Below are 57,671 nucleotides of genomic sequence, written 5' to 3'. Positions count from 1 at the left end.
AAATAAGCTTGAAGAGAAAAGTAGTTTTACAACTTTTTGTAGCTGTTCCCTGTTTCTTATGAAGAGTGTAATTGTAATTAGTAACGTAGTTATCATACTTACTTTGGGAAATGTATAGATTAGTATCAAGTTTACAATAGATAGGGTAAGTAGTAGTTTATAGGTCAATGACAATGTCCGATTTTTTGGGCTTTAAAGAATGACTAACCCATAAAACAATATTGCCTGCTGCTAGGTAATTTTCTACAACATGGGTTATTGTTTTTAGCGAGATTTTATCCAGACCAGAATCAATTTCATCAAGAAGTAGTATGGGAGGTTCAAAGCTAAGGAGCATGGCTAATTGTAGCCTTTTTTTTTCTCCAAAGCTAAGGGAGAAAGGGGATTGATCAGATAAATATCTTAAATTCAGATCATCAAGTAAATTATCTATCAGATTAGGATTATAGCGTTCAAGCTTTCTGGGAGTAAATTCTATTTCTTTAAAAACAGTGGAGCAGATGAATGAGGTATCTGGTGTTTGAGAAGCATAACCGCAGATTCCAATATTAATAGGTTGATTACCATAAGTACATTTACCTTTTGATTTGATAAGACCAGCTATTGCTTTTAGTAAGGTCGACTTTCCAGAACCAATATCACCTTTTATCAGGCACATTGTCCCAGGTTCTAATTTAATATTAAAAATTGGTTGAATAAAACCTGTAAGTTGAGGCTGGAAGTTAATTAGGCATAGTTCTTTGTCTTTAGGGATAAGATTTTTTCTTATCTTATCTTGAGGCATTAAAATTTCACGTCCTATAGATGGTAACATTATAGTTCTTGCTTCTTTTACAGAATAAGTATGATCAATTATTACGATCGTTTTACCATCTGAATGTAATTGCCTTGTCAAATCCAACACTTTTTGCCTATAGGGAGTAGATAATTGAGTAAGCAGCTCATCCAATAGATAAACCGATCGATCCAATGATAAAAAGGCAATTAGTAAAATAAGCTGTTGCTGACCTCCTGATAATTGGTGAGGATGTCTTTCTTTTAGATGGTTGATCTGAAAAAAGTCCAAATATTGTTCAACTAGTTCTTCTCTAGATCCTTGTGCAAAAGTTAATTCTTCCCATACTGTTTTGCAAAATAAACGGCTACTAGCCCAAGGGCCTGTCAATCCTACAGTTGTCTGTTCTTTTTTTATGTTGCCCTGGATCACTCCTGGATAGAGGGAAGGAATTAGATCTGCTAATATCCTTAAAAAGCTTGTCTTCCCAGAACCATTACTTCCTTTTAAGTGTATGAGTTCACCTTTTTTTATTACTTCTGTTATCTCAGATAGAATGAGACGATTATTTATGTAGAGGCATAGATCGTTCAGGTAATACATTGGCTTTCTTTAATGATATAATAGTGATATAGGCAAGAATACTTCCACTCAGGCTACTTAATAAGAAGGAGGGAATTAAAGCTACAATTCCAATATGTTTCCCCATAATAAAAGGAGCTATAAGGATACTACTGATAAGGGGAGCTAATATACCTGATCCTATTACTTCTCCCATTGAAGCACTAATGAATTTTCCGGTTATTTTGTATAGAACTCCAGCAATAAAAGCACCTATCATTCCACCAGGAAAGGCTAATATTGTTCCTAGTCCTAGGGAATTCCTGATGATGGCTAAACCAGTCGCTGACAAAACGCTAGCCCAAGGCCCTGCCAATATGGCAAGTAATACATTTATAAAATGTTGTGTTGGATTAATCTTTGCTATTCCTATGGGGATACTGGTAAAGGGCGCCAATGCAAGCCCCAATGCCATGAATATTATAACTAGAGCAATTTTTTTATAGGGATTCATTATTCTTCCTTATTTGGTTAAGATATTCGCGTATTTGTAATTTTCTATTAGTTGATTGATTAATATCAGATATAACACAGATGTACTGAGCTCCTGCTTCTAATACTTTATTCAGAAGAGAAAGTTTTATTCCACCAATAGCACTTACTGGCACTTGAACGGATTTACATATGTCTTTTAATGTTGCCAATCCGATATGAGGAGCTTCAGGTTTTGTTAATGATCCAAAAACAGCTCCAGCACCAATGTAATGGGCACCCCATGATTCTGCTTCTCTTGCCTCTTCCACATTATCCACCGAAACACCAATGACTAATTCCTTACCGTATGATTTGCATAGATAAGGAATATCACCATCGTCTTGACCTAAATGAACACCATAAGCTTTAGATTTTAGGGCTATATCAATGTTATCATTAATGATGATCTGAGAGCTTTTGTATTTATGGGATAATTCGACCACTTGTTTAGCTACAACTAGTAACTCTTGTTCTGATAACTCTTTGTTTCGAAGTTGCACAAGATTAACCCCACTTTCAAAAAACAATTGTGCCTCTTCTATATTCGAGGCAACAGTATAGAGTTGTCTATTCATTATGTGACCTGATTATCGATAAACTAAGAGTAAACGCTATTGATAATATGAGAGCTAAGCTAAAGGATATGAGCATATCCGCTGGTAACCCGGACCATGAAGTATAATCATATTTCGGAAAAAACAATGCTCCTATGATTGTGGCTAAGGTTCCTGCTATTAAAGCTTTAGCTCCATTAATTTTTTTATTAAATAATCCAAAGGTTAAGGGAAAGGCAAAAGCCGAACAAACCAAGTCCGCCACAAGGAAGAAATATAGAACACTACCGCCTCTACTACCTAATAGTATGGCGATAATCCCAATTAGTATGGTCAGTGATTGAGCTTTTCTCAGTGATTTGTTCTCCTCTTCTTTTACTCCTTTCCAGGATATTATGGTGCTTACTAATCCATTGAGTAATGTATCAATACTACTCATTACTAAAACGGAGGTAAGTAAAATTATAATAATTGTAAAATAGGGAGATAAACGTTCTATAAGGGGAAATAGTGCCAAAGAAGGCTCATTTGGATTAACAACTCCTGTATTGGTGGCAATAATACCTAATAAACCTATTAATATTATAATGGGAATAACAAGAATTCCTCCCAGGATAAAAGCTTTAGGTTGAGTTGTCTCCTGCTTAAGAGAATACACTCTTTGCCAAAAACCTTGATGAAATAAATTGCTTGCTGTAACGCCTATGAGAAGAACAAAGCCAAACTTTATACCGGGGATATAGGATAAATTTATAAGATCAGAATTTAAAGTAAGGCTTTGAAATCCTTCTTTGAGACCAACTCCAACAAATAACGCTATAATCATAGGAACTAATAAATAGAGTTGAATTTTATCTGTATAAATTGAGGCTCCTAATCCTCCTCTAAAAACATAGGCAAATATGATTATCATGGTTAAAGAACAAGTTAAAATAAGGGGAATATGAAAAATATAAGACAGAACTTGGCCAATGGCGGAAAGCTCCGCTGTAAGAAACGTGCCCATATAGAAAATCATTAGTAAACTGGTGAATTGAGCGCTTCTTTTTCCATATCTATGGTAGACAAAATCACTCAGACCATAGCCCTGCGGTAGTCTTTGAGTGAGATGAGGACCAAGAAATGCCAATACAAACAATGGCATTGCTTGTCCAAGAGAGTAACCAATAAGACCGGTTATTCCTGCCCAGGTTCCGGTCTCAATTGGGTTGAAAAGTATCCAACCTCCTAATACAGAAGCTGACAAACTAATGGCTGTCATCAGATAAGAGCTCTTATGACGATATGTTATATAATCATCAAGGGAAAGGGCTTTTTTCTTAATACTCACAAGGACAAACAGGACTCCCAAAATGGCAGACCCCCCAATACTTAAGATGGCAATCATCGTAATACTCCTTCTATACTCCAAAGATGATTCACAGGACCTCTTCCGTGACCGATAGTAAATTCCTTTCCTGATTGAAGTGCGTTTTGAATATAAGATTTGGCAATGGCAATAGATTCTTCCAAGCCCAAATCTTTGGCCATATTAGTTGCTATTGCTGAACTTAGAGTACATCCTGTTCCGTGAGTATTTTGTGTAACAACTTTGGGGTATTGATATATTCTTCCTTCTCTTGAATCTGGATAGGCCAAATAATCTAGTGCTTCATTTGTGAAGGCAAGATCTCCTCCTTTAGCAAGAACGGGAATATTCCATCGTCTAGATAGGTCCTCACTCGACTCAATTAAATCTTCTGAATTATTGATTTTCCTTTGAGTTAGTATTTGTAATTCATGTCGGTTAGGTGTGATTAGCGTGGACAAGGGAAAAAGTTTTTCTTGAATGGAATCGATAGCTTTTTGTTCAAGTAAAATATCACCACTTGTAGCTACCATGACAGGATCAAGAATAATGGGAATCCTTGGATAGTCCTTTAGAATATTGCAAATGATCATAATGATAGCACTATCATGAAGCATACCGATTTTTATTGAATCTGGTATGATATCAGCTAATATGGTCTCTAATTGTTTACCAACAAAATGAGAAGGAATTCCTAGTACATCCTCCACTCCATTCGTATTTTGTGCTGTTAATGCAGTGATAACAGTCATACCATAAGCTCCTAAGGCTGTTATGGTTTTTAAATCTGCTTGTATTCCTGCACCGCCAGAGGGATCACTTCCTGCTATGCTCAAAACAGTTTTGTATTTCATAGATGCTCCTTATATGTAATCTGAAATAAATGATCTATAAATTTATTTTGAAAATCTCTGGGACCATTGGGGGCTTTTATTTGCTTAGCTGCACAAAACATGAGTTGTGCAGCTAATATACAAGCCTCTGTTGCTTGTATGGGGAGTGTCAAAAAGGCAGCCATAAGAGCTGTTTGTACACAGCCAAAACCGGAACAATAAGACATATAGGGACTCCCTCCGGGGATAAGAGTTGTTGAGTCTCCCTTAATTAATGTTTGAGGTCCAGTTATCACGATGGAATGGAAGATATCTTTCAAATTATTCGTATGAAGTGAGGCCTCTTGGACTGTGTGAATTGAATCAATCTGTGATACGACCTCATTTCCAGATAGTGAAATGATTTCTGAAGGATTGCCGTGTATAACTCGTGGCCATTCCTGATTGTTTGTCAAGTTAGGTATTTGCTTTATGATTTGTGTACTTATGTCTTTTCTATAATGACTGGCACTGGCTCCGGGGATATCAATACTTGTTGGAATATTATTTTTCATTCCAGATTTGAGAGCTTTTATATAACTTTTAAATTTTTCCTTAGTCGGAGTCCCTAGGTTTAAACATAGAGCATCCGAATACGAAGTAAGTTCAAACGCTTCTTCTGGAGCTATTCCCATTATAGGTTTTGCCCCTATTGCTAATAGAGCATCAGCAATAAACTTTCTGGTTACATCATTAGTTAGTACATAAACACGAGGATTTTTTTTATGTAATTCCTGGTAGGGGTGTTTTTCCAAAGATGCCTCCCTATTTTCTCATCAGGGAGCGCCTCTTTGAATATAAGAGGAATAGAATATGTTTCCATATCTATTTGTAATCGCTTCTCATGCTTCCTAGCGCCAGTATTACCTGGATCAGGTTCTAAGGGACAATTCTCAGCCTGTTCTAATGAACAAACGCCCCTGATGAGTTGGCTAACTGTAACCTTTGCTCTTCTCTTTTGTCAAATGATTCTAAGTCTCAGTTTTGTAATAGTTATTAAATATCATGTGAATGCTAGTGATATCTTTCCTTTTGGATAAAAGCTTTTTCTTTTCTGTTGTTTGTTCTACAACTAAAGGCATCCATTGATTTTTAATATCCCATCCATAGGTAGCACTTGTTGAACTTTTATTTTTAGAATTTCCTTCACCTGTCCAGTTAGAGATTAATTTAATCAAATGTTTTTCTTTCATATTAATCCAAATCTCACCAGATACTTCTGTAGAAGAATACATTAACTTTTGTATATCATTTTCACTTTCAACTGTTCTAATTTTACTTAGAATCAAATCAAAATTTTCTAAGGTCGCTGTAAAGATATTATCTTCCTTAGCTGTTTTGGGTCTCTTCTTAAAATATTGATTAGCTATGATTTCTAATAGTTTGCTATTGCTGTTAATATCATGTTTACGTTCACCAACGTTGTCTACGTAACTATGAATCGAGATATAATAAGAATCTTTAATATTTTTATTTTTATCTAATTTATTCATATTTAAAGAAATATCTTCAGGCATCCAGTTACTATATTCTTCGTAACATTGTTTGGCTTGGTTCCAGACTTCGAGTGCTTCCTGATCAAGAGAATATATTGGTAACAGGGAGCTTAATGTTAAAAAAAAGGAAATTATACAAATCTTATACATAATCATATCGCTGATATATATTGTGCTTTATTTTCCTTGGTTTTGTCAGCCCATATGAGTTAAATTAAGTTAAATTATTGTTAAACGGGAGTAAAGAATGAAAAAATCGATAAGCACTAATCAGGCACCTCAGGCCATAGGTCCTTATTCTCAAGCGACAGCTGTAGGAAATTTAGTATTTGTTTCTGGTCAAATACCTTTAGATCCCAATACTGGACAGATTATTGGCTCAGATATAAAGACACAAACAAAACAGTCCTTTGAAAACATAAAAGGAATATTAACTTCCCAAGGTTTAACTATGAATCATGTAGCTAAAGCAACAGTATTACTAGCTGATATTCAAGATTTTGCCGGAATGAACGAAGTTTATGCAGAATATTTTGATGAACCCTATCCTGCTAGAGCTGCTTTTGCTGTAAAAGACCTACCTAAAGGTGCTTTAGTTGAAATTGAAGTAATAGCTAGTATTGATTAGGGAAGTTTGTTTGGTGTTATACGCCAATATTCATACATACAGTTTGTAACAAAACCACAACTTGTATAGAGGTTAAGGGCATTATTGTTCTTTACCTCTACTTCCAAAGTTATAGTTTTATCAGGATATTTATTTTGGGCATAAGCTACTAGGTTTTTTAGTGCTGTCTTACCATGACCTTTTGATCTGTAATTATTTATAATCCCAAATCCATAAATATAACAGGATGTAGATTCTACATAGAGTCCGATTTGACCTATCATTGTTGAATTTTTATATATAGTGAAATGTTCTCTTAGGTTTGATTGAAATATCTCATCGTATCGTTGATGAGCTTCTTCTTCTGTTATATTGAAAGCCTCTTTAGTTAGGGTAATGAGGAATGCTTTTTCTTCTTTTTCACTTTTTATCAGTTTTAGAGTGTCATTTTCTTTTAATATATCACCTTTGTAGGTCATAGCATATTCACTAAAGTCATATTGAGCACCCCAATTTTGTATTACTCCTAATGACGTGTCTAATTGAGAGTCAATGGGAAATAAAATAGTTGATATCTTTATTTTATGGACATATTTCTTCACAGAATGAATTAAAGATTTAAAATAGCCTTGATTTCTATACTCTGGATGGGTAAAACCATAGACCTCTGCTTCTTCACTAAAAGGGGCGAATAGATAGATAGCACTGATAAGTTTGTCTTCTTTATAGTATAAGAAAAAGTGCTTAGCTTCAGGCTCAAAACTATAATCTATTTGATCATGGTTATTGCAAATATGTATTAGTTGAGCAAAATTATTAATGTGCTCAGGTGTTAAGTTATCAACATTAATTATGATATCCATAGAACTATAATAGATGATATTAAGGTGGTAAGAGAATGACATTTAAAGAAAAAGTCGAAGAAATATTAGCAGCTGTTAAGGGCTTTAGTGGTAGAGATGTTATCTATCTGCGGGACATGACTAAAGGCTGTAGCGTTTATAAGTTTTATATAAATGGTAATGAAAAACGCATTTTGATTTCAGAAAGCCGTCTGGAAACGGATAATATAGATGACATCATTAATTGGATTAGGGCAAATTTTTCTGAATTATCACAGATTAGTCAAATTAAATATTAGTCATAAGTTCTATTTCTTCTGTGTATAATTGGCGAAGTTTGTCAGGGATAGGAGTTGGTCTTTCCTTTGATAGATCCCAAAAAGCACCCACTTGTGTACCAATACAATGAATATGGGATTCTGTATAAATCTGAAACTTAAACTCCCATTTCATTCTTTCCATTTTTGTGACAATTCCTTTACCTACAGGCTTGTCGTGTATAGTAAGGGGTCTTTTGTATTCAATTTCTGTTTTCATCAGAATAGGAGCAATGTTTTCATTTATCATCCTAGAAAAAGGATAATTTTCATCTAAAAATACCTGACGAATATCTTCGAACCATCTCACATAATGTACATTACTGACTATACCCATTACGTCTATATCATAACCTTTGATACTAATAGGCTTAATTACTACTAACTTACTCATACTGTGCATTTTCTCACATTTTGTAATATTGAATCAATTGATCTTGTTAAAAAATATAATTTGTAACAGTAATTCCTCGAATGTAATATAATATAAGATTGTGTCAGTTCTGTATTGAAGGGAGTATGAATGGATCATACAGTACGAGGCTTTATAGTTGGAACATCATTCTTTTGTAGCCGAGTGCTATAAGAAATAGGAACAGGATAAATATGTTAAATAAAAAAAGAATGTTGATCTACCTGACCTTTACTTTGTTTATGCTAACAATAAGTTTCTTTCTTGCCTATTATTTCCTTGGCATGCTTTGGGGATATCTTATAGTCTCTATTCTTGGAGTCTGGTTATTTCTTATCAGTATTCATATAAAGCGATATTCTTATTATCAATCTATTCTCTCAGAAATATATTCATCATCAAATGAAGGCATAAGTAATGAATCAATACAGTTTTTTGTCAAACCTATTACTGGATTTATTCGTCCTTTCCATTTATTTAAGGGACAGCTTTTTATTCTGTATTCTAATGAGGATGTTGAAGGTTTACGTCATGCTTTACTCAAGAGATATGTCCGTAAAAAGAAGGATAATGTTTTAGATTTCTATAGAGCTTATATTCAATATATGGATAGTCAATTTGAGCAAGCCTATCGTAGCTTTCAAAATATTATTTCTTGTGAGCCATTAAGGGAAGCCTATTTTTATAGTGCCCTTTGTCAGCTCTATCTTGATAATAAAGACAGGGCTGAGTCTTTATTTACAGAGTTATTAGGTAGGGATAGTAATTATTATTTAGCTTATTTTTACTTAGGAATGTTGATTTACAATAAGAATAAAAAACAGGCATTACCTTTTTTCTATAAATTTCTTGAATTTGAGGCAATAAATAGTCATGAAGGTTTATTTGAATCTGCTAGAATTTTTATTAATGAAATAGGGGAGAATTAATATTCCCCCATAAAATATTTATTTACTCAGTTAGTTCAAAACTTAAAACAACTTTGATAAGTTGATCTTTGTATTTTTCCCATTGGCTTCTGAGAGTAGTACCTGTCGTGAGATAGATATAATTATCTTTTTTAATAGCTATTGCATATCCATGTATATCTTGGCCCTGTAAAACTCCCATATATTCCATATTTAGTTTTCCCTCATCAATAACACTAATGATTACTTCAATTCCCAATTGCTGGAATTGTGATTCACTAATTTTTTTGTAATCTTCAAGGGAGCCTGAATAATCTTGGGTCATGATATTTACACTTGGTGCAAAACCTTTGTCAGTAGGTAGGAACATCATTAAAATTTGATGACCTTGGGCAGTAGTCTCTGATTCTAGTGTATCTATCGAAAAGCCTTCATTTAGATAGGTGATCTTACTTTCTGTTTGTGTTGTCGCACAGGACATCATTACCCCTATAATAAGAAGTAATCCCAATATTCTCTTCATATAATTCTCCTTTTCATCAATAATAACTATATAACAGTTTTTAAACAGAAACTAAATGGTAATTAAGATATTAAGTGAAGTACTATGAATATAATGAATATACAGACATTAAAATATGGACCAGATTCTCATCAAGTTGGTGATTTATACCTTACAGAAGGAAAGCCCAAAGCCACTCTTTGCCTCTTTCATGGAGGATTTTGGATGTTACAATATGATAGACATCAAATGGACGCTATTTCGATATTTCTTCTTAACCAGGGATATACCGTTTGGAATATAGAGTATAGAAGAGCTGGTTATGAGGGAGGAGGTTATCCAGGGACATTGGAAGACGTTATTGATGCTGTTAATTATTTGGGTGAATTAAGTAGAGAGTATCATAATATTACAATGAACCAGTTGTACTTCATTGGCCATTCGGCCGGTGGGCATCTAGCTTTTTGGTTAAGTAAAAAGGGAAAGGGTGTTACAGATAAACGTTTACTCTATTCTCCCATACGTATTATTGGTTTGGCTCCTGCATTAGATCTAGTATCAATCTTTGATTTATATAAAGGAAAATATGTTCTACCTTTTATAGGTGGTGCACCTCAAGATTTTCCTGATCGCTATAAACATGTCTCACCCATAGAAATGCTTCCTTTAAATCATAAGCAATTAATAATAATAGGAGAAAAGGATAGCATAATACCTGTTAAGCAAATGAAAGATTATATTTCAAAAGCTAGCTCAATGAATGAAGAGGTTCAGCTCATAGAAGTTGAAGGAGGTGAACATATGGATTTTGTTGATTCTCATAGTTCTTCCTTTATAGAACTATTGAATTATTTAGATAGTGGGCAAGAAGGACAATTGTCTATGTCTGAATTTGTCAATTGACGAATTTGGAATTTATCAATTGTTATCATAGGAATTCTTAAGGCTAGAATTCTGTCAAATCCAGGCTGGTTTGGTGTCTTGCTCAGGCTAAAATTCTGTCTACCTCAGGCTCTCTGGGTGTCTGGCTCAAGCTAGAATTCTGATAAGGTCAGGCTGGAATTGTATCAGTCTCAATTGAGAAAATAAAATCACTTAGAAGTCCTTGCTTTAAATAAGAAATATTTCAGAAATAAATACCTAAGATAATCTTGTAAAATGCTTAGTCTCTGTTATGATCGTAATATGGAAGATCGAATAGTTAAAATTTGCGATATAGATAATCAGGTAATTGCAGAAGAAATATCAGAGTGCTTAACTCAGGAAGAAATACCTTTTCATATAACAAAAAAACAAATAAGTGGATATCCTGGCGTATTAGAAACTGATTTTACCTATGCCATATTAGAAGCTCCAGAAAGTTATAGAAATCAAATTGGTGAATTACTTGGTAATATAATTAAAATACCAAATACCCATGATACTATTTTGTCTCAAGATAAGAGCGGTATAAAAATATTAGTTACTATTAGTTTTATTATTTTACTTGGATTAGCGTTATATACCTTATACAGTTTCATTAGTGACTATATGATGATTAAAAAATATTATAACAAAGACAGGGCTAATTTTATAAATCAAATGAGTAATAACCAGTATACACAAACTTTGAAAACAAACCCTAATATCAAATGGGTGTATATTGATGAAAACTCCAATGGTAATATTGAGAAGGTTCAAGTTTATGGAATTGCAGGCCAACTATTATATGAATACTACGATGATAATGAGAATGGAATTTATGAACGGAATATCATATACAATACAACAGGATCTCCTCTCATTATTAATCAAGACAAGAATGAAGATCTAATCGTTGACGAACAAATGGTCATGGGTGATAAAGAAGGATCCTACACCATCTATAAAGATCTAGATGGTGATAGTCTATTTGATCAAAAAGAAATTTATATAAATAACAAAATAATCAAAAATAGGGATCCTTCTATTAAATAGAGCTATTCTACTGTATTAGCTTGTGTATGGTATGTTCTAGAGATAAGCATGGCTATACCCATTTTGTTGCCCCTGATTCATCAACCACAGGATAGGAGACTCTAACATTGTGAATCAATACTTTGGGAGTTTTTAATTGAGGTAGTAGTATCATCCTTAGGGCTGTATCCGATTTTTGTCTATTTTTATATTTATAAAGTACATTTTTGATGGTTTGTAAATTTTCTTTTTAGAAGTTGAGAATGATATTCTTACTCCTGTAATCTGAAATGAGAAGCAAAAAGATAGCACAAATAATGTAACCATTATAGACTTTACTTATCTGTTTTAAAGAATTCTAAGGGGTAGGTATTGTCACAGTTAAAAGTTGTATTAATTGGAGCTGGAAAAAGGGCTGAAAATATTTTTATACCCATCCTAGAGCAACTATCAAGTTATTGTTCCTTAGTGGGAGTTATGAGTAGAACAGAAGAAAAAGTGGCTTATTTTGGGAGAAAATATAATATTCCTTGGTTCACGGACTTGGAAAAACTGGTTAATCAAACAAAACCTGATATTGCTATTATTACTACTTCTAGAGATCAGCATTTGGAACCTTTCTTAAAACTAGCGGATATGGGTGTCTCTCTGTTGGTGGAGACTCCCCTTGCTGAAACCAGGGAAGATATGGAGCTTATGCTTAATGTTAAGAAGGAAAAAGATATTTATGTTGAGGTTGTTGAACAATACTTTCGTTACCCTAGAATGCAACTCATTAAGAAAATCCTATCAGAAGGAATAATAGGCATCCCCCAATTAGTTTTTAGTGTTTCGGTTGCTCATGGATATCATGGCTTGAGTCTTCTGAGAAATATAGTTGGATTTGACAGAAAACCTATCAGTGTTTCAGCTCATGAACAAAATTTTGAAGTCATGAATCATATTTGGCGTAAGGGATATCCCCTACGAAATACAGAGAACTGGCAACACGGTATGATTACTTATGACTCGGGTCAAAGTGGTGTTTATCATTATTCGAGTTTGACCTATGGATCCCCTATGCGTCAAAACAGAAGGGATAATCCCTTCCTGATCTACGGAATGCAAGGGATGATTATGAATGATAGTATTAATTATATTGATCAGTTAAGTACAAACCATAATGTCAAAATGAAAAGAAATAATGTAGTGAAAAATAACTTAGATATTACCAATGCGATGAGTATTGGTGGTTCTATAAATCTAGAGTGGGAGAATCCTCTAAGACATTTAGAATTGGATGATGACTTATTAAGTATTGCCTTGTGTCTTAAAAACTTAATCGAGGCTGTTCAAGGCCAGGGTTGCTTAGATTATGGTATGTTCAATGCCTATATAGATAGAAGGACAGAGCTAGCATTAGAGGAGTCATGGCACAATAATAATAGTTCTCTTTCCTTAGATTGGGGTCATTGGTTTGATAAATAAGAGAATATGTTTAGCCCTCATTCTATTTAGTTTTTTAACTCTGACACTATTTAGTGAGGATGAGAAAACTCCTTTTATATTGCAATATAATTTAGCTACCATAATTCAACAACTTAATATTGCTAGTGTTGATGATCCTGATAACAGTCAAGCTTTTGTTCCAAATGCCCCTTTAATTCCTGGAATTTCTCTCCTTTATGGTCGATTTAGTGGTTCTATTTCTTATGCCCTGGTCAGTGTTCAAGATAATGATGTTTATGGGGCGTCTGAATACTCTAGCTTTGGATTGTCCTATTACCGTGATAACTGGGGATTGGCAGGACGATTTGTTCGAAATAAAGGTTTTTACTTAGATTCCTCAGAGGATTCTGATTATGAGAAATATCCTAGTATGATGTTATATGATTTGAATGCTGAATTTATATTTAAACTTAGTAAGAAAGATCTTTCCTTAAAAGGTGTCATGAATGAGTTTGATAATTTATCTGAATCAGGTGGTGCCTGGTTGGGTATGATGACTTATAATTATCATAACTTGGATGATATCGCAGATGTTGTTGGTGATAATGTATCGGAAGCTTCTTTTCAATCTTTTGGTCTTTTACCCGGTTATACATATTCCTATGTCAAAAGCTATTTCTTTGTCCGCGGATTATTGTTTGTCGGTCCTGCAGTCCAGTATCAAAACTATATCTATACTGACCGTTATTCTGATCGAATAACCTATGTGTTTATGTTAAAAGCCAATCTCAATATAGGTGTGGACAGGCCCAAGAATTATTGGGGTTTTAATTGGGATTTAGATTATACAAACCTGGCTAGACTCAACGATCATATTGAACTATCTACTTCTACCAGTGGAGTTAAATTATATTATGGTCACCGATATTAAAATAAAGTAAGAGTTTAAATACAGTTTACATTTGTTTTTTATCTTGTATTCATCAAGGATGATAAGGAGGAATTTATGCCACATCCTACATTAATTGAATACAAGCCTAGCAATGATGGAAGCCAATTTACTATAAAACGTTTCTGGGCTCTTATAGCTAAAAGCAAGCCATCGATTGGACTATTCTCAATTGCAATTTTCTTAAGTCTAGTTACCTCTTTAACGAGCTTAGTCGTTCCCATATTAACCAAAGGACTTATTGATGGATTCAGTTTATCAAATATCAAAACCTATCAAATTATTTTATTAGTGTTAGCCTTTATTGCTCAAATAGGATTATCCGTGTTGGCAGCCTACTTATTAACAATTGTTGGACAAAGGATTGTATCAGGGTTGCGGAAACTATTATGGAAAAAACAACTCCATTTACCAGTATCCTTTTTTGACAATCACATATCTGGTGATATGGTATCACGTATGACGAATGATACTGCTATTATCAAAGACCTTATAACGAATTATTTGTCTAGTTTTATATCAGGAGTTATTTCTATAATTGGTGCCTATGTCTTACTTCTCTATTTAGATTGGCAGATGACTCTTGTAATGACTTTAGCTGTTCCCCTCGCTTTTGGAATATTGATGCCCATGGGGAAGCATATGCACCGAATTGGTCGTGATTCCATGTCGGCCACTGCTTCCTTTACAGGTTTCTTGAGCCAAACATTATCTGAAATACGATTAGTTAAATCATCAAATACAGAAAAAGTTGAATATTCAAAGGGGGCTCATTTTGTTGATTCCTTGTATCATCTTGGAGTCAAAGAAGGAAAGGTTCAGGCTCTTGTTAGACCTATGATGACCTTCGTTACGATGGGCTTACTCGTGGTAATTGTTGGACTTGGTGGTTACAAAGTATCTAATGGGGGAATGAGCGCTGGTGACCTGGTGGCCTTCATCTTATACTTTGTACAGATTATTATGCCAATGACTCAATTATCAATGTTTATTACACAACTTAGTAAGACAAGAGGGGCTACGGAAAGTATTATTAGTATAATGGAAGAAGTAGATGAGGTATTAGAGTCAGGTCATTCTCTATCAATTATTGATAAGGTCATTAGTTTTCAGAATGTAAGTTTCTCATATGCCTCAAATGATGAAGAACAACTTCATAATTTGTGTTTTACCATAGTGCCGGGGGCGGTCACAGCATTTGTAGGACCATCAGGAGGTGGTAAATCTACCATATTCGCTTTACTAGAAAGATATTATCATCCTGCTAGTGGTTATATCAGCTATGATGGCGAACCAATTAACTTTTACTCACTTGAATCTTGGCGAAAGAACATTGGTTATGTAAGTCAGGATACTCCCATTATTGCTGGAACTATATATGATAATATTTGCTACGGCTTAACCCATGAAGTAGATGATTCTTTATTAGAAATAGCTACTCGTTCTGCTTATATTTATGACTTTATTTCATCACTACCTGAGGGGTATAGTACCCAAGTTGGTGAAAGAGGCGTGAAATTATCAGGTGGGCAACGTCAACGAATAGCTATTGCGAGAGCTTTTCTGAGAAATCCGCAAATTCTTATGTTAGATGAAGCAACAGCTAATTTAGATAGTGATTCAGAAATATGGGTTCAGGAAGCTCTTAAAAATTTGATGAAAGATCGTACTGTCGTTATCATTGCTCATCGTTTATCAACGGTTATTGATGCGGATAAAATAATATTTATAGATAAGGGAATTGTTACTGGGGAAGGAAGCCATTCGGATTTATATGAAAAACATCCTCTTTATCGAAAATTCTCTGAACATCAATTGAATAAAGGAAGTTATGGCTCACATATTGTTAGTTGATGATGACTACCACATTCAGCAGTTAGTTTCTCACATCTTACAAGGTGCTGGGTATTTAGTTACGATTGCTTCTGATGGTAAAGAGGGCTTATCCCTCTTTAATAGATCAGACTTTGATTTAATTGTATTGGATGTGATGATGCCCCATATGGATGGTTGGGAATTTTGTACCACCATCCGTAAAAGCTCAGATTTACCTATTTTATTTCTATCTGCAAAGAGTCAGGTTGTAGACAAAGTTAAAGGTTTGAAAATGGGTAGTGATGACTATCTTACCAAGCCTTTTGAGGCAATAGAATTGTTAGCAAGAATAAAGGCATTACTAAGACGATATGGAATACAAAATACGGGTGTTATTAGTATTGGTAAGATTATCCTTGATCAATGTCGCTATCATGTGAACTTTAATGGGAAAGAGATAGATTTGCCTTTAAAAGAATTTCGCTTGTTGTTTAAGTTGGCAGAATCACCAGGGCGAACATTTACCCGAGAGCAACTCTTAGCAGATATTTGGGGAATGGATTTTGAAGGTGTTGATAGAACTGTAGATGTTCATATTAATAGATTAAGAGATAAATTCCCTTCTGCCTTAGCTGGTTTTGAAATACAAACCATTCGTGGGTTAGGTTATAAGGTAAAGATAATAGATGAAAAAAAGAAATAATCATGGCCTTCATACTTTTGTGTATTTATTTTGTACCGTATGCCTTATGTGGATTAATAGTGTTCTATTATATGCTATTTATAACCAAGTTGAGTTCCACATTGATCATGAATTACCTATCTTACTTAAATTATTCTTATTATTTTTTTTCACAATGTTATTAATGATATTGGAAATGCCAATAATTTCACTCTTTAGACCCAATTGGCAAGATCCCTTTACTTACTTCCTAGATACTTTTAAGAAAGTAGGTGAGGGCGAATTTGAAATTCCTAAAATCAAGCATAGTTATAGAGGTCGCTTTGATAGATTAGCGGAAGGGATGAATGAAATGGTTGATTCTTTAAAGGCTGTCGAAGCGATGCGCCAAGAGTTTATATCTACAGTGTCCCATGAAATACAATCTCCATTAACATCGATTAAAGGTTTTGCTTCTATATTAAAAGAGGAATCTTTGCCTTTAGCAAAGCAAAAACACTATTTAAGTATTATTGAAGATGAATGTAGGCGTTTATCATCGATAAGTGATAATTTACTGCAACTAACGAGACTGGAACGACTGGATAATACAGTAGATAAACATAATTTTTATCTAGATCAACAAATTAGGAGTTGTGTATTAAATTGCGAGTCTCAATGGACAGCTAAAAACATAGATATTGTTCTAGATTTGGAGCCTGTTGAATTCTTAGGTGCTGAGGAACTTTTATTTCACGTCTGGTCAAATATAATACATAATGGCATTAAATTTTCTCCTACAGATTCAACAATACAAATCACAATGTCAATATCAGATACCTTTGTAATAGTAGTTTTTTTAGATGAAGGAATAGGGATAGAAGGAGACAATATTCCCCTTCTATTTGATCGATTCTTTAAAGCAGATAAATCAAGAAATCGAAATGATATTAACAATGGCAGCGGGTTAGGCTTATCCATTGTTAAAAAAATTGTAGAATTGCATGAAGGGCAAATAACTGCAGCGTCTCAAGGACTTGGTAAAGGGACATCCTTTACGATAACACTCCCTATACAAGACTAATGCTTCTTAGGTAGATATTCTGTTGAATAATAAACTATAGTGATAATAAGTACAGTAATAGCAATAGTCGAACTAAGATTCCATTGTCCTTTCGTATATGCCCAAGTTCCAATGGCCGATCCTATGGCACCTCCAATAAAGAACAAAGCCATAAATAATCCATTGAGGCGTCCTCTTAATTCATCTCCTAATGAATAGATTTGTTGTTGGCCTAATACTAGATTAAAGGATACAAAGGTATCGAGTAATACAGCGGAAATACAAAACATTATCAATGAAATATTACCAGTACTCCCCATATGGGTTATTAAAAAACTAAGTGAAACTAATACTATCGCCACTCCAGTAAGAGCCCTTGTATATCCTTTGTCCGCTAGGCGACCTGCAATAGGAGATCCAATGGCTCCGCCTACTCCTAGTAAAGTAAATAATGTTATCTGCCCTTGAGTGAGATTATAATGATCTTTTAACCACAATGGGGTAACTGTCCAGAATATACTGAAGGATCCAAATAGAGCTGCTTGATAAATAGCTCTTCTTCTGAGGATGGGGGTATGAATTAGTATTTGTCCCAATGAACGAATAACTTTTGAGTAACTAAGCTGAGTGTTTACCTGTCGTTTCGGTAATAAGGTAAATATCAATATTATTACAGTAAGTATGATAAGCGCAGATAGTGCATATACAAGTCTCCAACTATTAAAAGTTGCGATTAGGCTGGATAGTGGTCTGGAAAATAGAATTCCAAGAAAGAGTCCACTCATGATAGTTCCTACTGTTTTACCTCTTTCGTTAGCCTCTGACATACTGGCACCATAAGGAACAATAATTTGGGCCGTCACTGATCCAATTCCTAATATTGCTGAACCGAACAATAATAATAAGCTTTGATGACTAATCGTTATTATTAGTAAACCTATGAGTGCAAGAGCTAGTGTTGTGATCATTATTTTTTTGTTTTCCATCAAGTCACTTAGGGGGACAATAAAGATAAGTCCAATTACATAGCCAATTTGAGTCATTGTTACAATTAAGCCAGCAGTACTGGTCTTTAGATTAATATCTTTGCTTATTAAATCAATCAATGGTTGCGCATAATAAAGGTTGGCGACTATTAGTCCACATGAGATAGAAAGTAAAGGGATGGTCATTTTATTTAGTTTGTTCATTTAATTCTCCTATACATACACCAGATATCACAAGGGCAATACCCAATAATGTCCAATGTGGTGTGTCTATATTTCCCTTTAGTAAATCGATTATGGCAGCTAAAAATATCTGACCACCAATCATTAAAATGGTTGCCTTAGCTGTCCCTGTCCTTGGTATAAGATAATTGGCAAGACTCACATAAATCGCTCCTATGGCTCCACCTATAAAAATGTAAAATGGTGGATTTTTGATATTGATGGTCCATTTTCCTAAAAGAAATTGTAATAAAAGCATAAAAAGAAACCCTGTCACGTGATTCCAGATGGATGCTCCAATGGGAGAGGTCTTTGCCCCAAGTTGTGCATTCAAAGATCTACTTGTTATGACAAGAAATCCATTAATGAAGGCTAAAATTATGAACAGGATAATCATACAGTTTGCCCTGAATAGATAACTAAGATAGCTCCAGTCATAATTAATAGACTTCTGATGCCATCTAGAGGTCTTAGTTTTCTGGTAGAATTGCCGAAAAGTCCAAATCTATCAAATAGCAATGAAGTAATGGTCTGACCGAAAATAAAACAACTTAAACTTCCTGCTAATCCTAATGTTGAATTGACTGCAACATTCGCTGTAACTACCGCAAGAGCACCAGCTAGACCTCCCCAATAATAGTGAATAGATAGTTTTGGAGAGATAAGATTTTTTCTCTTTATAAACATCCATAGAAATACACTCATCAATAAACCGACAAAATGAACAATGAGTGAGGATGTGATGGGAGAAGTATAGTGGCTTAATAATCCATTTAAAAAGGTCATGATAGTTAATAATGTTCCTGCTCCAAGGGAAAGGGCTGGATAGATTAGATTTCTATTACGGGGCATATATCTTCCTTTTAAGTATCTTAATATCAAGATAAATACAATATTAGCTTGATGTCAAGATACTTGACATCAATTTTTTATTCTGTACAATAAATAGTATGAATAAGGATCTTGTAGATATTATTGTTGAACAATGGAACAGGGAGTTCCCAGGGTTAGATACAACTCCAATGGCTGTAACGGGACGACTTTCAAGAGTTACAGAATATTTAGGAAGAGGGATTTTAACTAATCATAATAAGCATGGCCTTAATAACTGTGAATTTGACGTATTAGCTACATTACGACGATCTGGCGAACCTTATCAATTAACTCCGACTCAGTTATATAGCTCGTTAATGCTATCCTCTGGAACTATGACTAATCGTTTAGATCAACTTGAAAAAAGAGGCCTGATTGAGAGAAAACCTAATCCTGAGGATAGAAGAGGTCTGTTAGTTAACTTGACTCCCAAAGGTAAAACTCTCATTGATACTGCATATCCAGACCACCTTGATAATGAGAAAAAGCTAATTCAGGTTTTGGATCACAATGAAATAGAGGATTTGAATAGAATCCTTAAAAAGCTGTTGAGTTCTTATGAAAAATAATAATTAATAAATGTGCTTTACCATTTTAATCTATATTACTTATGATATTTATCATGGACAGTTTAAAAACATCGTTATATGAGCAGCATATAGAATGTGGTGGTAAAATGGTAGATTTTGCTGGGTGGAAGCTTCCCATTCAGTATGAAGGAATCATTAAAGAACATCATCAAACAAGAATGAACGCTTCACTCTTTGATACTTCACATATGGGGGAAGTACAAGTCTCAGGATCTGATGCTTATCAATTTCTTCAAATGATACTTACCAATGATCTTCGTAAACTGATAGATAATTACTCCTTTTACTCACTGATTTGTAATGAAAAAGGTTATGCTCTGGATGATTGTTTTGTTTCTCGGATTTCCTCAGATATCTTCTTTATTGTTTTAAATGCATCTAATGTATCTCGAGTCGTCAAATGGCTACAAGATAAGTCTTTATCGTATGATGTAGAAATTAATGATATATCTTCTAAGCTGGGAAAAATTGATTTACAAGGTCCTTTAGCAGAAGCTTTGTTACAGGATTACGTGCAATTTGATTGTAGTGAAGAAAGTTGGCCTAGGTTTTCATTCAAAAATGTTCTAGTTGGTGGTATTAATCATATGATCTCTCGGACAGGATATACAGGAGAAGATGGTTTTGAATTCTATGTGCCTTGGAAATTTACTCCTGTATTATGGGAAGCTCTAATGACCTTGGGCAAAGAGGATAGTAGGTTAAAACCAGCTGGATTGGGGGCAAGGGATAGTCTACGTCTTGAGTCAGGATATACCTTATATGGTCACGAACTTACGGATACAATATCCCCCATAGAAGCTGGTTTAGGTTGGGTAGTTAAAGAAAAAGAAGTTGAATATATTGGACAACATCCATTATTAACACAGAAAAGAAATGGTCCCAATAGGATTATTGTTGCCTTTGAAATGATAGAAAAAGCAATCCCAAGACATGGATATAATATTTGTAAAGATGATGAAGTGGTAGGTTTTGTCACTAGTGGAGGGTATTCACCCACATTGGATAAGCAAATTGGGTTAGGCTTCATTAACTCAATTTTGAGTCCGCTGGATACAGAAATTACCATTGATATAAGAGGTAATAAAAAAAGAGCCAAAGTTGTAAAACGGCCTTTTTACAAATACCGAGGAGGTCATTAATGGCACATTTTCCATCGCATTTGAAATATTCTAAAGAGGATGAGTGGTATCAACAGGAAGGTAATATTATTACCTGTGGTATTACGGATTATGCCCAAGATCAATTATCAGATGTTGTTTTTGTTGAATTACCTGAGGTCGGTAGAGTGATAAAAGCAAAAGATTCGGTAGCCGTACTTGAATCTGTAAAATCTGTTTCAGACTTGTATTTTCCTGCTGAAGGCGAAATTATGGCTGTAAATGAAGAATTGACAGATCAACCCGAATTAGTTAATCAAGACCCTTATGAAAAAGGATGGGTTGTAAAGATAAAAGTAGAAGATACTAGTTTTTTAGATGACCTAATGGATTCTAAAGCTTACGAATCACAACTTGAAGAAGAGTAACAATATGGAGAAAAATCAATCAGATTATTTCTCAGATATCCCGAAGTCGATAAAACTTAAGGGTGAAATTCCTATACCCAAAGGATTATCCCAATGGGAAGTTGAGAAGCATCTTCATGGATTATCTAGAGAAAATTGGATACCAAGTATTTCCTATTTAGGTGCAGGATGTTATCAACATTATATACCAGCTACCGTATCCGCAATTACAGGTCGGTCTGAATTTTATACATCCTATACTCCCTATCAGCCTGAAATATCCCAAGGTCTATTACAAGGAATATTTGAATTTCAAACAATGATATCCAGATTAACAGGAATGGATGCTGCTAATGCATCCCTATACGATGGGGCCTCGGCATTGGCAGAAGCTGCCGTTATGAGTACTTTAATAACGAATAACAAGAAGATAATAATTTCTGAAGGTGTTCACCCAGAATATCGTCAAACACTTGAAACCTATTGTCGTGCTCGATCAATAGATGTTGTCTCTATTCCTCTTCACTTTGATATGGGAAAAACAAATCTTAAATTACTTCGTGATCATCTAGATTCTGAATCTGCCTCAGTCATTATTCAAAGTCCAAATTTTCTCGGACAAATTGAGGATTTAGATGCAGTTAAGAACTTATTAGTATCAACTAAAGCCTTATTTATTACTGCTTTTACAGAAGCTCTTCATCTTGGATTATTTCATCCACCAGGTAAATATGATGCTGATATTGTCGTAGGAGAAGGGCAATCTCTTGGTATAAATATGAATTATGGTGGACCTCATTTAGGCATAATAGCTTGTCAGTCAAAACATATTCGTAAACTACCTGGCAGGATTGTTGGATTAGCAAAAGACAATAATGGCAAAGAAGGTTTTGTTCTTACCTTACAGGCTAGAGAACAGCATATTAGACGGGATAAAGCCACTTCTAATGTTTGTTCCAACCAAGCATTGTGTGCCATGGCGGCAACAGTTTATTTGGCAACAATGGGGCAAAAAGGATTAAAAGAAGTTGCTCTGCAGAATTATCGTTTAGCCCATTATGCAGCACAACAATTTAGTAATATTCCAGGTATAGAGATTTTATATCCCAATGGATTTTTTAATGAGTTTGTTATTAAAGCAAGATCTCTGGATACTTTTAAAAGTCGTTTAGAAGCAGCAGGAATCCAAACGGGATATCCTTTAGGTGAGGTCTATCCCCAACTAAGAGATTGTATGCTTTTTTGTGTGACTGAATTACTAGACAAATCGGACATCTTGAAAACTATGGAGGTTCTCAAATGAGTAAGGTTGAATTAATATTTGATAAAGCCCAAAGTATTCCTCCTCAATATATAACATTAGAGGAATCTCTAAATGATTTTAATCCTTCTCAAGATCAACTTAGAGAGGAATTAGATATTCCCAACCTATCTGAATTAGAAGTTATTCGTCATTATACAAATTTATCACGTAATAATTTTGGTGTGGATAACGGATTCTATCCTTTAGGAAGTTGTACGATGAAGTACAATCCTAAGTTGAATGAACGTATAGCTAATATTCCTAGATTTGCCAATACCCATCCTTATGTCGACGTTGAAAAGTCACAAGGGAATTTGACAGTACTGTATGAATTACAGACTCTACTTCAGGGTATAACAGGGTTTGATCAATTTAGTCTTCAACCAGCAGCGGGAGCCCATGGTGAGCTTGCGGGCCTAATGATAATGAAGTCTTATTATAAGGAAAGAGGTGAGAATCGAAGGAAGATAATTTGCCCTGATTCTAGTCACGGTACAAACCCTGCATCAGTCACAATGTGTGGGTTTATTCCAGTGCCTCTCAAGTCAGGTCCTGATGGATTGGTAGATATTAAAGCTTTAAAAGATCTACTTGATGACGAAGTTGCTGGTATGATGTTAACGAATCCTAATACTCTAGGACTATTTGAAAAAGATATAGAAAAAATTTGTCAGCTAGTACATAACAATGGCAGCTTAATGTATTGTGACGGTGCCAATAGTAATGCCTTGTTAGGGCAATCACGTTTTGCCGATATGGGATATGATATATGTCACTTAAATCTACATAAAACATTTTCAACTCCCCATGGCGGTGGTGGTCCCGGCGCAGGACCTATCGGTGTAAAGGCGCAATTAGTTGATTACCTACCAGGTCCTATTGTTAAACGTAGTACTAGTGGGTATTCGTTATACAATCCTCTTAAGTCTATTGGTAGAATGAAGGGATTTCTTGGGAATTTTGGAATATTACTTAGAGCCTATGTTTACATACTCTCTCAAGGATCTGATGGATTAAAAGACGTTACAATAAAAGCCGTGAACAACGCTAATTATCTAAGAAAAAAATTAGAGCCAGTATTCTCTTTACCTTTTAAAGGTTTGTGTAAGCATGAGTTCGTCATCGATGATTCTTCCTTACCGAATGGTGTTACCACAATGGATGTGGCAAAAAGGTTGCTAGATTATGGATTCCATCCTCCGACTGTTTATTTTCCTCTTATTGTGCATGGAGCCATGATGATAGAGCCTACAGAGACCGAATCCAAAGAGACGTTAGATCTGTTTGCTGAGGCCTTATTAAATATTTATGAAGAAGCGAAAAATACTCCTGATTTGGTGAAAACAGCACCACATACAACAAGTGTTACAAGATTTGATGAAGTAAAAGCTGCTCGCAAGCCCATTTTATGTCATTGTGACGATTGGTTAGAGCAATTAAAAGAGAGTTAGAATAATGAATTGGAATAACACAGATTTCATACATAGAATTCCTAAAACAGATTTACATGTCCATTTGGATGGTTCTTTAAGATTAAAAACCTTATTGGAATTATCCAGTGATTTAAATATTTCTTTACCTGGTCAAAATGAAGAAGAATTAAAGGAAAAAGTATTTAAAGAGAAATACGCAAGTTTGGAAGAGTATCTTAAAGGTTTTTATTATACGGGACTTGTTATGAGAAGTCCGGAAAATTTGGAGCGCATAGCTTTTGAATTGGCAGAAGATAATTGGCTAGAAGGTGTGAGATATCTAGAAGTTCGATTTGCACCTCAATTACATATGTCAAAAGAATTATCTTTTCGAGATGTTGTTGAAGCTGTAGATAAGGGGTTAAAACGAGCAAAAGCTCAATTTAATCATCATTTACCTAATGAAGAGCCTGGATTTGAATACGGAATAATTTTATGTGCTATGAGATATTTTAATGGGTCTTTTTCTCCTTATTATAAAAGTCTGTTTGAAGTATTACCCTTTTCTTCTGAAAAACAGATTATCCATAGGGCCAGTCTTGAGTTAGCTAGGGGGGCTACGAAACTTAAGGAAGAAACGAATATTCAAATCGTTGGATTTGATCTAGCAGGTGCTGAGTATGGATATCCTGCTTCTGGGCATCAACGTAGTTATGATCATATTCACAAGAACTTCTTGAATAAAACAGTACATGCTGGTGAGGCCTATGGACCTTCTAGTATTTTTCAAGCTGTAACAGACCTTCATGCTGACAGAATAGGGCATGCTTTACATTTATTTGATGAAGAAATGCTTGATCCCTCCATTGAAAATCCAGAAGCTTATTTGCAAGGATTACAACAATATATTGCAAACCATCGAACAACTATCGAAGTGTGTCTTACTAGTAATATGCAAACATCCCCCCACTTAAAATCACTTCAGGATCACAGTCTTAAACGTATGTTGGACGAAAAATTGAGTATTACCTTGTGTACTGATAATCGCTTAGTAAGTCATACATCAGTAACGAAAGAAATCTTATTAGCCTTGAATCACTTTGATATAACTCCAAGTCATCTTAAAAATATTATCATTTATGGGTTCAAAAGATCTTTCTTTTATGGTGGCTATAAAGAGAAAAGAGAGTATGTAAGAAAAGCGATCAATTATTATGAAAGCCTGGAAAAGGAATATAACATCCTCAATACTTAAGATATGAAATCGAAGCAGTATTCATATCACATAGATGTATTCATTGGCTTATGTTTAGCTCTTATACAATCACTATTCTTATTTTTTAATCCCCTTTCTGAAAAAAGGGGACTGATATATTACCTATCTATTTTTTTCATAAGCTGCATAATGATAATACTGTCCCTAGTAATCTATAAAAAATGGATGCATATGAAACTTAAACCCTATTATCAAAGGGCAGAACGTTTCAAAGAAGGAAAGGGTGATTTCAAACGTATAAAAGAAGCTCAAAAAGCAAGTGGTTTATTGGCTCGTCTTATTAGGCCTTACATTGAATTACTTGAAAAATTAAATGAGGATTTATTTCTGATCAAAGAATCAGCAGTTAAGTTTACTTTTTTTTCCACAGATATGAATTTTTCCTCAAAACAATTAACAGAGCAATCTTCTGAACAAGCTTTATTTATGAAAGAAGTACTGCAAAAAATAGATACCTTTGAATCAGAATTAAATGGAATGACCAGTTTGATGGATGATTTAGTACAGCATGCTCAATTAAGTCATCATACTTTTCAAAGTTTTGTTGAACAAAATGATACCCTCATAGATGAGATGAAAGCCCTTGATGATAAAACCCTAGCCTCATCTCAATCTTTATCAATTGGTAAAGAAAGTATTGAGAAGAATGCAAAGTATTCAGAAGAGATAACTAAAAGCATGGTAGATATATCTAATAGTGTTCAATCAGTATTAAGTGAAACCACTCATGTTGCTAAAACCTTATCTAGTATTGATGAAATTGCAGAGAATATTCATACATTAGCCATTAATGCCGCTGTAGAGGCTGCGCGTGCGGGGTCGTCTGGTAAAGGTTTTGGTGTTATAGCAAAAGAAATGCATGGCCTTGCTGGTACTGCACAAAATGCTATTAGTGATGTCTCTCAGACAATAGAACAGTTAAGTGAATCTAATAAAAGAGTACAAAATACTATCGTCAACTGGGAATCTACGGCAAAGGAGCTCAAAGAATGGTCTGCTAGATCAAATGATAGTTATGTTGAGTTGATTTCCTATGTTGATGAAATCCATGAAGTGGCAGCCCAGGTTAATAAGGAGCTTTATACTCAAATTGGAAAGATGCAGGATTTGATTAGATATGGAGAAAAGACTCATCATTCTTCTATTGAGGCAGGGACTAAACTTAAAAACCAGATATCTGGTTATGCAGAGATACAGGCAGGTATCACTGAAGCTTCTAAAAATGCACAACACCAGGCTGATGTTTCTGTTATGCTTGCTGAGTTATCACAGTTTTTAAAAGTAGGCGGTGAAGAATTAGCAATTTTTATTAGAACTTTTGAACTAGATGAGGAAAGTCTGAAATTCCGTAATGGTCGAAGAGCCGTTAGGCATCGTCTTATGTATAATCTTGAAATAGTGGATGAAGATATGTCTCATGTCGGCTTTATAGGAGATTTGTCTCCAGGAGGGATGATGATTTTATCGGATAAAATGGAAGAAGAAGGTTCAGTAAAAAAATTCAAATTAGTTTTACCCCGCTTATTTCGTAAGGAAGAATCTCATATTGTTGTAAAAGGAAAAGTCAGGTGGGTAAAAAAAGAGGGGTCGGGGTTTTTACCTGTCAGTTACGGAGTGCAATTTGAACCAATGAGTGAACAGGTTAAGAGAAGTATTGATGAATTGATGGAAAGCTTGGCAATTTCTAAACATGCATTATTTGAAGAGGATGGAATGTTAGAAGAATTATAGAAAGAGGAGCTTCAAAGGCTATCCTTGAAGCTTTCTACACTATTCCTCTTCTTCCCATAATTCTGGGTCTTCTACTGTTTCGCTCAAAACTTTACCTAATGATGATATGCTTCCATAAAGGTTAATCTCTGAGATACCTTTTTCAGCTGTTAAATCATTATATATTTTTAAGTCACTGCAATTAATCCACCGATAAGCGTAGAATGCTAACGCTTGGCGAGTTTGTATCATATCTTTGTCAACAAAGGCATCTGTGGCTAGGTCATTATGAAGAACCCAAATGATTCCTTCTTTGTTTTTTCCTTTCCATAGAGAAAAATAAGGAGCTGCTATCCAGTCCAATAAAAGATCTTCAAAGAATTCTATTCCTTTATCTTTTAAATGCCTTTGTATTTTATGGTAACTTTGATCTGCCCAAACTTCATAATCTTTAGGTACTTCGATTTTAGTGAACATTAGATTCCCTCCGGAGTGATTTAACAGCTTCAAAACATTGGGCGAAATCAAGATTGATATAATTAGGTTTTGTGGAACAACATGCACTCGTTCTACTCATTGTAAGTAAGACCTCTTCTTGATAGGCATCAATGAACCCTTTTTCTCGTATTCCCATTATTTTACCTGTTAAATGATGGGGGACATCCATGGGATCAGTATAGTAACTAGTGGACAAACTTTCTAAGGCCATAAAAAGTAAATCCCATAGAAAATCATTTGAGAACTTTTGAGACTCAAGACTCTTTTCTATGGTTTTAAGATAGTTTGTTCCTGTGTTATCGCTCATATGTTACCTCCTAATTAATAAAAGCATTAATCATGCCAATGCTTGGAAAATAATAAGTATTGATCCGGTAAGGAAATATAAGATGAGGTAAAACGGTTGTTTTTACATTAATGTTAATTGTGAATATCTATTTTTCTATTATGTAGAACTATTCCTACCATTTTATAAAGATAGATAGATCAGGAATGTAGATAATACATAAAAACCATACAAAATTGTTGTTAATTGTAGTTTGTGTAGTTTTTTTGTTTTAGATGTAATTTCTATATTTGTGTGATTATTTATTTGTTACAAAAAGAATTATTTATTAATATATTTTTAATTGTGCTTTGGCATATATATTGCATATTTGTTTGTGGAGGCAGAACTATGAACAAATACGAGCAATTATGGATAATTGATAGTACCCTCAGAGATGGGCTTCAAGCCCCAGGTGTTTCTTTAAACCATTCAGAGAAAAAAGCTATTGCTAGAATGTTAGCAGAAGCAGGTGTTAATGAGTTGGAAGCTGGTATTCCCATTATGGATAAACAGGAAATCCGTTTTTTGAGAAGTTTAAAACATGATATCCCCAATGTACGTGTTACTGCATGGTGCCGTGCAAGAAAAGAGGATATCTTGGAAGCTGCACGTTCAAATGTATCTAGTATTCACATCGCTTTTCCTGTCTCCGATATACAATTAAAACTATATGAAAAGGATTGGAAATGGGTTCTGGATACAATACCGGAACTAGTCGCTTTAGCCAGGGTTCACTTTGACTATGTTAGTCTTGGTGCTATGGATGCTACCAGAGCTTCCTTACATGATCTCAAACAATTTGTTCATCGAGCGGATGCCGCAGGCGTTAATCGTGTAAGAATTGCTGATACTGTAGGAATTTCCACTCCTGATCAAATAAAAGAGCTCTTTGAAAAGCTTCACGTAAATACCAAAGCAATTCTAGAGTTTCATGGTCACAACGATTTAGGATTGGCTACTGCTAATAGCTTAGCTGCTGTAGAGGGCGGTGCCAAAGAGATTAGTGTTACAATCAGTGGTGTAGGCGAACGTGCGGGTAATGCTAGTCTTGAAGAAGTTGTTACAGCACTACCTTATCAAGGTAATTATTTTACATCTGTAAGTAGAAAAGCATTACCAACTCTAGCAAGTACATTCAAAGAGTTATCAGGTTTTGATCGAAATATGTGTAATCCTATTACAGGGGTTAATGTATTTACCCACGAATCTGGTGTCCATGGCCATGGATTATTACAGGATGACAGAACTTTTTGTGAACTAGACCCTAAAGAGTTTGGTTATGATGGGCATAGTTTTGTTGTTGGAAGCCATTCAGGTTCTTTTATGGTCCAAAGAATATTAAGTGATCAAGGAGTTTTTATAACTAGGGAAGAGGCTTTGGCTATGCTACCTCAAATAAGGGAAACTTCTGAAGTTAAACACTCTTATCTAGAAAATAAGGAGATTCTTGACATATACAAGCACTTCAAGGACACCCTAAGTCATGCCGTCACTGCTTAATGTTGAAAATGATGCATCAAAGGTAGTCGATTTACTTCATAAAGTATCTGAAGCTTTGAGTCGGGAGGAGGAAATATCAGAAGTTTTCACTCCCGTTCTTATGGTTATGAAAGATTATCTTGGTCTTACTAGAGGTATGTTGACTATTTTAAATAGGGAAAATGGTGCCATATTCACTGAGGAATCATTTGGCATGACCGAAGAGGAGCAAGCCAGAGGAGTTTATCGACTTGGTGAAGGCATCACAGGGGAAGTTGTTGAGACGGGTAAACCCGTTATTGTTCCTGATGTAGCTAAGGATTCTAGATTCCTCAACAAAACAGGTATAGGATCGGATGATCAATCCTTTTTATGCGTTCCTATTTGTTATGGCAAAGAAGTTCTGGGAACGTTAAGTGCGTATCGGAATAAAGCTGGTCAGGAAACCCTAGAAACAGATCAAAAAATATTAAGCATTATCACACCTATGATAGCTCGTGCCGTAAGACTTCATAGATCAATACATGAAGAAAATCTAAAGTTGCGTGATGAAAACCAGCGATTACATTCTCAACTCCTTGAGCAATTTCATCCTGATAATATTATTGGTAATGCTAAGGGTATGCGGGATGTCTTCTACCTTATTCAAAAAATAGCACCTACAGATACTACTACTCTTATATTAGGTGAAAGTGGTGTAGGAAAAGAGTTAGTAGCTCATTCTATTTATGCAGCAAGTTATCGTACATCAGGACCTTTTATTCGCTTTAACTGTGCTGCCTTGCCTGAAAGTATGGTTGAATCCGAATTGTTTGGTCATGAAAAGGGTGCCTTTACTGGAGCAATCAATAAAAGGCTTGGGCGCTTTATGTTAGCAGAAGGTGGCACCTTATTCCTGGATGAAGTTGGTGAGCTCAGTTTGAATGTCCAAACTAAATTATTGCGTATCTTGCAGGAACATGAATTTCAGCCAGTTGGATCTGATCAAAGTTTAACTTGTGATGTACGTATTGTGGCTGCAACGAATAAAAACCTAGAATCCTTAGTACAAAAAGGGGAATTTAGGGAAGATCTCTATTATCGACTCAATGTTTTTCCTATAACTGTCCCTTCATTGCGAGATCGAAAAACAGATATTCCGTTATTAGCTGATTTTTTTATAAAGAAATATTCTGATAAACTAGGAAAAAACATCCGGAGAATATCTACAGCTGCCATTGATATGCTCATGAGCTATCATTGGCCGGGAAATGTACGTGAGTTGGAAAATTGTTTAGAGCGTGCTGTGATATTAGCAGATTCTGACACTATTCATGGTTATGATTTACCACCAACGCTTCAGACCAGCCATCCCGCATCAACACATTTTAAGGGAAATCTAGAAACAACTTTAGATGCTATTGAGTATGAACTTATTATTGAAGAATTGAAAAAGGCAAATGGAAATGTAAGTAAAGCGTCCGATGTTTTAGGTCTATCTTATCGTAAGTTAGGATTGCGATTAAAAAAATACGATATAGATTATAGGATTTATAGAAACCCTAACAAGGATTAATGGTATGAGTAATTTCAGGAAAATTGATTTTAATAATAGCAAAGATCAAATCGATTTCTTGAGTTTACTTGAAGGTTATATGTTAGATCCTATGGGAGGACTCCCTGTTCTTACAAAAGAGAAGAAAAGTAGGATCTTGGCAGATCTATCTTCCATGCTCCACATAAAAGGTTTCTTTTCCTGTCACTGTAGTGAACCAATTGGTTTTATCCTTGCCTTTGAGGTGTATTCTACATTTCTTGGAGGCAAGGCATATAATATACATGATTTCTATATCCATCCTGATTATAGACGTCTGGGAAATGGAAGTTACTTATTTGAACATTTCCTTATTTGGGCCAAAGATCAGGATGCTGTCAAGATTTCCCTTGAGGTACGTAAAGATAATCTTTATGCCCAAAAACTTTATCACAAATTCGGTTTTGACAAGACCAACCCCGAAATGCTTTTCTATGTAAAAACTGCATAAATTCCGGTTATAGTTCCGTTTTTTACAATTCTGTTAGTTATCCTTATTCTAGTTGAAGATACTTTTAGCCTTTATGGAGATAATTGAGGCATAAAGTTATGCTTATCTATGGAAAACCTCTTAATTCACATAAATTTACATTTACGTCATAAGGTCTTAGTGAATTTACTCAGTAGTAATGGTTATAAAAAACATAATATATCCTTTTCTAATAAAAACAGATGAATTTGTCACGATTTTGTTAAAAAGGGGAAAAACTGTATCCCTTTGACTCAAATCATAAGTTTGGCACAGCTCCTGCAATAGTTTTGGTATGGAACGTTAGCCGTTCGTAAGGAGGATAGTGCCGTGAGAAAAATAGCAATTTACGGAAAAGGTGGGATTGGTAAATCTACCACTACCCAGAATACTGTGGCTGGGCTTGCTGAAATGGGTAAGAAGGTCATGGTAGTAGGATGTGACCCAAAGGCGGATTCTACAAGACTTCTACTTGGTGGTTTAGCACAAAAAACTGTTCTAGACACCCTACGAGAAGAAGGTGAAGACGTAGAATTAGATGATGTTATTAAACCAGGATATGGTGATTCCAGATGCGTTGAGTCTGGTGGACCAGAACCAGGTGTTGGATGTGCAGGTCGAGGTATTATCACAAGCATCAACTTACTTGAACAGTTAGGTGCTTATGAACAAGAACTAGATTACACATTTTATGATGTTCTTGGGGACGTTGTATGTGGTGGTTTTGCAATGCCTATTCGTGAAGGTAAAGCAGAAGAAATCTACATCGTTGTATCTGGTGAGATGATGGCTATGTACGCTGCTAACAACATCTGTAAAGGTATTGTTAAATATGCAGATGCAGGTGGAGTTCGATTAGGTGGTCTGATTTGTAACTCTCGTAAAGTAGATAATGAGTATGAAATGATAAAGGCTCTTGCTGATAAATTAGGTACTCAAATGATTCACTTTGTACCAAGAGATAACATGGTACAACAAGCGGAAATCAATAGAAAAACTGTAATTGATTTTAACCCAACACACCCTCAAGCTGATGAGTATCGAACTCTAGCTAATGCCATTGATCAAAATAAGATGTTTGTCGTTCCAACTCCTTTGGAAATAGAAGAACTAGAACAGTTATTAATCAAGCACGGAATTGCAAACTAATACCAGGAGAAGCCCAATGTTAATGATTAGATCCATAGTACGGCCGGAAAAATCAGATAGTGTTTTGGCGGCTCTGTTAGATGCAGGTTATCCTGCCGTAACCAAAGTAAGTGTTGTTGGTCGAGGAAAGCAAAGAGGATTAAAGGTCGGAGAAGTAGTGTATGACGAACTCCCTAAAGAACTTCTTCTCACCGTAGTTAAGGACAAAGATAAGGATTTCGTCCTTAAAACCATAATGGAAGAAGCTAAGACAAGTGCTTCTGGTGCCTTCGGTGATGGGAAGATCTTCGTGAGCCCTGTGGACGAAGTTTATACCATTTCTTCTGGTCTTTCCGAAGAAGAGTGATGCTATGAAAGAAGTAATGGCAGTCATTCGCATGAACAAGATCAATGATACCAAACGGGCTTTAGCTGCTGTAGGGATATCAAGCTTTACTGCTACTGGTCGTGTGATGGGTAGAGGTAAAGGTCAAGTCGATTACCGGATATTAGCCGGTGCAAAAGAGGGGTATCAGGAAGCCATAGACCAATTAGGGCAAGGACCCCGATTGGTTCCTAAAAGGCTTTTGACTGTGACTGTTCCTGATGGGAAGGTCAAAACTGTTGTTGATACCATCATTAAGACTAACAAAACCGGCCATGCCGGTGATGGGAAGATCTTCGTGTTACCAATACACGAAGCCGCTAGAGTCAGAACCGGTGAAACCGGTGATGATATCTTGGACTAAGGAGAATCAAATGGGTGAACATACCATTCCGGCTCCAGAGCTGATCAAAGAAGAGATTCTAGCAAAGTATCCAACTAAGGTAGCAAGAAAAAGAAAGAAATCAATGGTTACCAATGATGGAAACAAAGATAAAGCTTTGGAAATCCAGGCGAACGTACGTACCGTTCCTGGAATCATAACTCAGCGAGGTTGTACCTATGCTGGGTGTAAAGGGGTAGTTTTAGGACCAACTCGTGACATTATTAACTTAACACATGGTCCAATCGGCTGTGGTTTTTATAGCTGGTTAACAAGACGTAATCAAACGAAACCTGCTGAAGGTAGTGAAGAGAATTTCATGAACTACTGTTTTAGTACTGATATGCAGGATCAAAACATTGTATTTGGTGGGGAAAAGAAGCTAAGGAAAGCTGTTCAAGAAGCTTATGACTTATTTCATCCTAAAGCCATTGGGATATTCTCAACTTGTCCTGTTGGGTTGATTGGTGATGATGTTCATGCTGTAGCACGTGAAATGACAGCAGAATTAGGCGATTGTAATGTCTTTGGATTTTCTTGTGAAGGTTACAAAGGTGTTAGCCAGTCAGCTGGTCACCACATTGCTAATAACCAGTTATTCAAACATGTTATTGGTACACAGGATAAAGAACCAGAAGGCAAATTCAAAGTTAATATTCTTGGTGAATACAACATTGGTGGTGATGCATTTGAGTTAGAAAGAATCTTCGAAAAAGCAGGATTAACTCTTGTATCAACTTTTAGTGGTAACTCACATTATAACTCATTTGCCAACAGTCATTTTGCTGATCTAAATGTTGTAATGTGTCATCGATCTATCAACTATGTAGCTGAAATGATGGAAACAAAGTATGGGATCCCTTGGATGAAAGTTAATTTCATTGGTGCTGAATCTACTGCCAAATCACTCCGAAAGATAGCTGAGTATTTTGATGATAAAGAGTTAATACAACGTGTAGAAGAAGTTATCAAAGAAGAAACAATCCAAATAGAAGAAACTGTTGCCAAACTTCGACCAAATACTGAAGGTAAAACAGCCATGCTCTTTGTTGGTGGATCAAGAGCTCATCATTACCAGGAACTATTCAATGAATTAGGTATGAAAACTTTGGCTGCTGGATATGAGTTCGGACATCGTGATGACTATGAAGGTCGTGAAATCATTCCAGATATCAAAGTAGATGCTGATTCTCGAAATATTGAAGAAATCAAGGTTGAGAAATCTGATGAAGAGTTCAGAGACTACACTAAGAGCGATAAGCTTGAATGGTCTGAATATGGTGGAATGATGAGGGACATGGAGTCTGGCTCTCTTGTTATTGATGATATCAGTCACTATGAAACTGAAAAACTTATTGAAGCATATAAGCCTGATATCTTCTGCGCAGGTATAAAAGAAAAGTATGTTGTGCAAAAGAGCGGAGTTCCCCTAAAGCAATTACACTCTTATGACTATGGTGGACCTTATGCTGGATTTGTAGGAGCTATTAATTTCTACAAAGATATCGAACGAATGGTTACAACGCGTGTTTGGGATTTAGTTGAAGCACCTTGGGAAAAGTCCACGCAAGTTGAAGCTCAATACGCAGCAGGATAAGGAGACAAGTTATGTTATTACGTCATACAACCGCAGATGTGGTAGAAAGAGAAGGGTTAACCATCAACCCTGTTAAAACTTGTCAGCCCGTTGGTGCTATGTATGCAGCATTAGGAATCCATGGTTGTTTACCTCATAGTCATGGATCACAAGGTTGCTGCGCTTATCATAGATCAGCATTGACAAGACACTATAAAGAGCCAGTTATGGCTGGAACTTCTTCCTTTACAGAAGGTGCTTCTGTATTTGGTGGTCAAGCTAACTTATTACAGGCTGTAAACAACATTTTTACTATTTATGATCCTGAAATCATTGCCGTACACAGTACTTGTTTATCTGAAACTATAGGTGATGACTTGAATCAGATTCTAATCAAGGCTCAAGAAGATGGTAAAGTTCCGGAAGGTAAGTCTGTTATATCAGCACCTACACCTTCTTATGTTGGAAGCCACATTACAGGGTTCTCTGCAATGGTTGAAGCAATGGTAAAGTATTTATCTATTAATTCTGGCAAATCCAATGGAAAGGTTAATCTTATTCCTGGTTGGGTTGAACCATGTGATATGCGACAAATCAAATCCATTGCTAAAAGAATGGGCGTAGAGAATATACTATTCCCTGATACAAGTGATGTCCTTGATGCTCCTTTAATAGGTAAACACCAAATGTATCCAGACGGTGGAGTAACAAAAGAAGAGTTAGTCTCTGCTGGTGATTCTATCTTCACAATAGCAATGGGGTCCTTTGCTTCCGAACAAGCTGCTAAGCTTTTAAACAAAAAATGCAACGTTGATTATGAAGTATTAGATATTCCTGTAGGAATCAAAGCTACAGATCGATTTATCATGAAGCTTTCCCAGACTGCTGGTGTTGAAGTTCCTTCTGATTTCAAGAGTGAAAGAGGACGATTAGTCGACGTAATCACAGACCAGGAACAATATCTTCATGGTAAGAGAGTGGCGATTTTTGGTGATCCTGATCAATTAATACCTCTTACAGAGTTTTTATTAGACCTAAATATGGAACCTGTATATGTCGTATCCGGAACCCCTGGAAAATACTTTGAGAAGAGAATCAAAGAGCTATTTGAACAGTATGGTATTGATGGAAAAGTTAAAAACGGGCCACAAGCAGACATGTTCTTATTACACCAGTGGATCAAAGAACAAGGTGTTGATCTATTGATAGGAAATACTTATGGAAAATATATAGCAAGAGATGAGGACTTACCTTTCCTTCGCTATGGATTTCCCATATATGATCGAGTTGGCCACAGTTATTTCACAACCTTAGGTTATGAAGGCGGACTTCGAATTGTAGAAAAAATATTGGGACTGTTCCATGACCGACAGGATCGAGACGCTCCCGAAGAGCGATTCGAGCTAGTAATGTAATGCTCAGTTCCGGTGCTGAAGGCTGGGATCAGCACCGGGTATGAGCTTTTGTTGATTCAACAAGGGGAAGTAATATGGATTATATAGCTGCAAGACAAGGTCAAATATTAGTAAAAGGTAAGGATAATTTTAACATCTCATGTGAAAAGAAAAGTGAAGCTGGTTCTGTCAGTCAAAGAGCCTGTGTATTTTGCGGAAGCCGAGTTGTGCTCTATCCTGTTGCTGATGCCCTTCATTTGGTACACGGCCCTATTGGTTGTGCTGTTTACACTTGGGATATAAGAGGTGCCCTAAGTTCCGGCCCAGAACTTCATAGAAACAGCTTTTCAACTGACCTTCGTGAAAAACAAGTTATATATGGAGGGGAAAAAAAGCTTTATGAAAGTCTAATCGAGTTAATAGATAGACATGAACCTAAAGCTGCTTTTGTTTACTCTACCTGTATCATAGGTATTATTGGTGATGACGTAAATGCAGTATGTAAGAAAGTAAGTCAAGAAAAAGGCATTCCAGTTCTACCTGTTCATTCAGAAGGATTCAAAGGAACTAAGAAAGATGGTTACAAAGCGGCTTGTGAGGCGCTATTCAGCCTAATTGGTCATGGCAATATAGATAATGTATCTCCTGTTAGTATCAACATACTAGGTGAGTTCAATCTCGCTGGTGAAGCCTGGATGATTCAGGAATACTACAAAAGAATGGGTGTAGAGGTTGTCGCCGTAATGACTGGTGATGGCCGTGTTGAACGAATTGCCCGAAGTCACGGAGCAGTTTTGAATGTTGTACAGTGTTCAGGTTCTATGACCTATTTGGCTGAATTAATGAAAGAAAAATACGGTATACCTTATATCCGTGTCAGTTATTTCGGAATCGAAGATATGGCTGAGGCTCTTTATGATGTTGCAGAACATTTTAGTGATTATCCTGAGATTCGTCAAAAAACAGAAGAGTTGGTAGCTGATGAATTATCAGAGTTGTTACCACAATTAACAGCGTTTCGAAATGATCTGGAAGGGAAGAAAGCGGCAATCTATGTAGGTGGGGCCTTTAAGGCTTTTAGTCTAATAAAAGCACTTAAACATTTGGGAATGACCGTTGTGATAGCTGGATCTCAAACAGGAAATAAAAAAGATTATGAAATGCTTCAGGACCTATGTGAACCAGGAACCATAATTGTTGATGATAGTAATCCTCTCGAATTATCAAAATTTGTTAAAGAAACAGGTGCAGATCTCTTTATTGGAGGTGTTAAAGAACGTCCCATCGCAATGAAAATGGGATTAGGTTTTGTTGATCACAATCACGAACGTAAGATAGCTCTGGCAGGATTCAAAGGAATGTACAACTTTGCCGTTGAAGTACATGCTTCCGTTATGAGTCCTATATGGAATCTAAGAAAGGAGGTTCTGTAAGATGAAAACCGCTACACAAAACGCTTGTAAGTTATGTACGCCATTGGGTGCATGCTTAGCTTTTAAAGGAGTAGAGGGTTGTATTCCTCTCCTCCATGGATCCCAAGGTTGTGCCACTTATATGAGGCGCTACACGATTTCCCATTATAGAGAACCCATTGATATTGCTTCTACTTCGTTTACAGAAGATACGGCTATTTTTGGTGGAGGACGTAACTTAACAACAGCTATTAACAACTTAATAAGTCAATATAATCCACAGGCTATTGGTATTGCTTCTACCTGTCTAACAGAAACAATAGGTGAAGATATGAATTTATTGTTATCCGAGTTTCGTAAACAACATGGTGAAAACCCGTTACCAACATTGTTCAATGTATCAACTCCAAGTTATAGAGGTACCCATGCAGATGGTTATTGGGCCGCTATAGGTGCGATTCTTTCTTCGTTAGCCAAACAGGAGTTCCCTCGTAATTTGGGTGTTATCACACCAGGATTAGTCAGTCCTGAAGATCTAAGACAGCTCAAGAAAGTCTTCAAAGTCTATGATTATCCCCTATTATTGATGGGCGATTATTCGGAGACATTAGACGGTGGAGTCTGGGAGTCCTATAAAAAGATCTCACCAGGTGGAGTTCCTGTTGAACAAATTTCTCAAGCAGGTGATGCCTCTTTCTGTATCGACTTTACAACTCTTACTCAAAATGGGGGTACTAAGTACCTAGGGGATAATCTTAATAAACAAAGGTTTACAATTCCTATGCCTATTGGTGTACAGCTGTCTGATAGATTTCACAGATTAATGCGTAAGCTAACAGGCAAGGAAATCCCAGAAGAGTTTGTTGTCATGCGTAACCGTCTACTTGATGCCTATACAGATGCTCATAAATATACTTTTGGTAAGAAAGCTGTTGTCTATGGAGAAGCAGAATTAGTTTTGTCCATGGCTGTATTTCTAGAAGAAATAGGTATTGTTCCTGTCCTTTGTGCAACAGGATCTGATACGAAATTATTAAAGGCAGAAATAGAACAAAATCTAAAACATCCGGAAAAGGTACAAGTAGAAGTTGATTTAGATTTCGATGATTTGACCAGTCTAGTACATAAGGGAGACGCAGATTTCCTCATTGGTAATAGTAAAGGATATAAGTTGTCCAAAGCATTGGACATACCCTTAATCAGAATTGGTTTTCCCATACATGACCGCTTTGGTGCTGCTAGAGTTAAACATATAGATTACGAAGGAAGTCTGACCCTTTTTGATAGGGTAGTGAATACCTTAATCGAGATAAAGCAAAATACTTCGGAAATAGGATACACCTACATTTAGGTAAACAAAGGAGATTAGAATGAGTAAGAAACATCCCTGTTTCAACAAAAAAGACCACGCTACCAGTGCCAGAGTTCATATCCCAGTCGCTCCTAAATGTAATGTACAATGTAATTTTTGTAATAGAAAATATGACTGTGTTAATGAAAGCAGACCTGGCGTTACAAGTGCCGTGTTAACACCACTCCAGGCATTGGAGTACTTCAAGGAAGTTAAGGAGAAGCTTAGTAATCTAGCCGTTGTTGGTATCGCTGGACCTGGTGATCCTATGGCCAATCCTGAAGCTACCATTGAAACCTTTAGACTCATTAGGGAAGAAGATCCAGACATGACCTTCTGTTTGAGCACTAACGGTTTGGCCCTTGCAGAACACATTGATGAGCTGAAGACTGTAGGAGTCAGCCACCTGACTATAACGATGAATGGTCTGGATGAACAGATTCTTGCTGATACTTATAGTTGGATCAGACCTAAGGTCAAAATATTTAGAGGTTTGGCTGCTGGACAGGAAATAAAACGAAGGCAGCTTGAGGCATTGGATGCTGCTTTAGCTGCAGGTTTTGAGATCAAGATCAACACTATTTTACTTCCTGGGGTTAATGATAAAGAGATCCCCAAGCTTGCTGAATTTTTAAAAGATAAAGGGGTAAAGGTTCATAATATTCTACCTCTAAAACCTGTAGAAGGAACTCCTTTTGGCGTACTAGAAGAGCCCAGTCGTGAACTGATTCATCAGGTTAGGTCAGAGGCTCAAAAATTTTTACCACAGATGACTCACTGTATGCGATGTAGAGCAGATGCTGTTGGCTTACTTGGTCAGAAAAGTCCTGAAGAATTAGTACAGGCGTTAATTAAAGCAAGTATGGGAGTTCCCAGAAAAACAAGACCCTATGTTGGTGTAACTAGCCGGGAAGGATTTCTTGTTAATGAACACCTTGGAGAAGCTACTCACATACGAATATATAAGTATGAAGATGGTAGAACTGTTCCAGTAGAGCGAAGAGCTTCACCAGGAAAGGGCACGGGTAATGATCGTTGGGAAGCCCTGGCTGAATTATTAAAAGATTGTGCTGCTTTACTTGTCAGTGGTATTGGGCCTAAGCCTCAAAAAGTCCTTACCCAATCAGGGATCGCTATTCATATGATGGAAGGGTTAATATCTGAGGGTGTAGAAAGGATTTACACATCAAAAAGTATGGACTCCCTTAAACCAAGACAAGCATTTAGTTGTGGTTCTTCTTGTCAGGGAACGGCACAAGGTTGTGGTTGATAATCCCATTAAATTAATTGGATATGGAGGACATAGATGGAAAAACCAGACAGGCATATTTTGGTCTGTGCAAGCTTTAGAGCCGCTGGAACTCCTCAGGGAGTATGCCATAAAAAAGGCGCCTTTAATTTTGTACAGTATCTGGAAACAGAACTCATGGATCGGGATGAATTAGGGACTGTAATGGTTTCGACAACTGGTTGCTTAAAGGTATGTGACCGTGGGCCAGCCATGGTGATTTATCCTGAAGGCAAATGGTATGGAGGATTCGAATCAGAAGATGATATTGATGAAATCCTCGATGCACTTGAAGAAGGGGAAGGGGCTGATCAGTTTCTTCTTGCGGAATAAGCGCAACACTTAATCTTTTTTCTAACCCCTTATGTACTAAATAAGGGGTTTTTTGTTGTTTTCTAACACATACAAAGAAGTATTACCCGAGTTATATGTTTTTACGGATATTGTGAAATCCAAACAATGTTGTATGTCTCTATTAGATAAAAAAAGCCGCTTGTAAAAAGCGGCCTTTTGGAAGTTATTCTTCAACAACCTCTCTCTTATCGACACCTGTATGGGTTTTTATTTTTTCCTTTTCCTTTGTAGTTGCCAATTCAACCTTATCAATTAAAATCTCAATGGCTTTGTATAACTCCTTTTCATCATCATGAAAATGAGCGTCTTTGTTCCAACGATAATGAATCGTTGCCTCTGCACGATAGTGCTGCTTTTCTTTTGTAATAGTTAGGGCGAAATCGACTATGATTTCTTTGACATGATTTAGTTTTTCCAATTTTTTGTCAATGAAGTCCCTCGTCGTGTCAGACAAGTTGTAGTGTACAGCTTTAACAGTTAAGTTCATTTAAGGCCCCCTTATTGTCTTGAGTAGGATGATGATATATCGAGTTCTCCTCGATACTTAGCCACCGTCCTCCTCGCTACTTTTATTCCACGGGTCTGTAAAATATCAGATATTTTTTGATCTGATAATTTCTTCCCCGAGGTATTTTCTTCCAAAATTTCTCTTATGATTTCTTTGACTCCTTCTTTGGAATAGCGGCTGGGATTACCAGAGCTAGTTCCTACGGAGTTGGAAAAGAAATACTTTAGTTCATATATACCCTTCTCTGTTTGTAAATATTTGCCGTTAGTTAGTCTGGACACGGTCGCTTCGTGAACACCCACCTCCTCGGCTATATCCTTAAGAGTAAGAGGAACCAGGTACTTTGGTCCTTTATAAAAAAAGTCTCTCTGGAACTCTATTATTGTCCTGGCTACTTTTAGTAATGTATCATTACGTTGTTGAATACTTCTAATAAAAAATTGGGCGTCTTTCACTCTGGATGTTACAAATTGTTTGGCCTTCCTGTCTTCTTTATTCTTCATGAGTTGTTGGAATAAGGAATCTACCCCTAAGACGGGTATTTCTTCGTCATTTAATACAAGGATAAACTCACCTTCTCTCGTTCTTAACATTAAGTCAGGAACAACTAGTGTGGCTGATTCTTGAGAAAACTTTCTCCCGGGAAAAGGACTTAATTTATCCTTTAAGTAATCCAAAGCATGAGTAATATCCCAACTATTAAAGCCAGTTGCTTTAATAAGCTCATCAATCTTACCCTTTTCTAGTAAATTCCAATGCTCTGTTAGTATAACAGACAGCTCTTTAGGGGCTCCTTCCAGTACCTGACTCTGTACAATTAATGACTCATGGACATCGGCTGTACAAGTTCCTTCTGGTTCGAATTCCTGTATTATTTCCATTACACTATAAAGGATATCCAATTCATTGCTTTTAACAAGAGTTTCTGGATCTTCTATATGAAAACCATCTTCGTTCAAATTATTGATAAGAAGTTCCCCCACCTTCATCTGTTGGGGGGTGAGGATTTCAAGTTGAAGCTGCCATAATAGATGTTCATGAAGGCTTTCGGGTCGGCTAATAGCACCTTCCAGAAATTGTCGCTTATTGTCAGACTTCTCACTAGCTAATTGAGGAGAATATCCAGGGTCTGATGTGTTTTCAAAGTAATCTGCTTCCCCTGAGGGTTCCTCTCCACTTAAGGAGGATAAGGGCTTTTCCGAGAGTATTTCTAATGCAGGGTTCTTTTCAACCTCGTCATGTATGCGTTGTGACAATTCTTGAACAGGCAGTGTCATCAGTTGAATTGACTGAAATAACTGCGGGCTCATCTTGAGGCGCTGTTCTTGTCGCATTACAGGTTTTTGAAACTGCAATTTTACCTCCCTGGTTTCCTATAGTATACCAATGGGAAGGCATCCTGGGCAACTCAATCAATATACATCTTGAAATCCTGTCCCAAGTAAAACTTTTTAGCCAAATCGTTATTTATTATTTCATTCCTGGAACCGGATACGAGGATTTCTCCTTGATTGATTATATACGATCGGTGGGTGATCTCAAGGGTATAATGAACATTATGATCTGTTATAAGGACTCCAATATCCTTATCTGCCAGTTTTTTGATAATACCTTTGATTTCTCCTACGGCAATAGGATCAATACCGGCAAAAGGTTCATCAAGAAGAAGGAAATGCGGTTCTATAGCTAAAGCTCTGGCTATTTCTGTTCTTCGTCGCTCTCCTCCTGATAAAGTATAAGCATGTTGTTTTCGGATATGATCTAGACCAAGTTCATCAATTAATTCATTAAGAGTTTCTTTTTTTTGTATTTTACTCAAGTCCTGTCGTGTTTCAAGGATAGAGTAGATATTATTTTCTACACTGAGCTTACGAAATACAGAGGCTTCCTGAGGTAAATAGGAAATACCCTGTCTGGCTCTTTTATACATAGCTACTTTAGTTATATTCTGATTATTAAGCTTAATAATACCTTTAGTGGGTGTTATGAATCCAGCAATCATATAGAAGATTGTAGTTTTCCCTGCACCATTAGGGCCTAAAAGTCCAACGACTTCCCCTTTATTCATACTAAAGCTAACATTCTTAACAGCAACTTTCTTTCCGAATTCTTTGCGGAGCTCCAATACTTGAAGGGTTTCACTGTTCATTTGGTTTATCCTGTTGATTCTGATCGAGAGTCTCTTCGGGTTTTTCTTCCTGGTTGACCGTACCTGATACATCTCCATAGAGATTTATCTCTTCTGTATCAAGATTGATATGAATACGACTCGCTTCGTATATGTCTCCTTTTGATTCCACATAAGGGAAGCCTGATAATTCAAGTTGATCTGTTTGTCTTCGATATAAGGCAAACTCAGAACGGCATATAAGATCTGCTTTTAATACCCTAACACCAACTTGAATAATAGTGATTTCTTCCTGGCCACGGTTTTCGAGGTAAGAGCCTTTTACAATCAGTTCATTTCTTAGGTCTTCCATTTGCGCCTGGCCTTGAACTTTACTAATATCAAGTTCTCTATCATAAAGCATACTGTTAGAACTAAGTTTGATACCTTTGTCCGTGTCATTTACATAGACATTACCCTCACAATTAGCAAAACGGTAATTACTTCCGTATATTTCAATCTTATCCGCTGTAATTGTTAAGGTCTCTGTGACTATTTTGGCATGGCCAAGGAGTTGGGTTTTTTCATCGCCTTTGGCAATAGAGGATATGACCGAATCTGCATAGAAGGAAAAGTCATCTCCATAGCAGGGGATAAGGCTAATGATTAAAAATATATATAGGCTAATTTTCCGATGCATATTGGCCCTTAATGAAATGATTAAACCTAATAAAATTGTATTTAAGATTAACTTCAAAGCCTGTTCCATACATCAAACTACCTTCTTGTTGTTCAACCCTAACTAAGCCTTCTGATGTTCCTGCCAGAGTTTGTTTTTCCTCGTTCCAATTAAGTTCATCCGCTTTTATAGCAGTTGCTTCCTTCAGAGAATCAATTATTATATTCCCCTTGAGATTAGCATCTCTTTTCTGATCATCATACATGATGTAATCAGATTGGCCATGAGTTATCTGTTGCCCATCTTCAAACTCATTAAATTGAGCCTCATACAATAGAGATTTTGTTTTTTCTGTGAATATCTTAGCTTTTTGAGCCTCAATGCTAAAACGTATTTGACCTTGCTCTATAACTGTTTGTTTGAAATTATCAAGTTCACTATTGGGGATATCATCCTCCAAAGATTCTGCTAAGTTGGCTCCTTCATAATCTAAGGAGCAACTACTAAGGAGGATAACTATTATCCCAATAAAGACCTTATTTGACATTCTTAAGGGCGGCTTCAACAAAACTCTTAAACAGTGGATGTGGTTTAAATGGTTTGGATAAGAATTCCGGATGATACTGAACACCAATACCCCAGGGATGATCAGGCCATTCAACAGTTTCTACAAGAGAGCCATCTGGAGTATAACCATTAATAAGAAGTCCATTTTCAGTTAACTGGTCTTTATAACTATTGGTTACTTCATATCTGTGACGATGTCTTTCGAATATAACATCTGAACCATAGATATGCCAAATCTTAGTGTTTTCCTTAAGATGGGTTTCGCTTCGACCTAAACGCATGGTTCCCCCATAGGATTGAACATTAATTTGCTCTTCCAATAGACTTACAACAGATTGAGGACCATCTGGTTTGAACTCGGAAGAATCTGCTTCGTCCAGTTGAGCTTTATTTCGAGAATACTCAATAACCATCACCTGCATACCAAGACAGATTCCTAATAGGGGAATTTTATTCTCTCTAGCGTATTTAGCTGTGTCGATCATTCCTTGAATTCCTCGTTGACCAAATCCTCCAGGAATGAGAATCCCATCAATATCCTTGAATACTTCATCAAGGGGCCGTTCTTCTTTTTCTAGTTGTTCTGAATCAATTTTGATTATCTTAACTTTAGAACCATTACCAATACCACCATGAACCAAGGCTTCATCAATGGATTTGTAGGCATCTCCCAAGTCGACGTACTTACCAACCAGGGCTATCTTTGCAGTTTGTTTCGCTGTGTTGAATATGTCCACTACATGTTGCCAAGGACTTAGATCAATAGAAGGAATCGTCATTCCCATCTTTTTAAGAACTAATTCATCCAGACCCTGATTATGGTAAATTAAAGGAATTTCATAAATTGTTGTATTAACATCCCGTGCGGTTAGGACTGAGTCCAACTGAACATTGGTAAAACTTGCAATTTTTCTTCGCATGGATGGATCAAGTTCAACTGCAGCACGGCATAATAGAATATCAGGTTGAATACCTATAGATTGTAGTTCTTTTACTGAATGCTGTGTTGGTTTTGTTTTTAATTCACCACCAGTGACAGTAGGAACTAATGTGAGATGAACGGATAGAACATTTTCCCGACCAATATCATGAATCATTTGACGAGCGGCTTCTAGGAAAGGAATGGATTCTATATCTCCAACTGTTCCCCCCACCTCAATAACAGTAAAATCTACATTAGGATCTTCTCCAATTTTATAGATACGCTGTTTAATTTCATCTGTAATATGAGGGATGACTTGTACAGTCTTACCAAGATATCGACCTTCACGTTCTTTCTTAATAACAGATTGATACACCTGTCCGGTTGTAATGGAATTGGCTTGATTAAGAGTAGATCCGGTGAATCTGGAATAGTTACCAAGGTCTAGATCCGTTTCGGCGCCATCGTCGGTAACATAAACTTCTCCATGTTGATAAGGACTCATAGTCCCTGCATCAACATTAATATAGGGATCTACTTTGATCATTCGAACCGTAAATCCCCTACACTCTAGTAGACTCCCTAAGGACGCAGCTGCTATCCCCTTTCCAAGGCTGGAACACACCCCGCCTGTAACAAAAATATACTTCTTCATGTAAGATGATTATGGTTGTATTAGAAGGTCAATGTCAATTACATGAAGGGTTGGTCATGCCTAAAAGAGTCAATTGTTTCCAGGTTCCCCCGCTCCCAATCCAAGTTAGTATTATAGATAGGATAGTCTGTTAATAAGAGGGTATTGGAAATATCTGTAAGGATAGGGACCTTTTGATGGATTGCAAAAGATATTCCTGATGATATTGGAATGGAAATTCTGTGTTTTCTTAAACCTTTCTTATAATGTAATGTACCTTCATATGGATAATTCCTTCCTTTTATGATAAGCAATTGCTTAAGAAGAAAATGATGCTTATTCCAGAGTTCACTTAGAAAGTATCCTGAATGATTAGCTTCAGCGTTTTCTATTTGTAGTATCAATTGACTAGCTGAGGAAGCCGATATTGATAAGGGTAGGATGCGGTTGCCCTCAAATGACTGCATAATGAGGTAGGGTTGCAGAGAATCGTCCTGTAACAGTATGCCTTTTATAGTTAAGGATATTAATTCCATGGTATTAAAGTATCACAGAGATAGGGAAATTTCATAAAACATTTTGATTGACACTAGATATGTGAAAACTTAGACTTTAATTACCATAACAATAGGAAATACTAAATGTCAGAGTTCTTAAGCGACGGAGTTTTTGGGAAATTTCGTGATTTGATATATAACTCTAGTGGTATCCACTTTTCAGAATCGAATAGAACGATTTTGGAATCTAGGTTAAAGGAACGTCTTAAAAAATCTGGTTTGGATTCGGTGGAAGCCTATTTTGATCAGATTAATTCAGATACAGAAGAATTAAAAGGTTTGCTTGACTCTGTGACAACAAACCTAACGCGTTTCTTTAGAAATACAAGCCATTTTGAAACATTTGAAAATTACGTCATACCCGATTTAGTTAAGCGCAAACAGGCCAAAGGGGATTACAAATTCCGTTTATGGAGTGCTGGGTGCTCTACAGGGGAAGAACCTTATTCTTTAGCCATGGTTTTAAAGGATAAGCTACCTTCAAATTTTACTATTGATATAACAGCTTCTGATTTGAGTTTAAAGTCATTAATGACTGCTAAAGAAGGATTCTACAAAGAGGCGCGTATTAATGGTATTCCTGATGATTACTTAAAAAGATTCACAACACAAAAAGCAGATGGTTATGTTATCAATGATGAGATCAAAAAAATGATCAAATTCGACTATCATAACCTAAAATATGACAGTGGATTGACCAATCTGGATATTATCTTTTGCCGGAATGTGCTTATATACTTCGATGAACCAGCCCAAGAGGCCGTGGTCAATCGCTTTTATCAAGCATTGGATAGCCACTCCTATTTGTTTATAGGTCACTCTGAGCCGTTATTTGGTATGAATACGAAATTTCAATTCCTTAAAACGGACTGGGCTTGTATTTACTCAAAAATATTGGATTAAACAGGAGTCCTGAGTGTCGAAGAAGATACGCGTACTAGTAACTGATGATTCAGCATTAATGAGGAATCTCATTAGTAAAATTGTTGAAGGCAATGACAAGCTAGAAGTAGCAGGTACGGCTATGAATGGTCGTTTTGCTCTCAAAAAAATAGATTCATTAAAACCAGATATCATTGTTCTAGACTTGGAAATGCCTGAGATGAATGGCATTGAATTCCTACAAGAACGAAAACGTCTAGGGATAAAAATTCCTGTCGTTATATTATCCTCCATTGCTACAAAAGGTGCTCGAATAACCATGGAGGCATTAGACTTAGGGGCTAGTGATTTTATTACCAAGCCATCTGGATCTATCTCTGAAGATATTCATGTTGTGGGAGAGCGTCTTTGTAATTTATTAATAGCTTATGGTGGTAATTACATTGGTGTGAAAATGGAAGCCACATCTGAAGAGATTGCTTCTGTATCCAGTAGTTATATTCCCGACAAAAAGAAAGCTCTTATGAAGGATCTGGGCATTACTATGGCCGACAGGCCCCAGGCAGATAAGATCGCCAGACGAAAGGAACCAGGAGTTCTTGAGATCCTTGGGTTGGGAATATCTACAGGAGGTCCTAATGCTTTAAGACATATGTTGCCTCACCTAAGGGAAGACTTCCCTGTTCCCATTCTCATTGTTCAGCATATGCCTGCAGGATTTACAGAAGAATTTGCTAATAGCTTGAACAGAATATGTCCCCTTGAAGTAAAAGAAGCTCAAGATGGTGATGTGATAAAAGCAGGGCGTATTCTGATAGCCCCTGGTGATAAACACTTAGAAGTGGAAAGGATGAGTTTTGCCAGTATAGCCAAGGTTCGCTCTGGTGATGCTGTTAATGGTCACCGTCCTAGTGTTGATGTATTATTTGAATCCATTGGTAAGAATTATGGAAATCGAGCAATGGGTGTCATTATGACAGGTATGGGCAAAGATGGTGCCAGAGAAATAGGTCGTATCTACCGGGAAGGGGGGATCACCATAGGACAGGATGAGCAAAGTTCAATTGTCTATGGAATGCCTAAGGTCGCTAAAGAATTAGGTCATCTGGATAAGGTAGTCAGCTTGGATGAAATGGCAGAAACCCTAAACTCTTTGACAAGCAAATATACAAAGCAGTAGACTGACAGCCAAATGGCTGAAAACTTAATATCAATTGACAATATAACAAAAATCCTTGGTGACAAGGTTCTCTTTGAGGGGGTGTCCTTCGGTATCCAGAAGGGGCAGAAGGTTGCTCTTATCGGTATCAATGGGACAGGTAAATCGACTCTACTAAAAATCCTGGCTCAAAAGATTGAGCCTGATGAGGGGCATATTTCCTGGAATAAAGGATATCATGTGTCTTATTTACCTCAGAAACCCGATTATGACTCACAAGATACAGTACTGGATCATATATTCAAAGATGACTCTCCTGTAATGACAGCTATTAGAGAATATGAGGTCTGTCTGGAAGATGTCGCTCAAAATAGACCGGGAGGAGAACGTCTTCAGGAATTAATGGAGCAAATGGATAACCTTAATGCCTGGACTATTGAAAGCAATATAAAAGGCGTTCTTAATCGACTAGGGATTGAAAATGTTACCCAGAAGATGGGGGAGTTATCAGGAGGAATGATCCGAAAGGTCTCTTTAGCCCAGGTCCTGGTTAATGATTCCCAGCTAATCCTTCTGGATGAGCCTACCAACCATCTGGATGCTCCTACTATTATCTGGTTAGAAGAATTCCTCAAGCAAACAGAGAAGTCCCTCGTGGTAGTAACACATGATAGGTACTTCCTTAATAACGTATGTTCAGTCATCTATGAAATCGATGACCAGAGGCTTTATCGCTATGATGGTAATTATACATATTATCTTGAAAAAAGAGATCTAAGACTCCAGATCAAATACCGGGAACAAGAAAGGATTAAAACCATTCTCAGGCGTGAAGTGGAATGGTTAAGTCGCGGACCAAAAGCACGGGGAACTAAGGATAAAAAAAGAATTGCCAGGGCCTATGATCTGATGGACGCTCAAGAAGGGGATTCTCCTATTATGAGTGATTTCTCTACTGAAGGGAAACGTTTGGGGAAAAAAGTTCTGGAACTCAAGCATGTGGAAAAATCCTTCGGTGATAAGACCATCCTCAATTCCTTTGACTATTCTTTCAAAAAAGGAGAACGTTTAGGTCTCATTGGGGGCAATGGAGTAGGAAAGACCACCTTCCTTAAGATCCTTGTTGGTGATATTGAACCGGATTCAGGATTTGTGGATCCAGGCAAGAACACTGTATTTGGCTACTTTGATCAATTAAGTATATCCCTCGATTCTGATGAAAACGTATTAGATTATCTTCAAAGCTATGGAGATACCATAACAAAAGCTGGAGGCCAGGTTGTCTCTGCAGGACAACTTCTGGAAGAATTCCTCTTCCCAAAAGAAAAATTCCGAACACCACTCAAGCTTTTGTCCGGTGGAGAACGACGACGTTTGCAACTAATAACAGTACTTCTAGGGAGTCCTAATTTTCTCATCTTTGACGAACCAACAAATGATTTGGATATAGATACTCTGGGAGCTTTGGAAAGCTTTCTTGAGGACTATGATGGTTGTGTTCTGGTGGTATCCCATGATAGATACTTTCTGGACAAAGTCGTAGATGGACTCTTTGTCCTGGATGGTTCAGGTGATGTTCAAGGATTTACAGGATCCTATACTGAGTACTGGGATTATAGCCGTAAGGAAAAAGCCCGGGCCAAGAAGGAACAAAGTAAGTCTGCAGATTGGCCTAAGAAAAGAGAAAAGAGAGGTTTAAGCTTCAATGAAAAAAAAGAGTTTGAAGAACTTCTTCCTCTAATAGAAGAACTGGAACTGGAGAAAGCCCAATTAGAAGAGGATTTTGTTGATTCTTCCATTGATCCCCAGGCTATGCAGCAAAAGAATGAACGATATGATCAGGTGAATCAATTAATAGAATCAAACACATTGCGTTGGGAAGAACTAGCAGAAAAAATGGAGTAAATATTTATGATACGTTGTGGATGGGTTCCGGAAGATAAGGAACTTTATATTCAATATCATGATCAGGAGTGGGGTGTCCCTGTCCATGATGATCGTACCTTCTTTGAATTCTTGATACTTGAAGGAGCTCAAGCCGGTCTATCCTGGTACACCGTTTTACGTAAAAGAGAGGCTTATCGTCAGGCCTTTGATGATTTCGATCCCCAGATTGTTGCTCAATATGACGAAGCCAAAGTGGCTGAGTTATTGGCTAATCAAGGAATCATACGTAACAAACTTAAAATAGGATCCGCTATTAAGAATGCAAAGGCTTTTCTTCAAATACAGACAGAATGGAAAAGCTTTGATAGGTTCATATGGAATTATGTAGATAATAAACCTATCGTGAATAATTTTCCTAAACTATCTGATGTTCCTGCCAGTACAGAATTGTCTGAAAGAATATCCAAGGACCTTAAGAAAAGAGGAATGTCCTTTGTTGGTACGACTATTATTTATTCTTTTCTACAGGCAACGGGTATTGTGAATGATCACACTACAGATTGCTATCGATACAAAGAAGTACAAAAGCTTTAATTGTAGGTATAACTGATACCTAAACGAAGGCCCTCGAGAGTATATGAGGTATTATCCAAATTTTCGTATCGAGTATCACTATTCCAGCGATAATACCTAAGAAATATTTTTGTATCTTCAGATACAATCTTCTCTAAGCCTAGTTGCCAATTGTTTTTAAGCGCAAACCCGGAAGAACCACCTTTGGGTACAGCTTCTGGGTAAATGTACATAAAGTAAAAGTAATTATTCATATAAAGATTAGTATTAATGGGCTTTACTTGTAGCGTATAGTCCAGCTTCACATTAGAACCAAAACCGATATCATAACTACGGCGTTCTACCTCTGGTTCTCCATAGATCTGATCAATCTTTTTAAGGTGGAGGTTTTCTGAACTTCCTAGGGCTAAGAATGATAGGTAAGATTCCCAGTTACTTTGGATGTATACATTATCAATCTGGTTTTGCCAACCTACACCTAAGCTGTTAGCACTTAGATTAAACACATCACTATAGACAAAGTCATAATGCATATAGATACCCAACAGGTTATCCATATGCTTATTAATATACATCGGGGTTCCCCACAACAAGCCCTTACTGAAGAAAGAACCATAGAAATCATTGTAACGGAATCCTGCAAATCCTTCGACACTGAATATATCATAGGGGACTTTGGTTTTTGTTCTGATATCTCCATAATGGATATTATAATTCAATAGCAAGTTATTATAGTCTTTATCTTTGGAAAACATGTCTGCTGATTGACCACTTTGCTGTGTGACATCATATCCAACCCCTATTTCATATTGAAAAGGCGCAAGACTAGTAGGATCTGGTTGGTTATAGATGATGTCACTAATATTTCCACCGGGAGATAAGGTCCAGGATAAAGCTGAACCTGTTATACCGGGAATCCCTCGTCGGAATCGCCCCTGAATCGCCTGTGATAACCGGTAGGCAATTTCTCCAGAAGCAGTTCCTCCTAAAGTAGTGATAATAAAGTCATTTTTAGAAGGGGTTTCATTCTCCATAAAGAGTTCCCATGTCACACTACTGACCATAGTAGCATACACGCTATGATTAAAATCCCATCCGGCTCCTCTGGCAGATCCATAAGCCAAGGATCCTTGATAGGGGTGCCCTAGCTGATTTACAGAGAACTCATCATTGTCCCATACCCAGGGATTAGATAAATGCCGCGTCCACATTTGGGGATAGATAGCAGCGTAGTCGATACCGGCTACTAACTGAGGTCCCCATATAACAGGATTCCAAAAGAAAGTCCCCCAATAAAGGGCTGATGTTGATGGTATTTGTTCCTCATTGCTGGATCCAAAAACACTAATGGTAATGGTTAATAGCAGAATGAGTAGTATTCGTCTTTGTGTCATTGATAGTGCAGTGTATCTCAAGGTCACTAATTAATACAGAATGGAAGGTTGTTAGTGTGAAAAAAATATAAATGTTTATATTTTGTAAAAAAAAGGGCTATCCTAGAGGATAGCCTAAATAACATCCATAATAATGGGTTGTTTCTTTTCCTTCGGAAGAAGCCGACCTAATAACCAGCCTCCTACAAGTCCTGCCAGAGATATTAATAATCTGAAGCCGTCCTGAACAATTCCTAAGGAAGGAACTAAAGCATATAGGCCGAAAAACAATCCAAAGGGTATAACAAAGACAAGAAATAATCCTCTCAATGTAGAAGCATGGGGGACCGCGAACTCAACCATCTGTCCTACTTCCAAATTCAATCCTTTGTTGTTAACTGCTTCAAAATCAAAAGTCTCTACATTGCAATTGTCAGTACATCCCTGACCACAGCAAGCAACTTCTTTGGTCATCGTAAGATGAACTTTGTTACCTTCTATGGAATTAATCACTCCCTTTTCCATCAGGAACCTCCTTACATGGTATTCTTAAGGTGTCTATCGAGTTTGCCCGGCCATCATCATTGATGTCCAACAAAACACCCTGCAATTCCAGACCATCCCAAGCCTCTCCAGATCGTTCTGGAATAGCAGTAAGGAATTTTTTAATCTCTATATCCGAATCAAAGCCCCCTACAGACTGTATACTTCCTGTTCTTCCAGCATCACAAATTACTGCGGAGCCACCAGGAAGAACACGCGCATCAGCACTCTGGGCTTTGGTATGTGTTCCAATTACAGCAGACACCTTACCATCTAAATGGTAATACATTGTTGTCTTCTCTGCTGTTGTAGACGCATGAAAATCGACTATTATAATATTAGTCTCTTTTTTTATCTTCTCCACTATCCCTTCAATAAGAAAGAAGGGATTTGTTAGATGCAGTCTATTGAATCCTGCTTGTCCCAATATATTTACAACAGCAATCTTCTTGTCACCAACATTATAATAACGCCAACCCCTTCCCGGATTTGTGGCAGGGTAGTTAGCCCCTCTTAATATATAAGGAGCTTTGGCAATATGTGGTGCCATGTCTTTCTTATAATATACACATTCTCCGGTGGTAAGTACATCAATACCTAATTTCCGTAGGTATATGGAGTGGTTTTTACCCATACCAAAACCACCAGTTACTCCATCAGCACTGGCGATGACAAAATCAATATTATGTTCTTCCTTTAGTTGGGGTAGCAGTTTTTTTACTGTGAATAAGCCTGCTTTACCCACTATTTCGGCGATAAATAGTACTTTCATTCCCATAGTGAGCTAAAAATACTAGAATTTTGTCTAATGTGGAAGAGTGAGGCGACAATATTACCCAGGTTTTACCTCTAATAAAGGCTTATGGTGAATTGTGACACATATTTGGGGGAAGTATAAGATTTTACTTGAATCTTTATGTGGCTTGCTTGTTTTGTCTAAATTGTTTTATTAAAAAGATATAAGTCTTTTTTTAAGAGAATAGTAATATATTGGCATATGAATTGCATTATATAGAGTAGAGACGCCGGAAAGGGTTTCCAGTCGCCTTGTATAAGGGACTAAGATACATAAGGAGTAATCTTATGAAAGACAAGATTGTTATCGATTTAACAAAAATCATGGACGAAATGTTCGATGCCGCTCAATCCGTTAAGGATAGTTTTGAGAAAGGAGATTTTGATTTTTCCAATTGGGAAGACAAAATGCGTGACTTCACAGGACATAACAAAGATCGGGGAAAGGGACCTTTTCATGATCATGGAAGAGGTCCTGGACGTAGACAGAATAGTGGGGCTTGGGATGACAATATGGATTTCTATCCTACCTATTCTTATCCACCAATGAATGTATACCTATCCAAAGAGAGAGAAATGGTATTCGAATTCGCAATGGCTGGTTTTGATGAAAGCAGTATAGACTTACAATTCCTTGGGGACTATATGGTCTTCTCTGCTAAGATCCCTGAAGTGAAAGAAGACGAGGAAGGCGATGAAAGTGTTAAATACTTCAAACGACGTCTAAAGATGAAAGATATCAAGGAACAACAATACTATGTTCCTGAAGATAAGTTCGATAGGGAAAAGGTAAGTGCGCGATTTCGTAATGGGGTTCTAAAGGTTGTGATTCCTGCCAAAGAGGAATTTCAAACCAAGGAAGGTGTCAAAATACAAATATTAGGGGAGGATGACTAATATGTTTTGGTTCATACCAGGAGTTGTTGTTGGGTATATTTTCAAGGAATCCATTGCTAAGCAATTGGTTAAGGCCATACGCTTAATAAAAGACAAACGAGATAATCGTTATTAATATATATGGGGACTGGAAACAGTCCCCTTTTTTTATTCTAAAGGAAAAGATAGTTTAAACCCAAGAAGAGGGTGAAGACTGTATTCAATCTGTCCTCTTAATTGAAGGGTAAGAGCTTCAATAATCATGAATTTAAGGGATTCCTCAGACTTATCAAATTCCGTTTGCCGTACCCTTTGATCGGATATCTCTAGATAGATTCTGTCATGGATCTGATAGACAAGACAGTCTAGTAGAAAATATTGTTCAAGTTCGACATTATGATTTGCTAGAATGTTGATAATTTCATTAACCAATAGGCCCAGGGGAACCAATTGTTCGATTCCTATATTAGCATCAATAGCCTCGAATTTAAGCCCAATAGAATCTCCCTGTCGACCAGATATAATGTATTCAAATAAATTATGCAGATAGCTCATAAGGCTCACACTGCCTAAGTCTTCAGATTCATAGATGAGTTCATGGATCAGTGCCATAGACTGGATACGTCCACAGCTTTCACCTAATACCTTCTGGCAGTGTTCATTCTCTATATCCTGTTGTTGAAGATTTAGAAGACTCAAGATGACTTGAAGATTATTCTTCACTCGGTGATGTATTTCGTGAAGCATTATATCTCTTTCCTCGAGAGCCTTCTCTATCTTCTGTGTTCGTTTTTTTATCTGACTTTCTAGGTTTGCGGTTAGTTTGACTTGTTTGTCTTGAAGCTTTTTAAGGGTAAGATGTGTATTGATTCGAGCCAAGAGTTCCTCGGTCTCAAATGGTTTGGTTACATAGTCTACAGCACCCGCACGGAAACCTTTGACTTTATCTTCTGTATCTGCCAATCCGCTCATGAATATAATCGGAACTGTTGTTAACTTGGGATTGTCCTTAATGAGCCTACAGGTTTCAAAGCCATCCATAAAGGGCATCTGGATGTCCAGAAGAATGAGATCTGGAATGTTCGTATCCATACGACGAAGGGCTTCTTTACCGCTTTTGGCTGATAGAGTATTGTAATCTTCCTGTTCCAGCATGAGTTCCAATAAGTCAATATTGGTGTCTGCGTCGTCAATGATAAATATGGTATCTTTCAATAAAGGGATGCTCCCACCTAACTTATCCTAATTTGTCCTATGTTAATTGTCAAAAAAACAATATTATTATTATATGGAAAACATATTAGACAAACTCAAAACTCTGATTAATATACCTTCTCCCACAGGTATGACAGATCAGGCTGCGAATTATATATATAACTGGGCTAAACAAAAGAATCTGGATGTTCAGAAGCTTCACAAAGGTTCCGTTATCGTGACCTTAAAGGCTGAAAAGGCCGTTAAGGAACCTCTTATTCTTGCCAGTCATATTGATACCTTGGGAGCGATGGTCAGTGGAGTATCCGATTATATTGAGCTAACACCAATTGGTGGTTATCCTGCTAACTACATTTTAGGTAATTACTGTAGTATTCATACGGATAAGAAAATCTTCAAAGGTACTATACTCCCCAAAAATCCAGCAGTTCATGTAAATAGTAAGCTTAAGGATCATGTCCTAAAGTTTAGTGATCTCCAAGTTCGGGTGGATTATCTACCTCAAGAAGGAGAATTATTAAAGGAGCTCATTCTTCCTGGAGATTTTATAAGCCTGGATCCAGCTTTTGATATTCAGGAAGGCTTCGTCAAGTCACGTCACTTAGATGATAAGGCCTCTGCAGCAGTTATGATGGCTTTGATTGAAGAGTTCAGCCCTTATAAATCTGATAGGGATATCTATTTCTACTTTAATGTCACAGAAGAAACAGGACAGGGCTTTGCAATTTTACCTCATACTGCAGATATGATTGTGGTGGACATGGGTGTTGTTGGGGAAGGTTGTGAAGGAAAAGAAACTCATGTCTCCATCTGTGCTAAGGACTCAACAGGTCCATTTAACTATGGATTGACCAAAGAACTTAAAGCCGCCGCTATCGCCCATAATGTAGATTATGTTGTTGATATCTTTCCCTTTTATGGAAGTGATGGACAATCTGCATTAGGAGCAGGTAAAGATTATAGAGTCGCCTTAGTAGGTCCTGGGGTGAATGCTTCCCATGGATGGGAGCGTACTCACATCAGAGGAATAGAACAAACCTACAAAATTCTGCGTGCTTATATTCTATAGTCCAGAATTAGGAACAATAAATGCCAACAAAGAAACAGGTCAATTAGAGAAAGCCAGAAGGTTATGCTCTTTGAGCATTTCTTAAGGCTCAAAAGGTGGCTTTTGCTTACTTGAAATTGGTGATTTTGCTTATTGAGTTTCAAGTAAACCTAATAAGCAAATGGTCAAAACCTCGTAGGCAAACGGATGAAACTAAGTAAGCAAAAGAGCAAAACCTAGTAAGCAAAATCGGTGTTTTGTACACTAGAAA

The 57,671-nt window shown here is 36.6% G+C and carries 61 protein-coding genes and 1 riboswitch; of the genes, 35 read left to right on the top strand and 26 right to left on the bottom strand.

Annotated elements, in window-relative coordinates; translation table 11 throughout:
• Nucleotides 1-157 precede the first annotated feature (157 nt).
• From K345_RS0103685 to K345_RS0103655, 7 genes are all read right to left on the bottom strand, one after another.
• On the bottom strand, nt 158-1,378 hold the full coding sequence (locus K345_RS0103685) for an ATP-binding cassette domain-containing protein (protein ID WP_028973034.1): 1,221 nt from the start codon (nt 1,376-1,378) through the stop codon (nt 158-160).
• Entirely contained in the window at nt 1,341-1,850 is a 510-nt protein-coding gene (thiW, locus tag K345_RS0103680) for an energy coupling factor transporter S component ThiW (protein WP_028973033.1), read from the bottom strand. Before thiW ends, K345_RS0103685 begins: the two co-directional genes overlap by 38 nt.
• The gene (thiE, locus tag K345_RS19565) at nt 1,837-2,445 is read right to left on the bottom strand and encodes a thiamine phosphate synthase (protein WP_053228038.1); all 609 of its coding nucleotides are present in this window, start codon (nt 2,443-2,445) and stop codon (nt 1,837-1,839) included. Before thiE ends, thiW begins: the two co-directional genes overlap by 14 nt.
• Nucleotides 2,438-3,811 carry a sodium:solute symporter family transporter gene (locus K345_RS0103670; protein ID WP_028973032.1) on the bottom strand — a complete coding sequence of 458 codons (1,374 nt, stop codon included), beginning with the start codon at nt 3,809-3,811 and terminating at the stop codon, nt 2,438-2,440. Before K345_RS0103670 ends, thiE begins: the two co-directional genes overlap by 8 nt.
• Nucleotides 3,808-4,626: a bifunctional hydroxymethylpyrimidine kinase/phosphomethylpyrimidine kinase gene (gene thiD, locus K345_RS0103665; protein WP_028973031.1), complete on the bottom strand. Its 819-nt coding sequence runs from the start codon at nt 4,624-4,626 to the stop codon at nt 3,808-3,810. Before thiD ends, K345_RS0103670 begins: the two co-directional genes overlap by 4 nt.
• Nucleotides 4,623-5,399, bottom strand: a complete 777-nt coding sequence (locus K345_RS0103660) for a hydroxyethylthiazole kinase (protein WP_028973030.1) — start codon at nt 5,397-5,399, stop codon at nt 4,623-4,625. Before K345_RS0103660 ends, thiD begins: the two co-directional genes overlap by 4 nt.
• A 75-nt stretch (nt 5,400-5,474) precedes the next feature.
• Nucleotides 5,475-5,576: riboswitch (TPP riboswitch) on the bottom strand.
• A gap of 39 nt (nt 5,577-5,615) precedes the next feature.
• Nucleotides 5,616-6,161 (bottom strand): hypothetical protein, encoded by a 546-nt coding sequence (locus K345_RS0103655; RefSeq protein WP_211227826.1) that lies wholly within the window; start codon nt 6,159-6,161, stop codon nt 5,616-5,618.
• A gap of 226 nt (nt 6,162-6,387) precedes the next feature.
• Between K345_RS0103655 and K345_RS0103650 the strand changes: the two genes are divergently transcribed.
• Nucleotides 6,388-6,768, top strand: a complete 381-nt coding sequence (locus tag K345_RS0103650) for a RidA family protein (RefSeq protein ID WP_028973028.1) — start codon at nt 6,388-6,390, stop codon at nt 6,766-6,768.
• Here K345_RS0103650 and K345_RS0103645 read toward each other — a convergent pair.
• Nucleotides 6,765-7,610: a GNAT family N-acetyltransferase gene (locus K345_RS0103645; RefSeq protein WP_037571105.1), complete on the bottom strand. Its 846-nt coding sequence runs from the start codon at nt 7,608-7,610 to the stop codon at nt 6,765-6,767. The two genes, K345_RS0103650 and K345_RS0103645, sit on opposite strands and share 4 nt — an antisense overlap.
• Before the next feature lie 35 nt (nt 7,611-7,645).
• On the opposite strand from K345_RS0103645, the gene K345_RS0103640 reads away from it, so the two are divergent.
• Nucleotides 7,646-7,888, top strand: coding sequence for a hypothetical protein (locus K345_RS0103640; protein WP_028973026.1), 243 nt, complete (start codon nt 7,646-7,648; stop codon nt 7,886-7,888).
• Here the strand turns inward: K345_RS0103640 and K345_RS0103635 are convergent.
• A complete protein-coding gene (locus tag K345_RS0103635; protein WP_156888287.1) occupies nt 7,878-8,300 on the bottom strand; it encodes an acyl-CoA thioesterase in 423 nt (140 codons plus the stop codon). The genes K345_RS0103640 and K345_RS0103635 overlap by 11 nt on opposite strands.
• Nucleotides 8,301-8,512: 212 nt before the next feature.
• Between K345_RS0103635 and K345_RS0103630 the strand changes: the two genes are divergently transcribed.
• On the top strand, nt 8,513-9,247 hold the full coding sequence (locus K345_RS0103630) for a tetratricopeptide repeat protein (protein WP_028973024.1): 735 nt from the start codon (nt 8,513-8,515) through the stop codon (nt 9,245-9,247).
• 22 nt (nt 9,248-9,269) lie between these two features.
• Here the strand turns inward: K345_RS0103630 and K345_RS0103625 are convergent, their stop codons facing one another.
• Complete coding sequence (locus K345_RS0103625) at nt 9,270-9,749, bottom strand: hypothetical protein (protein ID WP_028973023.1); 480 nt, start codon at nt 9,747-9,749, stop codon at nt 9,270-9,272.
• A gap of 93 nt (nt 9,750-9,842) precedes the next feature.
• On the opposite strand from K345_RS0103625, the gene K345_RS19560 reads away from it, so the two are divergent.
• The 7 genes from K345_RS19560 (at nt 9,843) to K345_RS0103590 (ending at nt 17,600) form a co-directional block, all read left to right on the top strand.
• Nucleotides 9,843-10,631 carry an alpha/beta hydrolase gene (locus K345_RS19560; RefSeq protein WP_169714758.1) on the top strand — a complete coding sequence of 263 codons (789 nt, stop codon included), beginning with the start codon at nt 9,843-9,845 and terminating at the stop codon, nt 10,629-10,631.
• 282 nt (nt 10,632-10,913) lie between these two features.
• Entirely contained in the window at nt 10,914-11,684 is a 771-nt protein-coding gene (locus K345_RS0103615) for a hypothetical protein (protein WP_028973022.1), read from the top strand.
• Nucleotides 11,685-12,035: 351 nt separating this feature from the next.
• Complete coding sequence (locus tag K345_RS0103610; RefSeq protein ID WP_028973021.1) at nt 12,036-13,130, top strand: Gfo/Idh/MocA family protein; 1,095 nt, start codon at nt 12,036-12,038, stop codon at nt 13,128-13,130.
• Nucleotides 13,120-14,022: a DUF4421 family protein gene (locus tag K345_RS0103605; RefSeq protein ID WP_028973020.1), complete on the top strand. Its 903-nt coding sequence runs from the start codon at nt 13,120-13,122 to the stop codon at nt 14,020-14,022. Before K345_RS0103610 ends, K345_RS0103605 begins: the two co-directional genes overlap by 11 nt.
• 75 nt (nt 14,023-14,097) lie before the next feature.
• A complete protein-coding gene (locus tag K345_RS0103600; protein ID WP_053228036.1) occupies nt 14,098-15,894 on the top strand; it encodes an ABC transporter ATP-binding protein in 1,797 nt (598 codons plus the stop codon).
• Nucleotides 15,872-16,558, top strand: a complete 687-nt coding sequence (locus K345_RS0103595) for a response regulator transcription factor (RefSeq protein WP_028973018.1) — start codon at nt 15,872-15,874, stop codon at nt 16,556-16,558. The genes K345_RS0103600 and K345_RS0103595 overlap by 23 nt, the downstream gene beginning before the upstream one ends.
• Nucleotides 16,542-17,600, top strand: a complete 1,059-nt coding sequence (locus K345_RS0103590; RefSeq protein ID WP_028973017.1) for a sensor histidine kinase — start codon at nt 16,542-16,544, stop codon at nt 17,598-17,600. Before K345_RS0103595 ends, K345_RS0103590 begins: the two co-directional genes overlap by 17 nt.
• Here the strand turns inward: K345_RS0103590 and K345_RS0103585 are convergent.
• Genes K345_RS0103585 through K345_RS0103575 form a run of 3 tightly spaced genes read right to left on the bottom strand, consistent with a single transcriptional unit; the run spans nt 17,597 to nt 19,639 of the window.
• A complete protein-coding gene (locus K345_RS0103585) occupies nt 17,597-18,769 on the bottom strand; it encodes an MFS transporter (RefSeq protein ID WP_028973016.1) in 1,173 nt (390 codons plus the stop codon). The genes K345_RS0103590 and K345_RS0103585 overlap by 4 nt on opposite strands.
• The gene (locus tag K345_RS0103580; protein WP_028973015.1) at nt 18,753-19,184 is read right to left on the bottom strand and encodes a DMT family transporter; all 432 of its coding nucleotides are present in this window, start codon (nt 19,182-19,184) and stop codon (nt 18,753-18,755) included. The genes K345_RS0103585 and K345_RS0103580 overlap by 17 nt, the downstream gene beginning before the upstream one ends.
• Nucleotides 19,181-19,639, bottom strand: coding sequence for a DMT family transporter (locus K345_RS0103575; protein ID WP_028973014.1), 459 nt, complete (start codon nt 19,637-19,639; stop codon nt 19,181-19,183). Before K345_RS0103575 ends, K345_RS0103580 begins: the two co-directional genes overlap by 4 nt.
• Nucleotides 19,640-19,737: 98 nt before the next feature.
• Between K345_RS0103575 and K345_RS0103570 the strand changes: the two genes are divergently transcribed.
• The 7 genes from K345_RS0103570 to K345_RS0103540 all read left to right on the top strand — a co-directional run bounded on the left by K345_RS0103570 (nt 19,738) and on the right by K345_RS0103540 (nt 27,479).
• The gene (locus K345_RS0103570; protein ID WP_028973013.1) at nt 19,738-20,229 is read left to right on the top strand and encodes a MarR family winged helix-turn-helix transcriptional regulator; all 492 of its coding nucleotides are present in this window, start codon (nt 19,738-19,740) and stop codon (nt 20,227-20,229) included.
• Nucleotides 20,230-20,282: 53 nt separating this feature from the next.
• Nucleotides 20,283-21,392 (top strand): glycine cleavage system aminomethyltransferase GcvT, encoded by a 1,110-nt coding sequence (gene gcvT / locus K345_RS0103565; RefSeq protein ID WP_028973012.1) that lies wholly within the window; start codon nt 20,283-20,285, stop codon nt 21,390-21,392.
• Nucleotides 21,392-21,778 carry a glycine cleavage system protein GcvH gene (gene gcvH, locus K345_RS0103560; RefSeq protein WP_028973011.1) on the top strand — a complete coding sequence of 129 codons (387 nt, stop codon included), beginning with the start codon at nt 21,392-21,394 and terminating at the stop codon, nt 21,776-21,778. Before gcvT ends, gcvH begins: the two co-directional genes overlap by 1 nt.
• 4 nt (nt 21,779-21,782) lie before the next feature.
• On the top strand, nt 21,783-23,060 hold the full coding sequence (gene gcvPA / locus K345_RS19555; protein WP_053228035.1) for an aminomethyl-transferring glycine dehydrogenase subunit GcvPA: 1,278 nt from the start codon (nt 21,783-21,785) through the stop codon (nt 23,058-23,060).
• Nucleotides 23,057-24,511: an aminomethyl-transferring glycine dehydrogenase subunit GcvPB gene (gcvPB, locus tag K345_RS0103550; RefSeq protein ID WP_028973010.1), complete on the top strand. Its 1,455-nt coding sequence runs from the start codon at nt 23,057-23,059 to the stop codon at nt 24,509-24,511. The genes gcvPA and gcvPB overlap by 4 nt, the downstream gene beginning before the upstream one ends.
• A 4-nt stretch (nt 24,512-24,515) precedes the next feature.
• A complete protein-coding gene (locus tag K345_RS0103545) occupies nt 24,516-25,727 on the top strand; it encodes an adenosine deaminase family protein (RefSeq protein WP_028973009.1) in 1,212 nt (403 codons plus the stop codon).
• A gap of 186 nt (nt 25,728-25,913) precedes the next feature.
• A complete protein-coding gene (locus K345_RS0103540; RefSeq protein ID WP_169714757.1) occupies nt 25,914-27,479 on the top strand; it encodes a methyl-accepting chemotaxis protein in 1,566 nt (521 codons plus the stop codon).
• Nucleotides 27,480-27,518: 39 nt separating this feature from the next.
• On the opposite strand, the gene K345_RS0103535 is transcribed toward K345_RS0103540, so the two are convergent.
• Nucleotides 27,519-27,935: a DUF4826 family protein gene (locus K345_RS0103535; RefSeq protein WP_028973007.1), complete on the bottom strand. Its 417-nt coding sequence runs from the start codon at nt 27,933-27,935 to the stop codon at nt 27,519-27,521.
• The gene (locus tag K345_RS0103530; protein ID WP_028973006.1) at nt 27,925-28,263 is read right to left on the bottom strand and encodes a hypothetical protein; all 339 of its coding nucleotides are present in this window, start codon (nt 28,261-28,263) and stop codon (nt 27,925-27,927) included. Before K345_RS0103530 ends, K345_RS0103535 begins: the two co-directional genes overlap by 11 nt.
• Before the next feature lie 369 nt (nt 28,264-28,632).
• Here K345_RS0103530 and K345_RS19550 point away from each other — a divergent pair, with 369 nt between their 5' ends.
• The 12 genes from K345_RS19550 to K345_RS0103470 all read left to right on the top strand — a co-directional run bounded on the left by K345_RS19550 (nt 28,633) and on the right by K345_RS0103470 (nt 41,054).
• Complete coding sequence (locus K345_RS19550; RefSeq protein WP_053228034.1) at nt 28,633-29,784, top strand: homocitrate synthase/isopropylmalate synthase family protein; 1,152 nt, start codon at nt 28,633-28,635, stop codon at nt 29,782-29,784.
• Complete coding sequence (locus tag K345_RS0103520) at nt 29,768-31,318, top strand: sigma-54-dependent Fis family transcriptional regulator (protein ID WP_053228033.1); 1,551 nt, start codon at nt 29,768-29,770, stop codon at nt 31,316-31,318. The genes K345_RS19550 and K345_RS0103520 overlap by 17 nt, the downstream gene beginning before the upstream one ends.
• A 4-nt stretch (nt 31,319-31,322) precedes the next feature.
• Entirely contained in the window at nt 31,323-31,787 is a 465-nt protein-coding gene (locus K345_RS22110; protein ID WP_053228032.1) for a GNAT family N-acetyltransferase, read from the top strand.
• 348 nt (nt 31,788-32,135) lie between these two features.
• Complete coding sequence (nifH, locus tag K345_RS0103510) at nt 32,136-32,954, top strand: nitrogenase iron protein (RefSeq protein ID WP_028973004.1); 819 nt, start codon at nt 32,136-32,138, stop codon at nt 32,952-32,954.
• A gap of 16 nt (nt 32,955-32,970) precedes the next feature.
• The gene (locus tag K345_RS0103505; RefSeq protein WP_028973003.1) at nt 32,971-33,300 is read left to right on the top strand and encodes a P-II family nitrogen regulator; all 330 of its coding nucleotides are present in this window, start codon (nt 32,971-32,973) and stop codon (nt 33,298-33,300) included.
• 4 nt (nt 33,301-33,304) lie between these two features.
• A complete protein-coding gene (locus tag K345_RS0103500; protein ID WP_028973002.1) occupies nt 33,305-33,682 on the top strand; it encodes a P-II family nitrogen regulator in 378 nt (125 codons plus the stop codon).
• Nucleotides 33,683-33,692: 10 nt separating this feature from the next.
• Nucleotides 33,693-35,297: a nitrogenase molybdenum-iron protein alpha chain gene (gene nifD / locus K345_RS0103495; protein ID WP_028973001.1), complete on the top strand. Its 1,605-nt coding sequence runs from the start codon at nt 33,693-33,695 to the stop codon at nt 35,295-35,297.
• An 11-nt stretch (nt 35,298-35,308) separates the two neighbouring features.
• Nucleotides 35,309-36,691, top strand: a complete 1,383-nt coding sequence (gene nifK / locus K345_RS0103490; RefSeq protein WP_028973000.1) for a nitrogenase molybdenum-iron protein subunit beta — start codon at nt 35,309-35,311, stop codon at nt 36,689-36,691.
• A 74-nt stretch (nt 36,692-36,765) separates the two neighbouring features.
• Complete coding sequence (gene nifE / locus K345_RS0103485) at nt 36,766-38,103, top strand: nitrogenase iron-molybdenum cofactor biosynthesis protein NifE (protein WP_028972999.1); 1,338 nt, start codon at nt 36,766-36,768, stop codon at nt 38,101-38,103.
• A 1-nt stretch (nt 38,104) separates the two neighbouring features.
• On the top strand, nt 38,105-39,433 hold the full coding sequence (locus K345_RS0103480) for a nitrogenase component 1 (protein ID WP_028972998.1): 1,329 nt from the start codon (nt 38,105-38,107) through the stop codon (nt 39,431-39,433).
• A 19-nt stretch (nt 39,434-39,452) separates the two neighbouring features.
• Nucleotides 39,453-40,703, top strand: coding sequence for a radical SAM protein (locus K345_RS0103475; RefSeq protein WP_028972997.1), 1,251 nt, complete (start codon nt 39,453-39,455; stop codon nt 40,701-40,703).
• A 36-nt stretch (nt 40,704-40,739) separates the two neighbouring features.
• The gene (locus K345_RS0103470) at nt 40,740-41,054 is read left to right on the top strand and encodes a (2Fe-2S) ferredoxin domain-containing protein (RefSeq protein ID WP_028972996.1); all 315 of its coding nucleotides are present in this window, start codon (nt 40,740-40,742) and stop codon (nt 41,052-41,054) included.
• 184 nt (nt 41,055-41,238) lie between these two features.
• Here K345_RS0103470 and hpf read toward each other — a convergent pair whose 3' ends face one another.
• From hpf to K345_RS0103435, 7 genes are read right to left on the bottom strand one after another with little or no spacing between them, the layout of a single operon-like run.
• Nucleotides 41,239-41,562 (bottom strand): ribosome hibernation-promoting factor, HPF/YfiA family, encoded by a 324-nt coding sequence (hpf, locus tag K345_RS0103465; protein ID WP_028972995.1) that lies wholly within the window; start codon nt 41,560-41,562, stop codon nt 41,239-41,241.
• 11 nt (nt 41,563-41,573) lie between these two features.
• Nucleotides 41,574-42,938 (bottom strand): RNA polymerase factor sigma-54, encoded by a 1,365-nt coding sequence (rpoN, locus tag K345_RS0103460; RefSeq protein ID WP_028972994.1) that lies wholly within the window; start codon nt 42,936-42,938, stop codon nt 41,574-41,576.
• 53 nt (nt 42,939-42,991) lie between these two features.
• Nucleotides 42,992-43,732 (bottom strand): LPS export ABC transporter ATP-binding protein, encoded by a 741-nt coding sequence (lptB, locus tag K345_RS0103455; protein ID WP_028972993.1) that lies wholly within the window; start codon nt 43,730-43,732, stop codon nt 42,992-42,994.
• Nucleotides 43,722-44,390 (bottom strand): LptA/OstA family protein, encoded by a 669-nt coding sequence (locus tag K345_RS0103450; RefSeq protein ID WP_028972992.1) that lies wholly within the window; start codon nt 44,388-44,390, stop codon nt 43,722-43,724. The genes lptB and K345_RS0103450 overlap by 11 nt, the downstream gene beginning before the upstream one ends.
• Nucleotides 44,374-44,916 (bottom strand): LPS export ABC transporter periplasmic protein LptC, encoded by a 543-nt coding sequence (gene lptC, locus K345_RS0103445; protein ID WP_028972991.1) that lies wholly within the window; start codon nt 44,914-44,916, stop codon nt 44,374-44,376. Before lptC ends, K345_RS0103450 begins: the two co-directional genes overlap by 17 nt.
• Nucleotides 44,906-46,513 carry a CTP synthase gene (locus K345_RS0103440; RefSeq protein WP_028972990.1) on the bottom strand — a complete coding sequence of 536 codons (1,608 nt, stop codon included), beginning with the start codon at nt 46,511-46,513 and terminating at the stop codon, nt 44,906-44,908. The genes lptC and K345_RS0103440 overlap by 11 nt, the downstream gene beginning before the upstream one ends.
• Nucleotides 46,514-46,551: 38 nt before the next feature.
• The gene (locus tag K345_RS0103435) at nt 46,552-47,028 is read right to left on the bottom strand and encodes a bifunctional nuclease domain-containing protein (protein ID WP_028972989.1); all 477 of its coding nucleotides are present in this window, start codon (nt 47,026-47,028) and stop codon (nt 46,552-46,554) included.
• 105 nt (nt 47,029-47,133) lie between these two features.
• Here K345_RS0103435 and K345_RS0103430 point away from each other — a divergent pair, with 105 nt between their 5' ends.
• Genes K345_RS0103430 through K345_RS0103415 form a run of 4 tightly spaced genes read left to right on the top strand, consistent with a single transcriptional unit; the run spans nt 47,134 to nt 51,571 of the window.
• Nucleotides 47,134-47,952 (top strand): CheR family methyltransferase, encoded by an 819-nt coding sequence (locus K345_RS0103430; RefSeq protein ID WP_028972988.1) that lies wholly within the window; start codon nt 47,134-47,136, stop codon nt 47,950-47,952.
• 13 nt (nt 47,953-47,965) lie between these two features.
• The gene (locus K345_RS0103425; RefSeq protein ID WP_028972987.1) at nt 47,966-49,111 is read left to right on the top strand and encodes a protein-glutamate methylesterase/protein-glutamine glutaminase; all 1,146 of its coding nucleotides are present in this window, start codon (nt 47,966-47,968) and stop codon (nt 49,109-49,111) included.
• 12 nt (nt 49,112-49,123) lie between these two features.
• Nucleotides 49,124-50,995: an ABC-F family ATP-binding cassette domain-containing protein gene (locus tag K345_RS23550; RefSeq protein WP_028972986.1), complete on the top strand. Its 1,872-nt coding sequence runs from the start codon at nt 49,124-49,126 to the stop codon at nt 50,993-50,995.
• A gap of 6 nt (nt 50,996-51,001) precedes the next feature.
• Nucleotides 51,002-51,571: a DNA-3-methyladenine glycosylase I gene (locus K345_RS0103415; protein WP_028972985.1), complete on the top strand. Its 570-nt coding sequence runs from the start codon at nt 51,002-51,004 to the stop codon at nt 51,569-51,571.
• Here the strand turns inward: K345_RS0103415 and K345_RS0103410 are convergent.
• The 3 genes from K345_RS0103410 to K345_RS0103400 form a co-directional block, all read right to left on the bottom strand.
• Entirely contained in the window at nt 51,568-52,944 is a 1,377-nt protein-coding gene (locus tag K345_RS0103410; protein WP_028972984.1) for a DUF3943 domain-containing protein, read from the bottom strand. The two genes, K345_RS0103415 and K345_RS0103410, sit on opposite strands and share 4 nt — an antisense overlap.
• Nucleotides 52,945-53,058: 114 nt before the next feature.
• Nucleotides 53,059-53,448, bottom strand: a complete 390-nt coding sequence (locus K345_RS0103405) for a SoxR reducing system RseC family protein (protein ID WP_028972983.1) — start codon at nt 53,446-53,448, stop codon at nt 53,059-53,061.
• Entirely contained in the window at nt 53,429-54,238 is an 810-nt protein-coding gene (locus K345_RS0103400; RefSeq protein ID WP_342664868.1) for a TIGR00282 family metallophosphoesterase, read from the bottom strand. Before K345_RS0103400 ends, K345_RS0103405 begins: the two co-directional genes overlap by 20 nt.
• A 311-nt stretch (nt 54,239-54,549) precedes the next feature.
• Between K345_RS0103400 and K345_RS0103395 the strand changes: the two genes are divergently transcribed.
• Nucleotides 54,550-55,158: an Hsp20/alpha crystallin family protein gene (locus K345_RS0103395; RefSeq protein ID WP_028972981.1), complete on the top strand. Its 609-nt coding sequence runs from the start codon at nt 54,550-54,552 to the stop codon at nt 55,156-55,158.
• A gap of 147 nt (nt 55,159-55,305) precedes the next feature.
• Here the strand turns inward: K345_RS0103395 and K345_RS0103385 are convergent, their stop codons facing one another.
• Nucleotides 55,306-56,352 (bottom strand): response regulator, encoded by a 1,047-nt coding sequence (locus tag K345_RS0103385; RefSeq protein ID WP_028972980.1) that lies wholly within the window; start codon nt 56,350-56,352, stop codon nt 55,306-55,308.
• A 73-nt stretch (nt 56,353-56,425) separates the two neighbouring features.
• On the opposite strand from K345_RS0103385, the gene K345_RS0103380 reads away from it, so the two are divergent.
• Nucleotides 56,426-57,421: a zinc-binding metallopeptidase family protein gene (locus tag K345_RS0103380; protein WP_028972979.1), complete on the top strand. Its 996-nt coding sequence runs from the start codon at nt 56,426-56,428 to the stop codon at nt 57,419-57,421.
• Nucleotides 57,422-57,671: the final 250 nt, after the last annotated feature.

Origin of the sequence: Spirochaeta cellobiosiphila DSM 17781, assembly GCF_000426705.1 — a bacterium.
Classification (GTDB): domain Bacteria; phylum Spirochaetota; class Spirochaetia; order DSM-17781; family DSM-17781; genus Spirochaeta_E; species Spirochaeta_E cellobiosiphila.
The sequence above is the reverse complement of the archived record's forward strand: the minus strand, read 5'-3'. Positions and strand labels throughout refer to the sequence as shown.

Coding starts and splice junctions, on each gene's coding strand:
- K345_RS0103685 (WP_028973034.1), bottom strand. CDS start 1,378: ATGTATTACCTGAACGATCTATGCCTCTACATAAATAATCGTCTCATT.
- thiW (WP_028973033.1), bottom strand. CDS start 1,850: ATGAATCCCTATAAAAAAATTGCTCTAGTTATAATATTCATGGCATTG.
- thiE (WP_053228038.1), bottom strand. CDS start 2,445: ATGAATAGACAACTCTATACTGTTGCCTCGAATATAGAAGAGGCACAA.
- K345_RS0103670 (WP_028973032.1), bottom strand. CDS start 3,811: ATGATTGCCATCTTAAGTATTGGGGGGTCTGCCATTTTGGGAGTCCTG.
- thiD (WP_028973031.1), bottom strand. CDS start 4,626: ATGAAATACAAAACTGTTTTGAGCATAGCAGGAAGTGATCCCTCTGGC.
- K345_RS0103655 (WP_211227826.1), bottom strand. CDS start 6,161: ATGCCTGAAGATATTTCTTTAAATATGAATAAATTAGATAAAAATAAA.
- K345_RS0103650 (WP_028973028.1), top strand. CDS start 6,388: ATGAAAAAATCGATAAGCACTAATCAGGCACCTCAGGCCATAGGTCCT.
- K345_RS0103645 (WP_037571105.1), bottom strand. CDS start 7,610: ATGGATATCATAATTAATGTTGATAACTTAACACCTGAGCACATTAAT.
- K345_RS0103640 (WP_028973026.1), top strand. CDS start 7,646: ATGACATTTAAAGAAAAAGTCGAAGAAATATTAGCAGCTGTTAAGGGC.
- K345_RS0103635 (WP_156888287.1), bottom strand. CDS start 8,300: ATGAGTAAGTTAGTAGTAATTAAGCCTATTAGTATCAAAGGTTATGAT.
- K345_RS0103630 (WP_028973024.1), top strand. CDS start 8,513: ATGTTAAATAAAAAAAGAATGTTGATCTACCTGACCTTTACTTTGTTT.
- K345_RS0103625 (WP_028973023.1), bottom strand. CDS start 9,749: ATGAAGAGAATATTGGGATTACTTCTTATTATAGGGGTAATGATGTCC.
- K345_RS19560 (WP_169714758.1), top strand. CDS start 9,843: ATGAATATACAGACATTAAAATATGGACCAGATTCTCATCAAGTTGGT.
- K345_RS0103615 (WP_028973022.1), top strand. CDS start 10,914: ATGGAAGATCGAATAGTTAAAATTTGCGATATAGATAATCAGGTAATT.
- K345_RS0103600 (WP_053228036.1), top strand. CDS start 14,098: ATGCCACATCCTACATTAATTGAATACAAGCCTAGCAATGATGGAAGC.
- K345_RS0103595 (WP_028973018.1), top strand. CDS start 15,872: ATGGCTCACATATTGTTAGTTGATGATGACTACCACATTCAGCAGTTA.
- K345_RS0103590 (WP_028973017.1), top strand. CDS start 16,542: ATGAAAAAAAGAAATAATCATGGCCTTCATACTTTTGTGTATTTATTT.
- K345_RS0103585 (WP_028973016.1), bottom strand. CDS start 18,769: ATGAACAAACTAAATAAAATGACCATCCCTTTACTTTCTATCTCATGT.
- K345_RS0103580 (WP_028973015.1), bottom strand. CDS start 19,184: ATGATTATCCTGTTCATAATTTTAGCCTTCATTAATGGATTTCTTGTC.
- K345_RS0103575 (WP_028973014.1), bottom strand. CDS start 19,639: ATGCCCCGTAATAGAAATCTAATCTATCCAGCCCTTTCCCTTGGAGCA.
- K345_RS0103570 (WP_028973013.1), top strand. CDS start 19,738: ATGAATAAGGATCTTGTAGATATTATTGTTGAACAATGGAACAGGGAG.
- gcvT (WP_028973012.1), top strand. CDS start 20,283: ATGGACAGTTTAAAAACATCGTTATATGAGCAGCATATAGAATGTGGT.
- gcvH (WP_028973011.1), top strand. CDS start 21,392: ATGGCACATTTTCCATCGCATTTGAAATATTCTAAAGAGGATGAGTGG.
- gcvPA (WP_053228035.1), top strand. CDS start 21,783: ATGGAGAAAAATCAATCAGATTATTTCTCAGATATCCCGAAGTCGATA.
- gcvPB (WP_028973010.1), top strand. CDS start 23,057: ATGAGTAAGGTTGAATTAATATTTGATAAAGCCCAAAGTATTCCTCCT.
- K345_RS0103545 (WP_028973009.1), top strand. CDS start 24,516: ATGAATTGGAATAACACAGATTTCATACATAGAATTCCTAAAACAGAT.
- K345_RS0103540 (WP_169714757.1), top strand. CDS start 25,914: ATGCATATGAAACTTAAACCCTATTATCAAAGGGCAGAACGTTTCAAA.
- K345_RS0103535 (WP_028973007.1), bottom strand. CDS start 27,935: ATGTTCACTAAAATCGAAGTACCTAAAGATTATGAAGTTTGGGCAGAT.
- K345_RS0103530 (WP_028973006.1), bottom strand. CDS start 28,263: ATGAGCGATAACACAGGAACAAACTATCTTAAAACCATAGAAAAGAGT.
- K345_RS19550 (WP_053228034.1), top strand. CDS start 28,633: ATGAACAAATACGAGCAATTATGGATAATTGATAGTACCCTCAGAGAT.
- K345_RS0103520 (WP_053228033.1), top strand. CDS start 29,768: ATGCCGTCACTGCTTAATGTTGAAAATGATGCATCAAAGGTAGTCGAT.
- K345_RS22110 (WP_053228032.1), top strand. CDS start 31,323: ATGAGTAATTTCAGGAAAATTGATTTTAATAATAGCAAAGATCAAATC.
- K345_RS0103505 (WP_028973003.1), top strand. CDS start 32,971: ATGTTAATGATTAGATCCATAGTACGGCCGGAAAAATCAGATAGTGTT.
- K345_RS0103500 (WP_028973002.1), top strand. CDS start 33,305: ATGAAAGAAGTAATGGCAGTCATTCGCATGAACAAGATCAATGATACC.
- nifD (WP_028973001.1), top strand. CDS start 33,693: ATGGGTGAACATACCATTCCGGCTCCAGAGCTGATCAAAGAAGAGATT.
- nifK (WP_028973000.1), top strand. CDS start 35,309: ATGTTATTACGTCATACAACCGCAGATGTGGTAGAAAGAGAAGGGTTA.
- nifE (WP_028972999.1), top strand. CDS start 36,766: ATGGATTATATAGCTGCAAGACAAGGTCAAATATTAGTAAAAGGTAAG.
- K345_RS0103480 (WP_028972998.1), top strand. CDS start 38,105: ATGAAAACCGCTACACAAAACGCTTGTAAGTTATGTACGCCATTGGGT.
- K345_RS0103475 (WP_028972997.1), top strand. CDS start 39,453: ATGAGTAAGAAACATCCCTGTTTCAACAAAAAAGACCACGCTACCAGT.
- K345_RS0103470 (WP_028972996.1), top strand. CDS start 40,740: ATGGAAAAACCAGACAGGCATATTTTGGTCTGTGCAAGCTTTAGAGCC.
- hpf (WP_028972995.1), bottom strand. CDS start 41,562: ATGAACTTAACTGTTAAAGCTGTACACTACAACTTGTCTGACACGACG.
- lptB (WP_028972993.1), bottom strand. CDS start 43,732: ATGAACAGTGAAACCCTTCAAGTATTGGAGCTCCGCAAAGAATTCGGA.
- K345_RS0103450 (WP_028972992.1), bottom strand. CDS start 44,390: ATGCATCGGAAAATTAGCCTATATATATTTTTAATCATTAGCCTTATC.
- lptC (WP_028972991.1), bottom strand. CDS start 44,916: ATGTCAAATAAGGTCTTTATTGGGATAATAGTTATCCTCCTTAGTAGT.
- K345_RS0103440 (WP_028972990.1), bottom strand. CDS start 46,513: ATGAAGAAGTATATTTTTGTTACAGGCGGGGTGTGTTCCAGCCTTGGA.
- K345_RS0103435 (WP_028972989.1), bottom strand. CDS start 47,028: ATGGAATTAATATCCTTAACTATAAAAGGCATACTGTTACAGGACGAT.
- K345_RS0103430 (WP_028972988.1), top strand. CDS start 47,134: ATGTCAGAGTTCTTAAGCGACGGAGTTTTTGGGAAATTTCGTGATTTG.
- K345_RS23550 (WP_028972986.1), top strand. CDS start 49,124: ATGGCTGAAAACTTAATATCAATTGACAATATAACAAAAATCCTTGGT.
- K345_RS0103415 (WP_028972985.1), top strand. CDS start 51,002: ATGATACGTTGTGGATGGGTTCCGGAAGATAAGGAACTTTATATTCAA.
- K345_RS0103410 (WP_028972984.1), bottom strand. CDS start 52,944: ATGACACAAAGACGAATACTACTCATTCTGCTATTAACCATTACCATT.
- K345_RS0103405 (WP_028972983.1), bottom strand. CDS start 53,448: ATGGAAAAGGGAGTGATTAATTCCATAGAAGGTAACAAAGTTCATCTT.
- K345_RS0103400 (WP_342664868.1), bottom strand. CDS start 54,238: ATGAAAGTACTATTTATCGCCGAAATAGTGGGTAAAGCAGGCTTATTC.
- K345_RS0103395 (WP_028972981.1), top strand. CDS start 54,550: ATGAAAGACAAGATTGTTATCGATTTAACAAAAATCATGGACGAAATG.
- K345_RS0103380 (WP_028972979.1), top strand. CDS start 56,426: ATGGAAAACATATTAGACAAACTCAAAACTCTGATTAATATACCTTCT.